Origin of the sequence: Sporolactobacillus laevolacticus DSM 442 (genome assembly GCF_000497245.1) — a bacterium.
GTDB classification, from domain to species: domain Bacteria; phylum Bacillota; class Bacilli; order Bacillales; family Sporolactobacillaceae; genus Sporolactobacillus; species Sporolactobacillus laevolacticus.
This window is the reverse complement of the sequence record NZ_AWTC01000013.1, coordinates 112,985-170,655: the sequence shown is the minus strand read 5'-3', so window position 1 is coordinate 170,655 and position 57,671 is coordinate 112,985. Positions and strand designations below refer to the sequence as shown.

Below are 57,671 nucleotides of genomic sequence, written 5' to 3'. Positions count from 1 at the left end.
CATTATGAGCTTAATGAATATGATGATGTCGAAATTAAAAATGCCTATAAGGAATACGTGATTAAGAATAAATCAATATCTGAAGAAGTGTTTAAGAAGGCGGTTTGGCAGGTTGGACGTGACAATGCGCGAACACCAATGCAATGGAGTGCCGGTGAAGAAGCCGGTTTTACAACCGGTGAGCCATGTTTGAAGGTCAATCCGCGTTTTCCGGAGATCAATGTGGACGAAGCGCTTGCCGATCAAGATTCCATTTTCTATTATTACAAGAAGCTGATTGATCTACGTCATCATGAACCGATTCTGACCGAGGGAACTTATCAATTATTATTGAAGGATGATCCACAGCTTTTCGTATATGAACGTGTCTACCAGGATCAAAAATGGCTGGTCGTTGCTAACTTTTGGGAGGACACTGTTGAAGCGAACCCAATTGCGCCTTTCATTTATGATCAATGGGAGGCTGTGATCAGCAACTATTCTGATGCTGACCCGCATGCACCATTAAAACCTTACGAAGCGTTCATTATTCGTAAAATTGGATGAACGAAAGAGACTCTGTACGATGCCAGTACTTAAAAGTATTGGTGCTGTACAGAGTCTTTAATTTCAATATAGAGGTGAATCAGGAATCAAGATTAACAAGCAGGAGCGTTTCCTTTGATCCATTCGCTTTGTACGTATCACTGCATCTATTAAAACCCCATGATCGAAAACGATTCTTCGTTTTTCGCCATGGGGTTCTGATCAACCATTCATTCTTACTTCTTCAATATGCTGAACCACTTTCAAATACGAAACATTGAGAGAAACAAAAATCGCTAAATAATCGATCATTAGGCTTATTGCGATTCCGTAGATCCCCAGTTGAAACGCAAAGGTCAGAATGAGCATAAGAATTAAGGCGGCTGCATGAATGATAAAGGTAATGATCAGAACGTAGGTACTTCGTCCGACCGATTGCATGGCCGCTTTGAAAATCTCGAACAACGGGTTGAACAGATTCGCAAGCCAAAGAACAAGAAAAATGCTCGATGAATAGGTGACGAGATTTTGATTATTTGTGATCAATCCGGCAAGAGGCACTCTAAATTCGTAAAAGAGGAAGCCGGCTAAAGCGAATAGCGCCATCGTCAGGACAGCAGCGACTTTTGGATAGTCAACTAGATCGGTTGCATGGCCTGAGCCATGACTCTCACTGACTAGTGTTAACAATGCTGAACTGTACATGAATGCGGGAATTAATCCGATTTGCAGGAACTGTCCTACAAGTAAATATCCTGATAACACAAGTGGACTCAGGTGGGCAAGCATCGCATTAAGTGCGATGACAAACAGACTTCCTTGAAGGAGCTCTTGCCCCATTAAGGGCAGACTTTTACCTGCTATGAACAGAACTTTGTTTGGGTGCATAGCGAGTGCTAATTGGATGTCCTTTCTTAGAATAAAAGCATAAATGAGGACATCCAGACAAAGCGTGACCGTACTTGAGAGTGCTGCGCCACTTACCCCTAATCGAGGGAAGCCGAATTTTCCGAAAATCAGCATATAATTTAATCCTGTATGAAGTAAGGTGGTCGTTGTTGAAACAATCAAGATCCATTGGGTACGTTTTTTTATTTTCAAGCAGTTCGTGAGGGTAAAAATTACGAGCTGAAGGAACAGGTATCCGCTCATCAGAGACAGATAAGTCGTTCCGTTGCGAAGTGCTGATCCGGAAAATCCGTAAATTGTTCTCAAAAGTGGATCTTTGCACAAGAAACAGAGCACGCCAAAGCTTAGTCCGAGCAGCAAATCGAGAATGAGTGACGATGAAAGGCAATTGAGATACTTGTCCTGCCGGTGTTCACCAATCGCTTTGGAACCATAGATATTAAGCGTAATGGCAATGGCGCCAACAATGCCCGCGATGGTATACAAGAAATTGCCCACCGCACCGACCGACGCATAGGCGGATACGGAAAGATGACCGACCATAGCCTGGTCGATCAGTTCTATAGATAAGCCGAAAATCGAGTTGGCAATTAAAGGAACCGCCAATTGGTTAAGCGGCTTGATATGCAGTTGAAAAGTATTTGTCATTCAGAGGACTCCAATTTGATTATGATTTCCCATCAGCTTCCGCAAAAGTCGACGGGAAAACATACTGTGCTTCACCCATGGTGAATCACCTCCTAAATTTTTTAAGAGTCTGTTCAAAAAGGAGGACAAAAAGGGCCGAGAAGGTCAAGGAAACGCCGTTTCGAGCACCAGAGCGTATGCAAACAATATGTGAGGAGCGGAGAAACAAGTTGACACAGAGATTCGACAGCAATTTTTCCCGGACTTTTTGAACACCTTCTTAAGTGAAAATACTCATTCATCTTATATCTATTCTGTAAGCCATACTACCAACTTTCTCACAGCTTATATGAAATTTCTAATCTTCTTATTTTACTGAGACGTAAATGGAACTCAACTGTAATCTGCTCACAGTTGAGTTCGTACATGGGATTCGCTACACTTTAAACAGTGGCTATGTTAGTGCTAGATTATTTACTCGGTTAATTGGAGTGCATGGAGCAGAAGTCAACAGGAAATTCAACAAAGCCTAAACAATAAAGTATATTGATGGAAAAAATTAGCTCACTAGCAATCTGTCAATGGGAGGCCATTCGATGAACCACATGCGTGATAAAATCTGTCTTTTATTTATGGCAATCCTTCTGCTGATCCCATCAGGAAACGCAGCAGCGGCTAGCGGTCCTGTTCTGATCAGTAATGAATCCGCAAACGGTTATCAAGCAGAAAATTCAGGTGCTTTCCGTGTCAATAATAAGAGTTACGTGAAAAGTAGAAAGATACAAAGATCCGCTTATCGTCTCGATGAGGTCAAGCCGCTGGTAAAACAGGATCAACCAAAGCTTTCACAGCAGCCCAAGCAACAGAAAAAAAGTGTCAAAGTGGGTATAAGGAAAAAGTTCTGGGTTTCTAACTTGTCGAATGACAAAAGGTATCAAATAACAGCTGTACTCAAATACGTTGGCAAGCATACAAAAGTCTGGGTTAATGGCAGCCAGCTCTCAAATAGGAGCGCAAAAACCTTAGGAGAGAAGTTTGACAAAACAATTTTTCCACTGGACAAACGATACTTTGGTGCTCCCTCAGATGTTGATCACGACGGAAAAGTCAATTTGCTTTGCTTTGATATTAAGGATGGGTCTGCTGAACAGGATGGCGGTTTTGCATCCGGCTATTTTGATCCGAACGACCTTTATGCCGTAAAGAAATCAAATTATAGTGAGCTTCTCTATGTTGATACCTATCCTTCCTTGGGTTTGCGTAAGAATAAAAAAGTATCGATGGCCTATTCCACGCTCGTTCATGAATTTCAGCATTTAATTAATTACAACCAAAGTGTATTGGTTGAGAAGCATGATGAGATGGACACATGGCTGGATGAAGGGCTGTCCCTTGCGGCAGAGCAGCTGCTTTCCGGAAAACCTCTGAATGACAGAATAGACTATTACAATGAAGCTTCATCAATCAGTAACGGAAAATCACTTCTCTACTGGGATGATTTTGGTGATAATTTAGCTAATTATTCACTCTCCTATTTGTTTATCCAATATTTGGCAATTCAATGCGGCCATCCGGAAGACTTGTACAAACGAATCATTCAGGACAAACATAATGATTACAAAGCAATTCAAGATGTTATTCATCACTATATCAGTCCGCAGCTTTCTTTTGGCAGCTTCCTGAGTAATTTTCGCAAAGCGCTTTACCTGAATCAAAGTTCAGGTCCGTATGGATTTCATGGAGAAACTGGTTTTCAGGACTTGAAACCTAAATTATATACTGGGAAGACACAAGATCCTAATCTCAAAGGCGGCGGTGCCATTGTCACTGACAATCTTTCAGCCTTGCCTGATGAAAAAGGCGCAGATATCACGTTTACGAATCTGTCTGAACGACAGGAAGACAAGGAAGCACCGGAAAAGCCTCAGGTTCAAACGGTTGGTGAAAAGGATACGGTGATCAGTGGATCAACCGAACCGGGTGCCGCGCTCATCGTCACAAAAGACGGGCACATGTTCATAAAGGGTGCTGCGGACAATTCCGGACAATTCCATTTTACAATTGAACAACAGAAGGCAGGAACGGTATTCGCCATTTTTGCGGTGGACGCGTCAGGCAATGCCGGACGAGCAAAAAAAATAACCGTTGCTGATCAGACACCACCGGAAAAACCGGTCATTCGCAGTTTTTATCATGGGCAGATAATGATTCATGGGGCATCTGAACCGGCTGCTTTTGTAACGATTCTATTAGGTGATAAAGTACTTGGTTCAGCACATGCAAACAGTAAAGGCATTTTTACAATTAAAATTAGAAAGATACAGAAGTCTGGAACAAAATTGGCAGCTTATGCAAGAGATAAGGCGGGAAACCTGAGCCCGCAACAGTTCTTTACTGTATTGAAGTGACTATTTTATTAGGTGTAGAAGTGCGTGTCACTTCACATGAAAAAAATGACGGAAAATTCATTCTTTTAAAAATTGAATGATTCGGTTGTGATAATGGAAAAAGGGGTAAAGATAATAGAAAAGGTATTGGTGACTGTGTGATAAGGATGGGGTGAATAATTTGATTTGGTTTTCAAGTGACGCTGAGCGTGCTCTGAAAGAGTTGGACGTAGATCGCACACATGGGTTATCGGCGGAGCAAGCGAATTCAAGGCTTGAGCAATATGGGGAGAACAAATTAAAGGGAAAACCTAAAAAGAATGTGTTGGTCTTATTTTTTGCGCAGTTAAAAGATATGCTGATCTATGTTTTGCTCGGGGCTGCGGTGATTACGCTGCTTATCGGGGAATATACAGATTCGATCATCATCTTGCTCGTTGTTATCTTAAATGCTGTGATTGGCGTCTTTCAGGAATATAAAGCAGAAAAGGCTATTGAAGCCCTTCAAAAAATGACGACACCGAAAGCGCTTGTCCGGCGTGACGGCGAGGTTATTGAAATTGATTCAAAAATGATTGTACCGGGTGACATCGTTGTGCTTGACGCCGGACGCTACATACCCGCAGATCTACGCTTGATTGAAAGTGTCAACTTGCAGATCGAAGAGTCGGCGCTGACAGGAGAATCCGTACCTTCTGAAAAGAATGCCGCCCGCGTCTTTGAAGATCCGAAAACACCGCTTGGTGATCTGGCCAACATGGCGTTCATGTCTACATTGGTCACTTACGGCCGAGCCGAGGGTGTTGTGGTTGGCACCGGAATGAACACGGAAATTGGCAAAATCGCTAAAGGGCTTGAAGAGCATCAAACGGATATGACACCGCTGCAGAAACGGCTGGCGGAGCTCGGGAAAGTTCTGGGCTATATTGCGATTGCCATTTGTGCACTGATTTTTATTGTTGCCTTGATTCAGAAGAGGGACCTCTTTGAGATGTTCCTGACCGCGATTAGTCTGGCCGTTGCTGCAATTCCCGAAGGCTTGCCGGCAATTGTTGCGATTGTCCTCGCACTCGGTGTCACGAGAATGTCTCGGATTAACGCGATCGTTAAACGGCTGCCGGCTGTTGAAACGTTGGGGTCCGTAAATATTATTTGTTCGGATAAGACAGGTACACTGACGCAAAACAAAATGACTGTGCTTCATCTTTATACGCAGCGTAATTTTCTGGATGTGCCAAGTGAAGGTACAGCGACTGCGACCGAAGGTACCCAAAAGAAGTTGATACAGACCTTGGTGCTTTGTACGGACGCGACACTTGTCGATGGGGAAAGTACCGGTGATCCAACTGAAATCGCCTTGCTTGAGCTTGGCGAGAAATACCATTCATCGAAAAAAACGTTGGAAGACGGGCATGAACGGGTTGCGGAAAAACCGTTTGATTCGGATCGGAAGCTGATGTCGACACTGAATAAGGAAGGAAGCCACTACCGTCTGCACACCAAAGGCGCATTTGACAGTATTCTGAAAATCGCGACGCATGCGTTGGTTGAGGGGAAGAAAATTCCCCTGACTGATGAGATCAAAGCAGATTATTTGGGGGCAGCCAAAGAAATGTCTGATCAGGCGCTTCGTGTACTTGGGGCGGCTTATAAAGATACCGATGAAATCATTGATCCGGATGACATGGAAAAAGATCTTATAGTACTCGGATTGGTTGGCATGATCGATCCTCCGCGGCTTGAAGTGAAGGACGCCATTCATGAAGCAAAACGGGCGGGCATTAGGCCGGTCATGATTACAGGAGATCATCAGCATACGGCCGCTGCCATTGCCATGGAACTCGGCATGGCGACCTCACTTGAGCAAACCATCTCCGGCAGTGAGATTGACGCTTTACCTGATGAAGAGCTCTCTGCGAAAATTGATCAATACCGCGTGTTTTCTCGTGTTTCTCCGGAACACAAGGTGAAAATTGTAAAGGCTTTTCAATCACATGGGAATATCGTTTCAATGACTGGTGATGGCGTCAATGATGCGCCATCTCTGAAAAATGCAGATATTGGTGTAGCAATGGGGATCACCGGAACGGATGTCTCAAAAGGCGCTAGCGATATGATCCTGACGGATGACAACTTTACAACGATCGTTTCTGCGATTGAAGAAGGGCGAAATATCTATAACAATATTAAGAAAGCAGTCGTTTTTCTGCTTTCCTGCAACTTAGGTGAAATTGTTGCTATTCTTGCTTCCGTTCTCTTTTATTGGCCGGTGCCGCTCCTGCCCACTCAAATTCTGTGGATCAATCTCATCACAGACACCTTCCCAGCGATTGCCCTTGGTGTTGATCCTGGAGATAAAGATGTCATGAAAAGGCCTCCGCGAAATCCAAAGGAAAGCTTCTTTGCAGGCGGTGCCGCAACTCGCGCCATCATCGGCGGGTTGTTAATCGGTATTCTTACTTTGACTGCGTTTTACTTTGGGCTTAGTGAACACGGCTATCAGCTTGGATCCAAGTTAATTCCGCAAGATGTGCTCACTTATGCGGAAACAATGGCTTTTGTTGTACTCGCTGTCTCCCAGCTCTTTTATGCGCTGTCCATGAGGAGCGCAACGCATACCATTTTCCGAGTAGGCTTGTTTTCGAATAAATATTTGATCGGCGCAATCTTGCTAGGGATTATCCTGCAATTTATTGTCATTTCCGTACCGTTTCTGGCATCCGCTTTCCATGTCCAGATGCTGTCGCTGCGTGACTGGATGATTGTAATTGGATTTGGTCTGGTTCCACTTGTCGTGAACGAAATTATTAAGGGTGGCTTCAGAATGAGAAGCAGAGAAGAATAAAGGCATATTAAGAAGCAGCACTGGATTCGGTTCAGGATCCGTGCTGCTTTTTTAACTTTACCGCTTTTCCGATCGCGCCCATTGTGCAATTTGCCGGATCTCTTCCGGTGTTGTCCGGCAGCATCCGCCGATCAGCGAAGCACCTGTATGAAACCATGCTTTGGATGCGGACCCGAAGTCTTGTCTTGTTTCGGAATCCTGCCATGTTTTGGTTACAGGATCATAGATTTCGCCTGAATTCGGGTACACGAGAATCGGTTTGTCAGTTACCTGCTTTATCTGTTCGATAGCAGGCAGGACCATTGCCGTAGCTATACAGTTAACACCAATCGCCGCGATTTGTGGCGAGGTGTTGAAGTAAGCGGCTGCATCCAAAAGCGGGGTGCCGTCGCAAAGATGCTGCTCATCACCCAGACTGAACGAAAGCCAAGCTTCATCATCTGGAAATTCGTCTTCGAGTACTTTGGCTAGAACTTGGGTTTCGTGAAAATTGGGCATGGTTTCAAACGCGAATACATCAGCACCTGCATGCTTTACAAGTTGCATCCTGGGCAAATGAAATGCCTTATATTCGGCATCAGAAAGCGAATAGTTCCCTGTATATTCCGATCCGTCTGCAAGATAGGCGCCGTAAGGGCCAATGCTTCCGGCAATTAAAGGGAAGGGGCGAATTTTCTGCTGTTCAGGTGATAGGCTGTCCCAAAATTCTGCTCTTGCTCTTACTGCAATCGTCACAGCCTTCCCAATTAACTCTTCCGCTTCTCTCTTCGTGTACGCGCATTGTTGAAATCCGGGGATTGTCGCTTGGTAAGTGTTCGTTGTCGCTACATCAGCCCCGGCTCTGAAATAATCCAGATGAACTTTTTTCATGCTGTCAGGGTGTTCACGAATTGCGGCAGCCGACCAGAGTTTGTTGTTTATTGAAATGCCTTGTTTTTCAATCTCCGTTGCGATTGCACCATCAAGAATGATTGGTCGAAAACGATGGAGAATGTCACGGATCCTTTGTTTTTTCATTCCGGTCCTTCTTTCTGCACTTCTTGTTGAAAAAGCGGTTAGGTTATAAAACAGTGTTGTTAAGGTTCAGTGTACGATTGCGCGATAAAGCCGGTCAACACCTTCTTCAATTTTTTCAACAGATAGATTTGCGAAACCAAGGATGAATGCGGGCTTTTGATAAATGTACGGTCCATCCAGACAGTAAGGCTCCATGTTGTACAATTCCAACTTCTCCTTTGCGGCACGGACCATGATTTCGTCAACGGGTCGATGTGTATCAAATTCAGCCGTAAAATGGAGCCCGGCATTTGCACCATGCATTTTAATTGATGCTCCAAAACGTTTTTTTAGCTCGCCGATAAGCTTTTTTTGACGCTCTACATACACCTGTTTCATGTGTTTGATGTGTTTACGGTATTCGCCGGAGTCAATAAATTGTTTTAATGTCAGCTGCCCTAAAGCGTTGCTGGTTGACATGATGAAACTGCACTTTTCTCTATATTTTTTGAGAAGCTTTTGGGGGAGGATCATATAACTGATGCGCAACCCCGGGAGCAGAGATTTTGAAAAAGTGCCAAAATAAATCACTCGATCATAGCTGTCCAGACCTTGAAGCGAAGGGATTGTATCACTCGCGTATTTAAACTCACTATCATAATCATCCTCAATAATGTAACGATCTTCTTTTTGCGCAGCCCAATTTAATAGCTGGATCCGTCTAGAAATCGGCATGACGACACCTGAAGGAAATTGGTGGGAAGGAGTGACGTACACTACATTCGGATTGACTTGTTTCAAGAGGTCGAAAGAAATACCTTTTCTGTCCAGTGGAATGGTTTGAAGCCGGGCATGCTCCATTTTAAGCAATTCATAGATTCGCCGGTATCCTGGATTTTCCACCGCGTACAATGCGTTTTCAGGAAATAAGTTGCGTAAGAGGTATATAAGAAATTGGGTGCCTCCTCCCAAAACAATTTGTTCCGGAAAACATGTGACACCACGAGCGATTGAAAGAAACCGCGCAATGGTCTCGCGAACGGCATAAATGCCTTGCGGAAAGCGGGAAGAATCATCATTTAATTCCAATCGGCTAAGCTTAAGTGCCTTATGTTCACAGGCGAACCAGCTGTCAAATGGAAAAATAGAACGATCAACTGACATATGTGAAAAGGAAATCCAATTTTTCTTTGAATCCTGCTCCTCGATGAGATCAAGATCAAGGGTCTTTGGTACACTCTGCGACAAAGGAATAGTATCCAGCTTTTCAACAAAAAAGCCGCTTCGCTCTACCGCATAAATATAGCCTTCCTCAAGAAGCTGCTGATAGGCACTGTTAACTGAATTGACGCTTACGCGTAAGGTTTTCGATAGTTCGCGTTTTGAAGGTAATTTTTCATGTGGCAAGAAATGATGCAGCAGAATCTCTCGTTTCAATTGTTTATAAATTTGCCTGTAGATATAGTCTTTTTTAGCATCAGGTTTAATGTTTAATGAGATCATAGGTACCTCTGATACCATAATTATTTGAATTTTGATACTATACATAATACCAAAAAATTAGCAAAATATCTATTAAAGGAGTGAGAGAAAAAATGGGTAAGGAACTTTTGGAAGGAAATCTGACAGAAGAATGGCAGGCGAAACGCGATCGCTATGTGGCATCGGCGGTCGGAAACGGCAATCGTCATCTTGCGACGAAAGCGGAAGGGGCAGTGATTACAGATATTGATGGGAATGAATTTATCGACTTTGCAGGGGCGATCGGTGTCCAAAATGTCGGTCATCGTCATCCTAAAGTGCTTGAAGCGGTAAAGAAGCAGCTGGATCAATACATTCATCCCGGATTCAATGTTATTATGTATCCTGAGTACATTGAGCTTTGTGAGAAGCTATGCGAGGTCGCGCCGGGCAATTTTGCGAAAAAAGCGATTTTGTTAAATTCCGGGGCGGAAGCTGTTGAAAATGCAGTAAAGATCGCTAGAAGTTATACAGGCCGTCAAGCGGTCGTCACCTTTGATCGCGCCTTCCATGGACGGACGAATTTAACGATGGGCATGACGAGTAAGGTTAAACCTTATAAGATGGGCTTTGGACCATTTGCACCGGAGACTTATCAGGCACCTTATCCTTATTACTATCGCAAACCGGAAGGCATGACTGATGAGGAATATGATGTAGAAATCATCGAACAGTTCAATTATTTCTTCCTGAGCAATGTCGCGCCGGAAATGGTCGCATGTCTTGTTATGGAACCTGTTCAAGGCGAAGGCGGGTTTATTATTCCGTCGAAGCGTTTTGTGACTTATGTTCGCGATTTCTGTACAGAGCATGGGATTGTTTTTATAGCGGATGAAATTCAGGCAGGTTTTGCTCGAACCGGAAAAATGTTCGCCATTGAAAATTTCGATGTTACACCGGATCTGATGACGGTTTCTAAATCATTAGCGGCAGGATTCCCATTAAGCGGTGTTGTGGGCAAAGCAGAGATGATTGACGCATGCAAGCTTAATGGCTCTTTGGGTGGAACCTACTGCGGTAGCCCAATTGCCTGCGCAGCAGCACTGGCCGTGCTCGACATTATTAAAGACGAGCATCTTACAGAACAGGCGGAGAAGATTGGTACAGTTATTGAGGAACGTGCGAAAGAATGGGCAAAAACATACACGTTCATTGGTGATATTAGACGGCTCGGTGCAATGGCGGCGATTGAATTCGTAAAAGACAAACAAACAAAAGAGCCGAATAAGGAACGGACAAGTAAGGTCGTCGCTTATGCCAATCAGCATGGTCTGCTTCTTCTGAATGCAGGTTTAAAGGGGAATTGCATTCGCTTCTTATCACCATTGACAATTAAAGATGAAGAGCTTGCAAAAGGATTAGCTATTATTGAAGAAGCACTTGAGTTTGCTAAATGATCGAATTTTTTTGGAAGGACAAGTATTCCCATAGGCTGACTCTAGCTTTTTATTCGTGAAGCTAGTAGAATTCTATTCATAAATAACTGAAAATTTCATTTAGTCTTATGATTTTATAAATTCATCCATATAAGGGGGCACTTTTCATGAAACGTTGGTTTATGTCTGCACTGATTCTCGTTTTACTTGTCGGTATTCTCTCCGCCTGCGGTTCGAGCAATTCAAGTTCAGGAAGTTCATCCGGTAAAACTACCGATACGTTAGCAGCCGCAAAGAAAAAAGGCGTGCTGGTTGTCGGCTCCTCAAATGACGCGCCGTTTGCGTTTATTGATCAGAAAACGAAAAAGTTTTCCGGCATTGACGCTGAGATTATCAAAGAAGTAGCCAGACGTCTCGGAATTCCCAAAGTAGAAATGAAGCAAACCAAATTCGAAAACCTCCTTCTGGAATTGAATAATAAGAATGTGGATCTTGTAACAGACGGCATGTACATTAATCCGCAAAGACAAAAGATCGCGAAGTTTACAACAGTATGGTATACAGAAGGCGAAGCGTTTATCATCCCGAAAAATTCTCCGATTAAAAGCGTTGACGACTTGAAAGACAAGGTAGTCGGTGCTCAGAAAGGGACTGCATTCTTTGATTTCGCGAACAAGCTGAAAAAAGAAGGGAAAATTAAACAAGTCAATGTATTTGGCTCTCAAGCAGATTTACTTCTTGCTGCGAACACGGGCAAAATCGATGCTTTGGTTACTGATGGAGCAGTTGCGGCATACAGCTTGAAACAGGATCCTTCCTTGAAATTAAAAATGCTTGATCCATATACACCACAGGCTTCCGGTGTGATTGGAGCAGCGGCAAGAAAAAGCGATACGAAATTAGTCAACGCGATCAATAAGCAAATAAATATCTTAAAAGAAAACGGGTTTATCAAAAAAGCTTTGAAGAAATACGGAATGCCTGATAATTATTACGTGCCTGTTCAAAAGTGATGAATGTTGAATCAGAGTTATTCTTTCCTAAAGAGAACTCTGATTTCTGCTATTGTCAGAGGAAAACGATGGTGAAGGTCAATCCTGAAAACTAAGAGAGTCTGTTCAAAAAGGAGGACAAAAAGGGCCGAGGGCAGGCAGAACGCCACGTCCTATGGCATGCGTGACACTAGCTCGTCCTGAGCGTCGAAGATCAAGGAAACGCAGTTTCGAGCACCGGAGCGTACTTCTACAGGATGTAGTGACTTCGACGTTACTCACAGGACGTGAGTGTAATTAGTCGAAGATCCCCCTGTAATACGTGAGGAGCGTAGAAGCAAGTTGACACAGAACTTCCGCAGGATGCGGTGACTTCTGCGTTATGCACAGGACGTGCATGTAATTAGCAGAAGATCCTTCTTAACCTTTTTCCCGGACTTTTTGAACATCCTCTAAGAGAATCGTTTGATTAATGAGGTGTATTGAATGGATATTCTGAATCATTTAGATTTTGCTACTGCCTTCAGAGAACTTTCGCCTGAATTAGGACAAGGATTGCTGATTGCGCTTGAGGCGACGCTTGGTGGATTCTTACTCGCGGTTATTTTAAGCGTGCTAATCGCTGTCGGCCGTTTATCAAATTCAAAAATAATAAGAGGAATCTTGGTTGTCATCCTGGAGATTGTGAGAGGCACACCTTTGCTTGTTCAACTCGTCTACATGTTTTATGTTGCGCCGCTGCTCATTTCCCTTGTTGTTCAGTTCATGATCCCGGGTTATCAATTCCAGCTGAATCCACTGCTTGCAGGGATACTCGGACTGGGAATCAACTATGGATGTTATTTGTCTGAAGTGGTGCGCGCGTCCATCCTGTCGATTGACAAGGGGCAGACTGAGGCAGCCCTTGCGCTCGGCTATACACATCGTCAGGCATTGTGGTCGATTGTCATCCCGCAGGCGACAAGGCAAGCCATCCCGGTATTTGGAAACTACTTGATCATGATGATTAAAGACACGTCGCTGCTCGCTTTCATCACGGTTAATGAATTGCTGCTCCGCACGCAGGCCTATGCTTCGCAGACCTTTTTAACCATTGAATCTTATACTATACTTGCGATCGCTTATTTAATTCTAAGCCTACCGCTGTCTCAAGTTGTACGTCTGTTAGAGAAGAGGTTGTCCACACATGTCTAAACCGATGATTGAAGTCGCTCAATTGCATAAATCCTTTGGTGTTCATGAAATTTTGAAAGGCATTGATCTGACTGTCCATCAAGGCGAAATTGTGGTCATAATTGGACCTTCCGGATCAGGAAAATCAACATTGCTTCGATGTCTGAATTGCTTGGAATTGCCATCCTCAGGCACGGTGAAGGTCGAAGGAACGAGCTTTTCGGATGAATCCGGCCGCTATAATGAGAAACGTGTCGCTAGGCTTCGAACGGAGATTGGCATGGTGTTTCAAGGCTTTAATCTGTTCCCGATGATGACGGCCATTCAAAATGTTATGGCGGCTCAGATTAAGATTAGGAAAAAATCGGCAGAAGAAGCAAAAAAGACGGCAGAGAAATATTTAACTAAAGTAGGCCTTGCTGAACGGATGAATCATTACCCGAACCAGCTTTCAGGCGGACAGAAACAACGAGTCGCAATTGCCCGGGCGCTAGCTATGGAACCGAATATCATGCTTTTTGATGAAGCGACATCGGCTTTGGATCCTGAATTGGTCGGTGAAGTACTCAAGGTTATCCGCGAACTGGCGGATGAAGGAATGACAATGGTTCTTGTTACGCACGAAATGCGCTTTGCTGAGGAAGTCGGCGACCGGATCATCTTTATGGACAAAGGTGTCATTGTGGAGGAAGGTAAGCCGAGTGACATTTTTAACGCGCCAAAGCATCAGCGGACCAAGCTCTTTATAAATCAGGTGCTGCATCCTGAATCTGAAAAAGTTTAATCTGTTAATTCTGCTGTAAACACTTTCGAAACATGCTGGAACATCAACGAGAAAGTGGGGTGGCAAGACTGAACGATTATGCGGTCAACACGAGCAATTCCAAAAAGCTGTTCCAACAATCCAAAACGTACTTATTAGACGGCGTTGCCAGTTCTTTTCATAAAGCGTCTTTTCAAGAATACCCAATCTGTTTCGAAAAAGGGAAAGGGTCGCACCTGTATGATGTTGATGGCAACGCGTACATCGATTATGTAGCTGGTATGGGTCCGCTCATTTTGGGTTACAGTCCCGATACGGTGAATGAGGCGGTCAGCAGGCAACTCGAGATCGGAACCCAGTTTTGCTCACCAACCTATGATTTGTTCAAGCTTTCTAAAAAACTGGTAGAAATCATTCCTTGTGCGGAGAAAATTGTTTTTCAAAATACCGGGACCGAAGCGAATATGTTCGTGTTCAGGTTAGCAAGGGCGTATACCGGAAAATCAAAAATTATTAAGTTTGAGGGCCAGTATCATGGCTGGTCGGATGAGGAAAAAATTAGTACCGACGCTAGATCTATAGAAGAATTGGGCCCGAGAAATGATCCATGGAAAAGGCGGGAATCACTTGGGCAGCTGCCGAGCGCAACGGAGAATATCATGCTTGCGCCATGGAATGATCTGGACGCGATCAGACGTATTATAGACAAAGAGGGTCATGATATTGCGGCAATCATCACTGAACCCTTTATGTGTGATTCCGGGCCGATCCTTCCGAAAAAAGGCTATCTTGAGGGTCTTCGGCAGTTGGCAACGGAACATGGGATTTTACTTATTTTCGACGAAGTGATCACAGGCTTTAGAATGGCTTTGGGCGGTGCACAGGAATATTTTGGCGTCACGCCCGATGTTGCTGTGTTTGCTAAGGCGATCTCCGGAGGATTTCCAATTTCCGTTGTTACGGGAAAGCGGCAGGTGATGGAATGCGGCGTTCACGCATCGGGGACGTTCAATGGGAATGCTGTATCGGTTGCCGCTGCACTAGCGACAATCAACCAGCTTGAACAGCCCGGCGTGTATGAACGATTTGACCATTTGGGTAGGGTACTGACGGAGGGTATCAGAAAGCTGGGAGAAAAATACCAAGTCACGCTTCACTGCGATCATGCCGGAGCCATTTGCCTGCTCGAACTAGGCGTGGATCATCCACTGAATGACTTTAGAGAATGCCTGACGTCAATTGATCAAGAACTTTATGACCGTTTTGTCATGCGTTGCCTTGAGCTCGGCGTGCGCTTTACCCCGAATCGCGGCAGAATCTACCTTTCTACCGAACATACAGAGGAAGATATCCAAAGAACATTGAACGTTATTGAAAAAGTATTTTCTGAGTTCTGATCGTTGTTTTATAGAAACTAGAAAAGTTAGGGCAAAACAGATCTGGATTTTCCATTTTTGTGATCAATTTTATTTTACAGAGGAGAGCGATCATGGAGACGATCGATAGAGATGGGGTTCCAGGAGAAGAAAAAACCTTTGATGTGTTCAATCCTGCAACCGGAGAAATTGTAGATACATTAACACTTGATTCATTAGAATCTATTGAAGAAAAAATAATGGCATTACATAAAGGCTTTCAGACTTGGTCAAAGACATCTGCTGAAGAAAGATCAGGACTGCTGTACAAATGGTACGAGAAGATCATGGATCACCAGCACGAACTTGCAAAACTGATCACCCTTGAGAATGGTAAGCCCTATAGCGAAGCGCTTGGGGAAGTCGCATACGCTGCTAAATATTTGCAGTGGTATTCGGAAGAGGCAAAACGCATATACGGACGGACAATTCCGGCTTCATCGACAAAAAAACGGATTGTCATCACTCGTAAACCGATTGGTGTCGTTGCTGCAATTACACCATGGAACTTTCCGGCAGCAATGATCACACGCAAGGTTGGCCCTGCTCTTGCGGCTGGATGCACGTTCATCGTAAAACCGGCTCCTGAAACACCGCTAACTGCTTTCGAAATGTTTCGACTCGGTTATGAAGCAGGCATCCCAAAAGATGTGATGTGCTGCGTGCTTGCTGAAGGCAAAGTGGTTGGGGAACTTTTTACAGCAAGCCCATTGATTCGAAAAATTACGTTCACAGGATCAACGGCTGTTGGCAAGCAATTATTAAAAAACAGCGCAAGTACAGTCAAACACACGTCGATGGAATTGGGTGGCCACGCACCGCTTATAATCGATAAAGATGCGAATCTTGATCTAGCAGTTCAGCAAACACTTGTATCCAAATTTCGTAACGCTGGCCAGACCTGTATCTGCGCCAACCGGTTGATTGTTCATCAATCCATTGCAGAGCGCTTCGTTGAAAAACTTGTGCAAGCCGCCAGCACATTGAAGGTCGGAAATGGTATGGAGGACGGTATTGCAATCGGACCGATCATTAACAAACAGGGTTATGAGAAAATTATCGGTCAGCTTGAAGATGCGTGTTCGCGTGGGGCAGTCGTTGCGCTTGGAGGCAGCCATCATGGAGATGACGAAGCCGGCACCTATTTTGTCTGGCCAACAATCTTGACCAACGTTGACGAGTCAATGCGGATCATGCATGAAGAGACATTTGGACCAATCGCACCGGTGATTACATTCACAGAAATTGAAGACGCAGTGCGGCTTGCAAATGACACACCATATGGCCTGGCTGCATACTTCTTTACTGAAAATATGAAGCGCGGCATTTATTTATCCGAGCATCTGAAATACGGCATTATTGGCTGGAATGATGGCGGACCTTCTACGGTTCAAGCCCCATTCGGCGGGATGAAAGAAAGTGGAATGGGCAGAGAAGGCGGAATTGAAGGCATTGAACCTTATTTGGAGACGAAATACGTGTCGATAAACATAGCCGACTAAATAGTTTCGATGGGCAGGAAAAAAGAGAGGAGAGCCTCTCTTTTTCGCTTTTTATCGATATTTATGGCCCTTCTGTACAACTATTATTGGTTGTTTAACCGATACTCAGAAATCTTGCGAAACAAGGTTGCCCGTCCAATACCGAGCAGGGCGGCAGCTTCTTCTTTTTTCTTTCCTTCGCTTTTCACTTTGATCAGGGCTTTTTTTATTGTGTCTCGTTCAATTGTCTGCAGATTAAAATTCTGACTGGATTGTTTAATGCGCGAGTGATATTTCTCAAGCAGATAGTCAGGAAAATGTTCAACGCGAATGACGGGTTCGTCGGAGACACTGAATGCGTATGCAAACGCATTATACAATTCTTGGATATTTCCCGGCCAATCATAGGCACCTACAACATCCTGAATTTGTCTAGCAAATGTTTTTCGGACCGATTCCGCATTTAGATTAAGCAGATTTAAAAAGTAGTCGGCAAGCATCATGATGTCGCTTTTTCTCTCTCTCAGTGGTGGCATAAATATAGGAACAACACCAATTTTATAATAAAGGTCTTGACGGAAACGGCCCCTCTGCACAAAATCCATGAGATTTTTATTTGTGACACTGATCAAACGCACATTGACTTTCATCGCCTGACCGTTTTTCTCGATCAGTTTATCACTGAGAAATTTATTGAGCAGCAACTGTGTGGACTGGCCGATGCGATCAATTTCATCCAGCACAAGAGTCCCGCCGTCTAGCTTCTCTAAATATCCTTTTTTTGACGGATTTGTCCGATCACCGAACAGTAATTGATTCAGGTCGTCTTCTGAGTAGTATGAAACATTGATTTTTCGGTACATATCTTCAGGCTTATTTGCGGTTGTATGAACGAAATGGGCTGCAAAGGTTTTGCCTGTTCCATCTTCTCCTGTAATCAGGATCGGAATCGATTCATCCTTGATTTTCAATAGAATTTGCTTGATATTGAGGATCGCCGTGGATGATCCGATTAAGCCGGTCGCATGATTTTGCTTATCAATTGTGATATGTGTAGCGATCTGAGTGATATGCTCTGGATCTTCGATCAGAACAACTTCTGCTTCATCTTTTTCCAGAACGTCAATTTGGTGGACAGTTATGAAAAATTTCTTCCGGTAGGAGCCGAGATCAATCCAGACAATAGCTCCATTTGGATCTATGTGCTTTCTTCCTGTGAACTGTGCAACTAGCTTAGGGTTAGCCGCTTCATTTTCTCCTAATTGAAGCATTTTTCTAGCAGTTTTACTGATAAACTCGCACTCGCCTTGATTTAGCATCAGAAGACCCATATCGATGCAATTGACTAAAGTGGAGATCTTTTTTTCTGCAATCAGTTGTTGCCTGAAAATAATGTTTTCGTTTACTTTGGTAGCGATCACATCGGCCATCTTTTTCAAAAAGTAAATATTAGCATCTATATCGCCGAATAGTTTTTCTCTCTGTTCAACGCTGAAGGCGATCAATCCAATAACTCCGATTACTTGCTGATTAATTTTAATCGGTGTGCATATTTCTCCGTGTTCGGCGCAGTTTCCAAAATGCGGACAGCTTGTACAAATATCGTTAAAGCCTGGCCGATCGATTACGATTGTTTGTCCTCTTTCAACACATTGCCTGTAAACGGCGTCCTCGCCGCTCATTTCTTTCCATATTTTTTGTTTAATCAATCCGGTTCCGGCAATACGGAATAAATCGGCATCGGCCACCTCCACCTCAATTTTCAGGACAGCCGATATTGCCATAACAATTTGCTGAATTGTTGACTGAACCTCTCGTAATTCAACGTACATAGGTGCGCTCCTTGCTAAGTATCAAATTGATACACTAGTATCAATTTGATACTTATGATTATTTTGAAAACAGGAATCGCTGAAATTCAAATGATACATTTTACTTCAAAAGGCTATGATTATTGTGGTTACACTATATCAGACCGATGTTTATAAAACAATGAACTTGTCAGAAATTATGACAGAGACTTGGAGTCTATGGTTTTTATAAGTATCATTTCGATACTTGAATAGACAGACAATTGAAATTATAGTCAAGTTAAGCTTAATAAAGCACTCATGAGCAAAGAGAAAACGATAAATCGGCAAATAAAAGGAGGCCGGATCATCCAAAAAAATTGCGATTTTGCCAGAGTGATCAATAAGGGAGGACGTCGTCATTAGTTCCTTGAGTGATGTTTTAAAAATAGAAAGCAATAGAAGGTTATACGCAAACGTTGATTTAACAGATGTGCATGAGTTTTCGGATTCGGAGATTGAGAAGGTGCTCTCGTTTCAAAAAACGCATGAAGCATATAAAGAAACGCCTCTAAAAAGTCTTGATGCCATGGCAGAGCATTTGAATGTTTCAAAGGTGTATGTCAAGGATGAATCCTATCGGTTCGGCTTGAATGCTTTCAAAGTTATGGGCGGCATTTATTCCATTGCCTGCTGCCTGGCGGAAAAGCTCCAGCTCCCGATTGAAAAGCTTTCGTTTGATATGCTGAAAACGGGAGAAGTGAAGAAAGAGCTTGGCGATCTGACTTTTATTTCGGCGACTGATGGCAATCATGGCAGAGGAATCGCTTGGGTAGCTCGTGAATTGGGGTTGAAATCAGTCATTCGAATGCCAAAAGGCTCGTCACTAAAAAGGCTGGCTGCTATTCGGGCGGAAGGCGCCGACGCGGAAATCTGTGATGTTAATTATGACGAAACGGTTCGGCTTTGTGAACAGATCGCTCGCAAAAACGACTATTTGATGATTCAAGATACCGCATGGCCGGGTTATGAGAAAATCCCGCTCTGGATTATGCAAGGGTATGCAGCGATTGCAAAAGAGATTTCAGAACAAATCCCTGAGCCGCCTACCCACATTTTTCTTCAGGCAGGTGTTGGTTCGTACGCTGGAGGTATTGCTGCTTACTTTCTGCACAAATATCCCGATGCACCGCCAAAAATTGTACTCGTAGAACCTGATCAAGCAGACTGTTACTTTCAATCGTTTGCCCGAGAAGACGGTGCGATGCAGTCGGTTGGCGGTGATATGGCGACGATCATGGCAGGGCTTGCCTGCGGTGAACCGAACCACACGGCCTTCGAAATTTTAAGCCGGTACACCTATGGCGCAGTATCGTGCCCGGATGAAGTGACCGCGCTCGGTATGCGTATTTATGGAAATCCGCTTTACGGTGATCCACAGGTTGTCTCTGGTGAATCAGGTGCGGTAACAATGGGCGTTCTGTACTTGCTTTGTACAGAAGTGAGCCTGGAAAACGGAAGGAAAGAGCTAGGGATCAATGAATCGTCGAGAATTTTGTTGATCAGCACAGAAGGGGATACGGATCCACAATCCTACCGAGAGATTGTTTGGAAAGGCGGTTATCCAAATCTGAAAAGAGATCTGAGAGGCGAGTTAAATGTTGGCTAATGAGATGAAAAGTCAAGTTGTGTCGCTCTGCAAAGCGTTGATTAGAGAGAAGAGCTATTCAGGTGAAGAAGACAAAACAGCCCGTGTAATCACCGATTTTGCGGAGAAAAAGCAATTTGATGAAATTTCCGTTGATGAATTGGGCAATGTCGCACTTGTGATCAATGGAACGCCTGATGGACCGACGCTGCTTTTAGACGGACACATCGATACCGTTCCTGTGAACAAAGATCATTGGGAGATTGACCCTTTTCAACCGGTTGAAATCGATGGTAAACTTTATGGCCGCGGCAGTTCGGACATGAAGGGATCCGTCAGTGCGATGATTATTGCCGCTGATCAGTTCACGCGAGAAACAGGAAAAAACTTTCCCGGAAAGATCGTTATTTCCTGCAGTGTCCATGAGGAAACGTTCGAAGGCATAGCTACGAGATCAGTAAGTGAACATTTTAAACCTGATTTTGTCATCATTGGCGAGGCGACCGAACTAAACCTGAATCGAGGACAGCGTGGCAGAGCGGAGATTGTGGTTGAAACAACTGGCGTATCCGTCCATTCTGCCAATCCAGAAAAAGGCGTAAACGCCGTTACGCAAATGATGAAACTGCTTGTCGAAATTGAAAGATTGCCGGTGACGGAGGATCCGGTGTTGGGTAAAGGAATTCTTGTTCTGACTGACATTGTGTCATCGCCTTATCCGGGGAAATCTGTTCTTCCGGCTTCGTGCCGGGCGACTTTTGATCGACGCACTTTGGTGAATGAGACGAAAGCATCCGTTCTGCAGCCCATTCAGCAGCTGATTGAAAGGTTAAGCGAAGAGGATCCAACCTTTGAGGCAACAGTGTACTACTCAAAAGGAACGGATACATGCTATACCGGCAAAACCATTGAGGCAGAGCGTTTCTTCCCCGCTTGGTTATTTGATGAGCACGAGGATTTTGTGTCAAGGACACAGCAGGCACTGAGGGAGATTGGCATTCCAGCACAACTTTCCCACTATTCCTTCTGCACTAATGGCAGTCATTTTGCTGGTGAGGCAGGAATTCCGACGATCGGATTCGGTCCTTCAAGAGAAAATTTGGCACACACGGATAACGAGTACATTGAAATTGAACAGCTGACACAAGCAGTTAAAGGATTTGCAGCAATCATGCATGCGCTGCTTATTGAAAAATGAAGGTGAAAGAAGATGAACGATTTGCATGATCTAGTAATCAGAAACGGAAGAATTATCGATGGTACAGGTTCTCCATGGTTTTATGGTGATATTGCAGTCGATTTGGGCAAGATCAGCAAAATTGGCAAGCTGACTGGTGAGACTGGAAAAACAGAAATTGACGCCTATCATCAGATTGTCTGTCCTGGATTCATTGATATGCATGTGCATACTGATTTGTTTATCTTAGCGGATCCGCTTGTTGAAGCGAAAGTACGCCAGGGGATCACAACCGAGCTGCTCGGTCAAGACGGGATCGCAGCCGCTCCGCTCCCTGATGCTTATAAGGAAGACTGGCGCGGCAACTTGTCTGGTCTAGACGGTAACCCCGATATTTCTTGGGACTGGAATACGATAGATGAGTACTTGAAAAAGATTGAAGACATCCATCCAAGTTACAATCTAGCTGTTCTGGCACCGCATGGCAATATTCGGATGGAAGTGATGGGTTTGGATGATCGGCCGGCGACTGACGAAGAAATTGGTCAGATGCAAAAGGTGCTGCGACGCTGTCTAGATGAAGGCGCGGTTGGCATGTCAACCGGGCTGATCTACCCGCCTTGCTGTTTCGCCGAGATGAAAGAACTAGAAGCTTTATGCATGGTGCTTGGCGAATACGGTGTGCCGCTTGTCATTCATCAGCGCAGCGAAGGGGACGAAATTATTGAATCGATGGATGAACTGATTGAGATGATGAAGCGATGCGGCGCCCATTTGCATTTCTCGCATTTGAAAAATTGCGGTCAATTCAACTGGCATAAAACGCCTGAGGTTCTTGGAAAAATTGATCAAGCGCGAGCAGATGGTCTTGAAGTTACTTTTGATCAGTACCCGTACCCCGCAGGCAGTACAATGCTCAGCGCGACCTTGCCGCCATGGGCACATGACGGCGGGACTGAAATGATGTTGAAGCGGCTCGAGGATCCGGCCCTGTCTAAGCGGATGATTAAGGAAATGGAGACCGCGCTTGAGGGCTGGGACAGCATTTCTAAGTGGGCCGGCTGGAACGGGATTATCGTTACTTCTGTTGAGAGCGAGAAAAATCAAGACTGCGTGGGCAAAACCATTGCGGAAATAGGCAAGATAAAGAACAGGACCGATTACGCACAGATCGCACTTGATCTCATCTATGAAGAAAAAAACGCAGTTGGGATGATTGATTTTGTCATCAATGAGGACGACATCAAGATGATTGTCCGCCATCCGGCTGGAACACTTGGAACAGACGGTCTGCTAGGCGGCGAACCGCATCCGCGTGCATATGGATCTTTTCCGCGTGTGCTCGGGCGATTTGTCCGCGAAGAAAATGTATTGCCGCTTGAACAAATGATCCGTCGTTTCACATCGCAGCCGGCTCGGATTATCGGTCTTCAGGATCGTGGCATCCTGCGCGAGGGACTCGCAGCAGATATTGTTATTTTTGATCCGGACACAATTATTGATCAAGCAACTTTTGAGAATCCGCGTCAATATAACATCGGTATTGACAAGGTGATTGTCAATGGTGAGGTAGTTATCGACGGTGAAGAGGCATACCGAAAGCCGGCCGGCATTGTGTTCCGCAGAAAGTACAGCTGTTTACCGCTTTCTCAGAAAGAAGGCTGTTAAGTTGCTTGATCTTCTTATTAAAAATGGTCGCGTTTGTTCGGCAAAATCAACTCGAAAAATGGATATTGGCGTGCGTGCCGGAAAAATAGTGGTACTTGCCGAACGCTTAGAACAAGACGCTTCTGAGATTGTAGATGCGGAGGGCTGCTATGTATTGCCCGGTATTATTGATGTACACACGCACATTGATCATTGGGGCGGTACCGCAAACACAGAAGATACCTTTTTTACTGGAAGCCGTGCGGCAGCATTCGGCGGAACGACAACATTCATTGATTTTGCTGTGCAGCGGCCTGAGGAAAATGTGCGAACGGCGGTTACACGTCGAATCCGTCAGATCGAAAACGAAAGCTGCATTGATTATGGTGTGCACGCCCATGTCACCGACAGTTCAAAAACAACAATTGAGTTGATACCGGAACTGATTGCTGATGGATTTACTTCATTCAAGATGTTTACAACTTACAAAAGCGCCGGCTTTAAAATTGAAGATCCGGATATGCTTACCTTGATGAACGTGATCACGGAACACGGCGGATTTTCAATGGTTCACGCCGAGAATGACTCGTTTTGTGAAGAACTGACGGGCAGGCTGCTTGCCAAAGATCAAGCGGATGTTGTGCATTATGCGCAAAGCCGCCCACCGATGGCAGAAATAGAATGCATTTCCAGACTGCTGCTTTTCGCAAAAGTAACAGGTGCTAAACTCTATATCGTTCATGTAACAACCGCTGAAAGCGTGGAATTGATCAGACAAGCAAAACGCGAAGGAGTTGATGTCACGGCTGAAACGTGCACACATTATCTTATTTTAGACGACTGCTGCTACCAGCGGAATGACGGTTACAAATATGTGATGGCGCCGCCACTGCGCAAGGAAAAGGACATTGAGGCGTTGTGGGCCGGATTATTAGATGGCACACTTTCGATTGTCAGCAGTGATCATTGTGATTATAGTACGGATAAAAAAATAGCCGCGAAAACCAATTTTACAAAAATATCGCCGGGGCTTCATGGAATCGAATGGCTTTGGCCGCTGATGTATGAGCATGCGGTTGCGCGCCGCGACATTCCGATTGAAAAAGTTGTCGGCTGGTTATCGGAAAACCCTGCCAAGGTATTCGGAATCGCCGACAGAAAAGGAAAAATTGACATTGGGATGGACGCAGATCTATTTCTTTTTGATCCAAAACCAACCAAAGTGCTGGATGACCGGAATCATCATATGTCTTCTGATTTTTGCCCCTATAAAAGCGAGCAAGTGACCGGGAGTCCGGTAAAAGTCTACACAAACGGAAAATTGATTGTTGATGGAGATATATTTTTAGGTGAGAAAGGGGAGGGCAGACTCCTTCTCAGTAAATAGTGCCGACTGCTGATGATTTTTTACAATGAAAAGACATGCTTGAGCAATAATATCTGAAAAATAAAACAATACAAACAATTGGGAGGATTACCTATGAATATGAAAATGAATGCAAATGTTTGGAGTCTCAATGAAGGTGAATTAAGAACACCGCAAATGAATCACATTATCATGATGGCTCTTTTTATCGGTGTCGGCGTTGTTGTTGGAACATTCGGCAGCTTAGCAGTACCGCTTGGATTTGTCTCTGCGTTCTGGCCGGGCCAGGCGATTCAGAGTGTCGGATGCATTTGGTTTGGCATGTGGGGCGGTATCGCTAGCATTGTCTTCCCGCTCATTTCCAACGCGATCGCAGGAAGCGCATCGATTGCTGTATCACTGGCTTACGCACCGGGCAACTTTCTCCAAGGTATCATGGCCGGCTGGGCATTCCGCTTTTTCAAATGTGACCCGCGTCTTACAAGTGGCAAAGACTGGGCTGTATTCACTGTATTTGGTGTAATCCTTTGCAACGCGATCGGCGCAGCTTGGGGCGTGACTGTACTTAGAATGTTCGGGATGATTTCGCCATCTTCAACAATCACTGTCTTCTTCGGTTGGTCGATCGGCAACTCGGTACCATCCTTTATTCTTGGCGCAATCCTGCTGAAATTCGTTTCACCGCTGATCGTTAAGTCAAAATCATTCTGCAAAAAATATTGGGCTTAATCATTGAACCGCTGCTTGCCTAAAAAAAGAGGACTTGATCCTCTGAGAAAACATGGAGGTAATCATGGAAGGGGCTCAAAATAAAAAAATGATGAAGACTCTGCTGGCTTTAATACCAGTGGAGTCTCCACTTTATTCATTTCATCCGGTGTCACGGCTACTGCTATTTGTCATCACCGGTTTTATTCCTTTGTTTATCAACATGCCGGAACTTAATTTTATGTTTGCAGTTCTTGTGCTGCTTTTATTTATCTATTCAAAAGTCGCACTTAGTAGCTTGAAAATGTATCTCCCGGTGATTATCTGTGCCGGTATCTTTACGTTCCTGACCTTTATCTTTTTCCCGGGAAAAGATCCGAACTATCAAGTGATCGGCCACATTTTCGGGCTTCCGTTATATGATCAACCGATAATGAATGCGTGCATTGCTTACAGCAAAATTCTCGCACTGCTGCTCTCATCAATTTTCTATTTTTCAACAAACCGTGAGCGTGACATACTTGCTGCGCTACGTACCTTGAAAATGCCATTCGTTGCCAGCTATGTGCTCGGCCTGTCACTAAGATCGGCGGGGATGTTTCTTGAAGATCTGCACACAGTCCGCGAAGCGGAGCAAGCAAGAGGACTGGATTATGCAGCATTGAAGTTCACGGACAAGGTGAAGTTGTACAGTATGTACATTATTCCTCTGCTGTCGCTAGCACTGAGACGAAGCGATGAGATTAGCAATGCACTGTATGTTAAGGGTTATTCGATGAAGAATTCAGGTAAGCGGGCGGACTATATTCTGACAAAATACCATTTTTCTGCCGCAGATGTTGTTTCCTGTGTGATTTTGGTCCTGCTGCTTTTTCTGATTATCTATTTTAAGTACCGATACCAATGGTTTGACGCGAATCACTCACTTCTTCAAACCTTGTTAAAATAAAGCTTTACAGGAGAATCATTTATGGAAAAAATTATTGAAATCAATCAATTAACTTGGCAATATACCGATACCGATCATCCTGCCCTCGAAGATGTGAGTCTGGAGATCGAAGAAAACATGTTTATTGGCGTGTGCGGACCAAATGAATCGGGGAAGACGACGCTTGTTTCTTGTATCAAAGGATTGATTCCGCATAATTTTATTGGCAGTTACAAAGGCGAGGTTCGGTTATTCGGAAAAAATATCCGTGATTTAAACGCGCAAGAACTTGCGAAGTATGTGGGCTTTGTTTTCGCCGATCCCGAAGCACAGTTTACCTCAATGAGTGTTGAAGAGGAGCTGGCGTTCGGCATGGAAAATATCGGGCTGGGCAGCGATGAAATTAAAGAAAGAATTCAATGGGTGGCGGATATTACCGGACTTGAAAGCCTGCTCGATAAATCGCCTTATGATCTGTCAGGCGGACAGAAGCAGCGCGTTGCGATTGCTTCTGTCCTTGCGATGCAGCCAAGAGTTATCATTTTAGATGAGCCGACGTCGATGCTTGATCCAATTGGTAAGGATAGCATCTTCAACATTTGCGCGCGGATGAAAGAAGAGCTGCACATGACGATTATCATGGTTGAGCACACATTGGATCGGCTCGCCCGACTGTCGGATCGCCTAATTCTAGTCCATCAGGGGAAGATCGCACGATATGCAGAGCCGGAACGCTTTTTTGAAAATGTCGGGGAATTGCTGGAACTCGGACTCAATCCGCCGGCTTCTATTGTTTTTCTCGATCAGCTGAAACAGGCAGGATTGTATGACGGCCCCATGACGACCTCAGTTGAAGAAACGATTGAAATCGCACAATCAATTTGTGCGCGTAAGGAGGCGATCAAATGACCGATGTCATTGAAGTGAAAGATATGCATTTTGCCTATCGTGATGGAACAGAAGCTCTGAAAGGAATCGATTTGACTATCAAGAGCGGGGAATTTATTGCCTTGATCGGTCAGAACGGTGCTGGAAAAACGACCTTCGCGAAAACCTTGAATGGGCTGTTAAAACCTTCACAGGGCTATGTAAAGTGCGGCGGTATCGACACGAGCCAAAAGCGAGTGATTAAGAAACTGGTCAAGGAAGTCGGTTATGTTTTCCAGAATCCGGATCACCAGCTGTTCAACAATGAGGTAAGGAAAGAGATTGCCTATGCGCCGAAAAACGTTGGTCTGTCGGAAGAAGAAATCGAAGAGCGGGTGACTGAAGCTGCCGCCGTCGCAGGGATTAAAGAAGACTATCTATCAATGCATCCCTTTTTCCTGCCCAAGGGTTTGAGACAGCGCGTGTCGATCGCTTCGATTCTTGCGCTGCGGCCGAAAGTGATTATTGTTGATGAGCCGACGACAGGACAGGATTACCGTCAGTCCGTGGAGATTATGGAATTTCTGAAAAAGCTGAACGAAGAGCGGGGCCATACCATCATCATTATTACCCATGAAATGGATATCGTTGCCAAATTTGCTAAGCGTGTGATTGTGCTCTGTCAGGGGAAAATCCTGCTCGACGGCGACACAAAAGAAGTGTTTTCACAACCGGATGTATTGGCAAAAGCTTATGTGAAGGTACCGGAGGCGACGCGGATCGCTCAGGCGTTGAACAGATTTGGAATCAGCCGGGATGTGCTGTCCTCCGATGAGCTTTGGGATCAATTTCAATCGGCGATCAGCAGGTGATCGGTATGAAAAAACTACTTGTGATTAATCCAAACACGAGTGAAGATATGACGGCTTCGATTCACGAGGTAATTACAGGCGTTCTTCCACATGTGGATGTGCGTGTTGTCCGCCCAACCACTGGACCCGAATCACTGGAATCGTTCTATGATTACCAAATCGCTGCCTATGAACTCATAAAGATGGTTCAGAAGGATCAACAAACTTATGATGGTATTCTGATTGCATGTTTTGGAGATCCGGGACTCTATGCACTTAAGGAAATCTGCTCTTGTCCGGTCATTGGTATTGCAGAAGCATCTTTTTCTGCTGCACTTCTGCTCGGGAAAAAATTTGTGGTTATTACGGCTTTGCAGAAAGCCGTTCCGATGATGGAGGATCTGATCGACCAGTACGGCTTAGAAAAGCGCTGCGCCACTGTACGCGCCATTAATCTTGATGTACTGGCAATTGAACAGGACCGAGGCAGCAAATATGCTCGTTTTATTGAAGTGGGCCGCTCATGTGTGGCGGATGGTGCAGAGGTACTAATCCTTGGTTGCGCCAGCATGACCGGATTGAAAGAAAAAATGGAGGACAGTCTCCATATCCCGGTTATTGATCCGGTTGTCACGGGTATTAAAATGCTGAAGATGATCGTGGATACTGGGCTGAACACATCAAAAGCAGGGCTTTATCAAGAACCGCCGAAAGGGCTGTTTCCTTTGTAAGAAAGTATTACTTTCAGAGCAGGTTGGCCTAGTGATTGGCAGCAGACAGTTAGGCAGAGTAAAGGTTAGACAGAACAAGAGCAAACTTAGACCGAACCCCGAAAAAGTAGAGCCGAATCAGGAAGTAGTTAGACCGAAACCTGTGAAAGTAGAGCCGAAACAAGCGGAAGTGAAACCGAAATCCTGAAGTACAACCGGATCAAGCATAAATTGAGCCGAAAAAGTGTGAAAATAAACGATTGAAGAGGTGCCTTTATCTATGAAGGGTTTGATTAAAAATGGAACCATTGTCACTTCTGAGAGAGTCGTGCAAGGCGATTTGTATATGTCTGAGGGAATCATTCAGATGATCGGTAACTGTGAAGGCTTGGTGACGGATGAAGTCATCGACGCGTCCGGACTGTATATTCTGCCCGGCGGTGTCGATGTGCACACCCACCTGAATCTTCATCAAGGTAACTATGTAGCAACCGATGACTTTTATACCGGAACGGTTGCCGCAGCCTGTGGCGGTACAACATGTATCGTGGATCATATGGAATTCGGTCCAGCGGGTTGCAGCTTGAAAAACCGGGTAGACGTCTATCATGGCTACGCCTACGGAAAAGCGGTGATTGACTACAGTTTTCACGGTGTGATTCAGCATGTCGATGAGGCAATTTTAGATGAAATGGCGAGCATCATTGAAAACGAGGGCATTACAAGCTTCAAAATTTATCTGACTTATGACTACAAATTAGATGATGAAGCTGCTCTGAGAGTAATGAAACGGCTAGGCGATCTTGGCGCTGTCACCGCCATTCACTGTGAAAATGACGGTATACTTAGCTTTTTTAAGAAACACTATCTCGAACATAATCAGAAATCGCCAATTTTTCACGCACTCAGCAGGCCGGAAGAAGCTGAAGCCGAAGCAGTCGGCCGAATGATCACTCTGTCCGAAATTGCTGGAGATGCGCCGATTTATATTGTTCATGTTTCTACAGCGAAAGCGGCGAAAATCATTGCCGAAGCGAAACAGAAAAAGCGCAATGTGCACGGTGAGACTTGCCCGCAATATTTATTCCTGGACCAGGAATGTTATCGTGAGCCGGATAATGGAGGACTGAAGTACATCATGAGTCCTCCGCTGCGGAGAAAATCCAATCAAAATCTGCTTTGGAACTACATAAGTGAAGGTACACTGGATGTGATCGGAACCGATCATTGTCCGTTTAATTTTCATGGTGACAAACAGGCTGGAAGAGATGATTTCAGCAAATGCCCAAATGGCGCACCAGGGATTGAAACCCGAATTCCACTTCTTTTTTCAGAAGGCGTGATGAAAAAAAGAATTAGTCTGCAAGATTTTGTAAAGATCATCAGCACGAATCCGGCAAAGCTGATGGGCCTTTATCCAAAAAAGGGAGACATCACTGTAGGTGCAGATGCCGATCTTGTAATGATCGATCCAAAAAAGAAAGTGACGCTCAGAAGCGATTTTCTCCATGAACATGTTGATTACACATGTTATGAAGGCTTTGAGCTACAAGGCTATCCTGTGATGACGTTATCTAGAGGAGAAGTAATCTGCAAAGATGGAGCGTTTATCGGACATGAAGGTCGGGGACAATTCCTGAAAAGGAAAAAGGTTAATGATGGTGTTCGGATCTGGAACTGAAAAGAATGTAAATGGATGGGAAAAAATAGTGTTATTGTCACTATAAGAACGAAAACAAAATACCTTCTCATGATGTATGTTCACTTTCATAATCGTGCATCGTGGAAGGTATTTTTATGCATTGACGAGCTTTATTAATAGACGAGTTAAGGGTTTCGGGATTTTCTGAGTATTTTCATTGCGGCGATAATAATCATTGAAATCCTGTCAAAAATGATCATATAAATTAATATGGTTGCAAATCTTTTTTTTCATTTATTTTACTTCCCACTTTATGAAAAAAATTCTGCGAAAAGTTGAATTTTTATTTTTGGATAATAATAAGTTTTATTAATCGTGTCTTTTTGATGTCATTTTAATAGGGAGTGACTGAAGTGGTAAATTTGAACGTGAAAATTTATGCGGACGGTGCGGTACTTGACGATATGCTTTCAGCTTATGAATCTGGAATTGTTTCCGGGTTTACGACTAATCCGAGTCTAATGAAAAAGGCCGGCGTAAAAGATTATGTAGCTTTTGCCAAGGAAGTCGTTGAAAAAATTCCGGATTTGCCGTTGTCCTTTGAAGTTTTCGCAGACGATTTTGAAACAATGGAAAAGGAAGCGGAAAAGATCCATTCTTTCGGAGATAATGTTTTTATCAAGATTCCAATCACCAACACCAAGGGTGAATCTTCGATTCCTCTGATTAAGAAACTTGAAGATAAGGGTTATTCTCTGAATGTGACGGCAATCCTGACCTTGAAGCAAGTGGAAGAAACGGTAGCAGCCCTGAATCCGAATGTCGAAAACATCGTCTCCGTATTCGCCGGACGCATTGCTGATGTTGGTGTCGATCCGATTCCGTATATGAAGAAATCGGTTGAGATTTGCAAGACAAAAAAAGGGGCAAATCTGCTTTGGGCCAGCTCTCGTGAAGTGTTCAATGTGTATGAGGCTGATCGTTTAGGCGTTGACATTATTACTTGTACGCCAGAAATCATCTCGAAACTGAAAAAAGTTGGCAAACCACTGGAAGAGGTATCGCTGGATACCGTCAAAGGATTTAACAAAGATATCGAGTCACTCGGCTATTCAATTTTGTAAGCTGAATCAGTGAAAACGTTTAAAAATTAGCGGGGACGTGATCCGATCACTACATGAATAGGGAGGATAACAATGACCACTGCTATTGAACAATTGTCGATTGATACGATCCGTACCTTATCGATTGATGCGATTGACAAGGCGAATTCTGGACATCCTGGACTGCCGATGGGGGCGGCACCGATGGCATACACCCTCTGGGCAAAGAAGATGAAGCACAATCCGGCTGATCCCAAATGGTTCGACCGTGATCGGTTTGTGCTGTCAGCAGGGCATGGCTCGATGCTGCTCTACAGCTTGCTCCACTTGTTCAATTACGGCTTACCGTTGGAGGAACTCAAACGGTTCCGCCAGTGGGGCAGCCTGACACCGGGTCATCCGGAATATGGCCACACAGTAGGGGTTGAAGCAACGACCGGCCCGCTCGGGCAAGGAATCGCGATGGCGGTCGGTATGGCGATGGCCGAGGCACATCTTGCCGCCACTTATAACCGCGACGGTTTCCCGATCATTAACCACCACACCTACGCGCTTTGCGGGGACGGTGACCTGATGGAAGGTGTGGCTTCGGAAGCCGCATCCCTTGCTGGGCGGTTGAAATTAGGAAAACTGATTCTGCTCTATGATTCAAATAATATTTCACTAGACGGAAAGCTTAGCATGTCGTTCTCTGAACAGGTGCGTCAGCGTTTTGATGCGTACGGCTGGCAGACGATTCTGATCGAAGACGGCAATGATGTGGCGACGATCCAGGCAGCAATTGATCAGGCGACTGCAGATGATAAACACCCTACTCTGATCGAAGTGCGAACGACAATTGGCTTTGGTGCACCTAATGTCGCTGGCACCAGCAAGGTACATGGCAACCCACTTGGCGCAGAAGAAACCGAAGCGACAAAGAAAAATTATGGCTGGGAACATGATCCGTTCTATGTGCCGGACGAAGTGCGCGACCATTTCAATGCACTGAATGTGTCTGAAGCCGCTGCGGAAAAGGCTTGGAAGAAACAGTTTGAGGCCTATAGCGAAGCATATCCAGAACTAGCTGCCGAGCTGAGAGCGGCAATCGGCAGGGAACTCGCAGCGAATTATGCGGATCCGCTGCCGCAATACGAATTGGGTACGAAGAAAGCCACACGTCAGACGTCAGGTGAAGTAATCAATGCACTTGCCAAAACAGTGCCAGCGTTGTTCGGAGGTGCAGCGGATCTCGCATCATCAACAAAAACGGCGATCAAGGATGGCGGCGAATTTTTGCCGGAATCCTACAACGGCCGTAACATCTGGTTCGGGGTGCGTGAATTTGCCATGAGTGCCGCAGTTAACGGCATGGCGCTGCACGGCGGTGTGATTCCCTACGGATCAACGTTCTTCACCTTCTCCGATTATGCCAAACCGGCGATTCGCCTGGCCGCTCTAATGGGCATCCCATCAATCTTTGTGTTCACGCATGACTCGATCGCGGTCGGCGAAGACGGTCCGACGCATGAACCGATTGAGCAGCTGGCCGGCCTAAGGGCGATTCCAAATTTGAATGTGCTCAGACCGGCAGATGGCAATGAAGTACGCGAGGCTTGGAAAGTAGCGGTGGAAAGCCGTAACCGCCCGACCGTTCTTGTCCTAACCCGCCAGAACGTTGACACGGTGGAAGGGGAAGTGGATCAGGCCACAGAAGGCGTGCAACGCGGCGGCTATATTGTCAGTGAGGCGAAGGGTAGCAAACCGGAGGGCATTCTACTCGCAACCGGCTCAGAAGTGGGGCTGGCCGTAAAAGCGCAACAGCTGCTTGAGACGGAACAGATCCATGTACGCGTCGTCAGCTTGCCATCGTGGGAGTTGTTTCGCGAGCAGTCAGCAACCTACAAGGAAGTTGTTCTTCCGGCACACCTAACAGCACGCGTCGGCGTAGAGATGGGCGCATCCCAGGGCTGGCATGAGTTTGTCGGTTCAGAAGGCGTACTCGTCACGATCGACCGTTTCGGCGCATCAGCACCTGCAAGTACGGTTGCCAAGGAATATGGTTTTACGCCGGAAAAAGTGGCAAATCAATTCAAACGTTTGAAGTCACTTAAGCAACATATCTAAATTCATGCCTTATTTAAGCCCTTATAACTGGATTTTATAAGGGCCTTTTTTATTGCTGTCAATGGTTATCAAAAAAAAGAACATACAACATTGTGCATAGATTAGCACAAGAACTGTACTCAACCAGTGTAAAAATGTATCCGCTTTCGTTATATGATTATTGAGGGAGGATCAACGAGATGTTGGATCAAAGGGCAGCTCAGTTGTTTCAGACAATCTTAAAGTACAAATTTATTACGATGAAACAGTTGGAAAGCATTACAGGAATGAGCAGAAGGATGATCCAGTATGACCTTCAGAAAATAAACGATTGGCTCGATGACCATCAACTAGCGCCGATAAGAAATCGAAGGGGCTATGGGTTGGTCGTTGATGGGAAGATTAACACAATCAAAATCGATGGAATGAAGACTGTATTGAATCAAGGCTACGATCTCTCAGAGGAGGAAAGACTATGCGTTATTTACCTGCTCATATTCATTCAGAATGACTATTTACCTCTTCAGCAGTTTATAAGCACGCTTCGTTTAAGCAGGAACACAATGATCGAGCTAATCAAACGTGCCGGCAGCCACTCCATGTATCGCGAAGTTTCTATTAATTATGACCGAAGAAGAGGGTATTTTTTATCTGGGAGTGAATGGGAAATTCGTAATCTTGCCAGAGAATGTGTTTCAAAGATTTATCATTTAGCGTCCGGAATGGAGCTGCTGGCGCAATTATATAATTCAAATCAACATGGTAAGAAATTTTTCGAAGTTTTTATCGATATTCATCAAAAACTGACTCAGATTGAAGATACACATCAAATTAAGTATGTTGAAGACAATGCCAAAGAGTTGGCGGCCTATCTCGTGTTTCTTCTTTTTCGAATCAACGCCTGTACAAAATCAGATTTTCCAAGGCATATCATTCATTATTATGTCCAACATCTTTGCATTGAAAAGACTCAAGCTTCAGAGATTTCCAAGATGTTTATACGGTTGCTAGGAGTAGCCAGTGATCAAGATGAACATGTCTATTTCACCACATTGTTTCTTGGTCTGCAATTAAAAGAAGATCATCTTATGCGGCAATCCTTACCCGAAGAGCGGGAAAAATTAGATGAGATCGCCAATCAAATGATTCGTCGTTTTGAACAGTTAAGCTCTATTCCGTTAAAAAATCGTGATTTTTTTAAGAAAAATCTAATGATGCATTTGGAACCTTGTTATTATCGACTGATTTTCGATACCCCAGTCTATAATCCTTACCTCAAATCAATTAAAAAAGAATATTTGGATCTATTTTTCATTGTTAGGTATTGCCTGAAAAATATGGAAAAATTGATCCACAAGACCATCTCGGATGATGAAATTGGTTTTTTAACCTTGCATTTTGCATCAATTCTAAAAGATGAGGGTGTTTCAGTAGGAAAGAAAAGTGCCTTGATTGTCTGCCCTAAAGGGATTGGCATATCAAATATGCTGAAACAGCAGTTGATGGATTTGTTTCCGGATATGGACTGGGCGCCGGTTGTTTCTGTTAAGGAATTCTCCCAAATAGATGAGGCAGCTATTGATCTCATTTTTTCAACGGTGCCGCTAAAAACCAGCAAGTCATTGTTTGTTGTTAAGCCAATCCTTTCAGACATGAACAAAGTAAAGTTGCTGGAACGTGTCAATGCGGAAACAAAAGGACTTCCCATTCACTTTCAAATTGAAAAAATCATTCAGGTAGTTAAAAATTTTGCGGAGATACGTGATGAGGTAGGTCTGTATGAAGCGATAGGCAATGTATTAATTTCAACTGTTACTGGTATATACCAAGGAGTGAGTCCGATGCTCAATGATTTGCTTTTTAAGGATGAAATACAGTTTAAGGATCATGTGAATGATTGGAAAGAGGCTATTCAAGTAGCAGCTCAACCACTGCTTGATCGCGACTTTATCCAGCCAAGTTATGTGAATGCAATGATTGAGACAGTAGAAAATGTGGGACCGTATATTGTGATTACTCCGCATGTTGCGATTCCGCATGCACGGCCAGAAAGAGGAGTTAATCAGTTGGGCATGAGCTTGCTTCACTTAGCTCATCCGGTCGAATTTGTAGAGGGTAATCTGGAGACATCAGCTAGCATTATCATTGTACTGGCAGCCGTTGACAATAAAACCCATCTAAAAGCTTTAAGACAACTCACAGAACTGCTCGGTGATGATGAGAACATTGATGAGATGATAAGGGCGTCCTCAGTTGAGGAAATTTCACAGATCATAGAAAAATATAGCCATTAGGAGGAAGTCATCATGATTAAAATTGTAACCGTTTGCGGGAATGGGATTGGAAGCAGTTTAATGCTGAAAATGAAAATTGAGGAAATTTGCGAAGAACAAGGTATTGCGGCCCAGGTAGAGTCTTCAGATTTTAATGCGGCTTTAGGTAAAGACTGTGATTTGCTCGTGACTGTTAAGGAACTTGCCTCGCAGCTTGAAGGGGGCAAACGCCGGGTTGCAGTCATCCGCAGTTACATTAACAAGAAAAAGATAACTGCAGACATTTTACCGGTTTTACAGGAATTGAATCAACACTAACAGAGGGGTGTTAACCATGATCCAAGAAATTCTTAATTTTTTTCAGAGCGTTATCTCCCAGCCAGCGTTGTTACTCGGTCTTATGTCTATGGTCGGTCTGCTTGCGCTTAAGAGTCCTGCACATAAAATATTGACCGGCACATTGGGGCCTATTTTTGGTTATCTGATGTTGAGCGCCGGTGCGACGTTCATTGTTTCAAGTCTTGATCCACTTGGGAAAATGATCAATCATGGGTTCCATATAAGAGGCGTTGTCCCAAACAATGAAGCTATCGTTGCTGTTGCGCAAAAGGTACTTGGCGTGAATACAATGCTCATTCTGGTTCTTGGTTTGCTACTAAATCTGTTTTTTGCTCGAGTTACCAAATATAAATATGTCTTTCTCACCGGTCATCATAGCTTTTATATGGCTTGCTTGCTTTCAGCAGTACTTAGCGCAACCGGTATCAATAGCTTCATGATTGTATTGTGCGGTGGCATATTGCTCGGTGCATGGAGTGCGATTTCACCAGCAATCGGACAACGCTATACATTAAAAGTGACCGATGGTGATGAGATTGCGATGGGGCATTTCGGCAGTCTGGGCTATTACTTGTCATCCTGGATCGGATCAAAGGTTGGAGATCCGGAAAAAAGTACTGAAAAACTAGAAATTCCGGAAAAATGGGGTTTTTTACGGAACACTACAATAGCTACAGCTATAACGATGGTCTTCTTCTATTTGGTAGCTGCAATTGCTGCCGGTCCAAAATATATAGAGACCATTTCAAACGGACAGTCGCCATTTATTTTTGCAATTATTAATGGATTAAACTTTGCGGTTGGTGTGGCGGTCGTCTATGCAGGAGTCCGAATGATTCTTGCCGATCTTATTCCTGCATTTCAGGGGATTGCTAAAAAAGTAATTCCAAATGCTGTTCCGGCAGTGGACTGTGCCGTATTCTTCACCTACGGACAGACAGCAGTCATCATTGGCTTTGTCTGCAGCTTTATTGGCGGTGTGATCGGTATGCTGCTGCTTGGTGTCTTTGGCGGTGTCCTGATTGTTCCCGGACTTGTTCCTCATTTCTTTTGCGGGGCAACTGCCGGAATCTTCGGAAATGCGACGGGAGGACGAAGAGGGGCCATTGCCGGTTCCTTTGTCTACGGCTTATTGCTTGCTTTCCTGCCTGCCGCGTTGCTTCCGGTACTCGGGGGTCTCGGCTTTGCAAACACTACATTCGGAGATCTCGATTTCACTCTGATTGGCATTTTGCTTGGGCAAAGCAACAGCCTTCTAGGTAGCATAGCGGTATATGCAATTGTGATTATTGCGCTCTTGGCACTTTTTATTCCAAACTTAGTTAAAACCAAGACACACGCATTAAATAACTATTACGATGAAGATGAGAATTCAGGTCAGAGTGTTTAATAAAGAGTAGTAACTGTTGTGAAAAAAATCTAGAAAACAATCTGCCAGCAGAAAAATTGTCGGCAGATTGTTTTTGTTTAAGAAAAAATTCGTGTGGTATGGATAACACACCAATGGATGTTAAAGGACGGTTGATGGATATAATACGCAGTATCATAATAAGAAACTTTATTGTAATCAGATTACTTCTCTGTTGCCATGACCTGATACCGAAGAACTGTTCTCCGCTTATCAACTTCAATTTTTCGAGGATCTGACAGATAGATCTCCCGATGTGTATTAGATATTCTCTTATACCTATTTTCCACACAAAAGTTAGACATTATTTCAAAGCTCGCTGGCTCGTCATCATAACTTCCCTTATGAAGCATCTGACAGCATAAACCTTCACTTATTGAGACGAATCTTGCTACATCCAGAAAAGGATTGGGCTTTTTCTTTTTTGTTTCGGATAAAAACCGATCAAATAAATCAGCCGTCAGAAAGTCAGGCTGACGGATCATCAATTGATACTTTAAATTACTTTTAACAGTAGGTGGCAAGGTTTTATCCACCAGATCCCAAATTCCCTCAAGCGGAAAAACGGTGTAATGATAATAGCTTCTGGGAACATCTTTACTTTTATAGGACATTCTCACCGCATAACTGAGAGCGTAAATGGCGGCTGTGGCTTGAGCAAATGCTTCACAATTGGGATCACCATTACCTTCAATCAAAATAAAATTGATCGTAGGTATGTTTATAAGTACCGGTTGTTGCTTGGGCACATATAAATCCTTGAAGTTCTTCTTGTAATCCACTTTATCCATATGCACATTCCTCCACATTATTTAGCAGGATGAACTTTTCTTTCACTTATTGTGACGTTTTCAGTATAGAACTGATAATATGGCAACTATCTGTCATATTATAAATATTTTTTCAAGCCTTCTTCAAATTTTCTTTTTATGATGTCACGAATATGTATTGGCGCTAATACCTCGGCATGACAACCATATGACAGGATATAGTCGTAAACCCACTCATTCTCAGGAAAAGTCACCGTAACAGTAAAACACCCATCTTCATGTTTCTGAATACATGTTGGATCAAACTCGTCATAGACTCTGTAAGCAATCTTTTTATCAAATTTTATAACAAGTGTGACGTCCCTAGCATGTTTGGATTGAAAGTTATGCCAAATATCGCCAGAAATTTCTCTTTCAAAGGTTTCATTCAATGGAGTGAGATCCTTCATTCGAGTAATCTTGAAAAGCCTCAAATCCTTTTTCAGTCGGCAATAACCATAGAGATACCAACTCTGTCCTTTAAAAAGAATCTTTAGAGGTTCAACCGTCCTCTCAGTCTTTTCGCCGTACGAACTATAATAGTCAAAAGTCACAGGCGTTTGATTCAAAATAGCTATTTTTAACGAAGTAAATTTTTGACGTTCATTGTTACTGCTGCCCCAGTGAGAAAAATCAATATCTATCCAATTTGTGCTTTGTTTGCTGAAAAGAGTTTTTAATTTATTGAGCAATGGATCTACATCAGGAACATCCAAAGAACTAAGGCTTTGCAGGCTCATCAATACTTCATCCTGCTCCTGATCGGAAAGAAGAGATTTATCCAATACAAAATTTTCAAGGAGACTAACTCCTCCGTTTTTTCCTTTGCTTGTATATATTGGTATTCCAGACGCTGATAGCGTATCTATGTCACGATATATTGTCCGCACAGAAACTTCAAAATACGAAGCTAACTCTTTCGCGGTTACTTTCTTTTTATTGAGCAAAATATAGACAGTTGTAAATAATCTGCTGATTTGCATGAAACATCACCCAAAGTTATTATATATCATTAATTTTGAGGGTGTGGATTAGGTTTTATAATCTTAAATAGAAGACGGATACGGCGTGGCAATTTAATTACTAACCTACTGAATAATCAGCTAACCTGCTGATTAAATCGTTAACTTATTGAATCAGTAAGCTAAGAATGAAGGAGAAGAACTAATCGTACCTAGGCGCACCAAATCAGCTGAGCGCAATGAACTGATCATCAACCGCTCCGAGTTAGGGAACAACGGCACTGAATCAAGACGAATACTTTCGTACTCATGCATCTTATTATTGCGCAGTACGTTCCAATTACGTAAACCAAAAAAAGAGTCGGGGTTTTCTACAAATTAAAAAAAGATCAGGCGTTTGCCCGATCCTTTTTTACCCTCTATATGCGACACAGGAAATTTCCAATTTCGCTTGCTTTGGCAGGGCGGCAACTTGAAAAGCGCAGCGTGCCGGCAAGATTTCGCCTGTGAAATGAGTCGAGTAAATGGTGTTGACGGTCGCAAAATCATTAATATCTGCGAGATAAACGGTTGCACTCACGACATCTGAAAAATCAAGACCAGCTTCGTTTAATACGGCTTTCAGATTGAGAAAGACGCGTTCAGCCTGAGCTTCAATACCGCCTTCAACGATTTCTCCGGTTGCCGGATCCAGGGGGATCTGTCCGGATGCGAACAGAAAGTCGCCTGCAGCAACAGCCTGGGAATAAGGGCCGACTGCCTTAGGCGCAGCGTTTGTTGCGATTTGCTTTTTCATTCAATCAATCCTCCAAATCTATGTATGGCGGCACATGCGCAATCTACAAAGATAATCACGCAACAAACCGCAAATGAATAGTATCTATTATTTTACCATAGTGAGAGAGTATTCATGACCATCAAGCTGCTGATCTCTATTCTTTTTAAGATAGCCCATGATTCCATTTCGGAATATCCTTGTAACGTGTCTATTTACGAGCGCGTCCGAATGGCAAAAGCGTCAAGAATAATTCTCGCCATAACTTGAAGCGGAAGACGCGACCGCACCTCATAGTCGGGGAAATAAGAAATTTTTGATTTGTAGCCGACAAGCGCAAGCTCAGAAAGCGCATAGAGCGGACTTTCTCGGTTTGCAGTCAGTGTGACTGTGCTGACGCCATTCGCCTTGCAATTTTTTGCAGCCTTTACCAGTTCTTCTGTGCTTCCGTTCAAGGATATGAAAATGACCAGATCCTTCTTATCAATACGCTGGCTGATCGTTTTTATAATATTGGGGTCATCATGCATCTCGCAATACTTTCCGGCAAGCTGGAATTTAACGGTCATCTCTTTGGCGATCAGCTCTGAAAACCCTCGGGCGAACAGAACGATTTTGCGTGAATAAATGATTTTTTGCAGCACATCCTCGATAGTGCCTCGGTCTAGCATCTGTATGGTTTTGCTCACTTCATGTTCATTTTTCAAGATTACTTCTTTGATCTTGTTATCTACTTGTTCAACAATTGAAAATTCAGGCGCGAGCTGATGCTCATCTTTTAACCGAATTTTGAAGGATGTAAACCCGTCATAGCCTAATTTTTTCATCGTGCGGACGATGGTCGCCGTCGACACATTCGCATTCTGGCTTAATCGAACGATTGATATTTCCGGCATCTCGCTTAAGTGGTCTTGTATATAACTCAGCAAATATTTTTCACTGTCACTTAACGTATCGAAATAGTGATTAACACGTTCAAAAAAAGAAAAGTCCATACAATCCTCCATTTTGAAAACCTTTACATTAAGTATAGCCTTTTCCGAAAACATTTTCATCGAAAAACATGGCAAAATAGAAGAGTAGAGAAGACAGAAGTGAAAGTGAGGGAAGCTACATGATCTATACATGCACGATGAATCCAGCTATTGATCTATTTACTGAATTTGAAAACTTTGAACCGCATGTGGTCAATCGGAGTATTTTCGAAGACTATCAGGCAAACGGAAAAACAATAAATATCTCTTTTATGCTGAAAAAAATGGGCATAGACAGCGTGGCGACTGGTTTCTTGGGCGGATTCACTGGGAGGTATATACAAGAAGAACTCGAACGGACTGGCATTGCCACCGACTTTGTCAGCGTTGACGGCATTACCCGTATCAATACATTTATCAAAGCGGGATTGCGAGAGTTTAAGGCGGTAAATCGCGGACCTGAAATCAGCATGGAGGCACAGGAGAAACTGATAAAAAAAATCGGAACGCTATCTTCGAAGGATATGCTATTTGTTTCGGGAAGCTTGCCAAGAGGCGTAGATGATGCGATTTTAAAGAAAATCTCCGAATTATCAAAGCAGATTGGTTTCGATCTGGTTCTGGATGTCAGTTCGGATACGTTGATCAGTTGTCTGGTCGATGAACCCTATCTTATTAAGCCTAGTGATGAGGAATTAGCTGCCTGGTTAGATGTCGATCCGGCAACCTTCGATGATGAAGAACAGCTGATTGCGGCCGCAGACCAATTGCTGCATAAAGGAGCGCAGCGTCTGCTCGTATCTCGAGGAGAAAAAGGGACGATGTACGCTGATGGAAAGCGCGTGCTGTTCACAACAGCGCCAAAGGGGCAAGTGGTGAACACCGCTTGTGCCGGTGATACACTACTCGCGACCTTCGTTGGTTCGCTTATTCAGGGAGAGACGCTTGAAGATGCCTTAATTTATGCGACGGCAGCGGGTTCATCGACGGCCTTTACCGCAGGATTGAGTGATTTGAAAGATGTTCCGGAATTGATGAAACAAATTAAATTAACGATCAATGTGAAGGGGGCAAGAAAATCATGACAAAAATCATTGCGGCGACAGGATGCCCAACGGGTATTGCGCATACGTTCATGGCTAAGAAAGCACTTGAAGATGCAGCAAAGGCAAAAGGTATTGAAATAAAAGTGGAAGCGCATGGACAATCCGGTATTGAAAATGGCTTGACACCAAAAGAAATTGCAGAGGCGGATGGCGTGATCATTGCAGCTGACAAGGATGTTGATGAGGATCGCTTTGCAGGTAAGCGTGTGATCAAGGTTTCGGTAACAAAAGGAATTAAAGAGCCGGAAAAATTGATTGAAGAAATTGTAAACGGTTCCGTTCCTCTGTTTAAAAGCGGACAGGCTCCAAGCGGAGGCAGTACGGACGTAGGTGTTGAAAAGGAATCATTTGTTCATAAGCTCTATGTTTATTTGATGAACGGCGTTTCCCATATGCTTCCCGTGGTTGTTGCGGGCGGTGTACTGCTTGCTATTTCATTTATGTTTGGGATTAATTCGGCCGACCCGAAAAGCAATGAGTACAATGTGTTCGCGGCTAATCTAAATGCGATCGGCAAAGTAGGCCTTGGATTAATGGTGCCGATTCTGTCCGCATACATCGCTCAGGCGATTGGCAAACGATCAGGTCTCGTAATTGGATTTATCACCGGTATGATCGCTTTCACAAACGGAACCGGCTTCCTTGGGGGTATTGTCAGCGGCTTCTTATCCGGATATTTGATCTTGTTGCTTGAATACGGTTTGAAGGGATTGCCGAAACAACTGGATGGTCTGAAATCTATTTTTCTTCTTCCGGTGCTAGGCGGGTTAATCGGCGGCTATCTGATGATTCTCCTTTCCTCGCCAATGACAGCAATTAATGAAGGTATGATGCATTTCTTAAGCAATATGCAGAATCAAAGTCCCCTAGTGCTTGGACTGATCATCGGCATCATGTGTGCGTTTGACATGGGCGGCCCGGTGAACAAAGCAGCCTATGTGACTGGGGTGGCATTGCTTGGCCAAGGCAACTTTTACTTTATGGCTGGTGTTTCAGCAGCTTGCATCGCACCACCAATCGCAACCGGATTTGCGGTGTTGTTCGCTGGGAAATATTTTCAAAAGGAAGAGCGGAATGCTGGTTATGTCAACTTTCTGCTTGGCTCCACTCATATTACTGAAGGTGCGATTCCATTTGCGGCGAAGAGTCCGTTTACAGTCATTCCGTCACTGATGGTCGGTTCGTCAATCGCAGCGATTCTGACCTACTATATGAAGGTGCAGGTGCCTGCACCGCACGGCGGGTTCATCGTGCTGCCGATTGTCACTCATCCGCTTCTTTGGGTGCTCGCCATCCTCGCAGGCGCACTTGTGTCCGGTTATCTGATTGGTCTGGATCAGAAGCATCGTTTTATTAAGAATCAGAATGCACGACTCGCAGCTGAAGCGGAAGTTCAAAGCGGAAAAGCAGCTCGCGAAGAATCAGCACCAACCGTCCAGCAGACAGGCTTGCTGAAAAAAGAAAACATCTATTTCGAAAAAGATATTAACACCAAGGATAAACTGTTTCAGTTTATAGCTGAGAATACCTACAAAAATGGCGTGATTGAAGATCGTGCCAAACTGATTGAAGCTTTTCAAAAGCGAGAAGAACAAGGATCAACAGGCATGGAAGGTGGATTTGCTATTCCTCATGCGCAATCCGATACGATCTTGGAGGCCACCATGCTGGTCGTCAAACTGGCCGATCCGATTTCAGATTGGCAAACGTTCGATCAAAAACCGGTATCTTTCGTGATCGCGTTCTTGATTCCGCCAAAGGGAAGCGAAGCTCATTTACACTATCTGTCAGATACGGCGGCGAAGCTGGTGAACAAAAATACAGTTAATCAATTGATCGATGCTGAAAATGCAGATCTGATTTATGATCTTCTCGGTTGAATGCTCTTATGTACCCCTAAGGTGTGTCATGCATCTGGGGTTATTTTTTTATGTACCCTTCCAACCCACCATTTTGTATGCACCCTCCTACTTAATAGATGTAGGAGGTGATCAAGATGGCAAACAGCACAATCACAGCATCCGTTTTCGTCATGAATTTGGATGGCGGCCTGGATGAGAAAGGTGAGCAAATTCTGCTCGCAAAATCATTCAGAAACATTAAGCCGGCAGCCTCATACGATGGCCTGCTGGCAGTGGCGCAGCAATTGGCCCCGTTGCAGAAACATGCGCTGCTTTCTATTGAGCGCAACGACACAGCTGAAATTACCGGCTGATCAAACAATTATTATGTAGAAAGGAGGTTCTGATTCATGAAAAAACTGAATCTCGTGTTTCTGAACAGTGAAGGGAAAAGTGTAACGCTCTCCTTAAATGACCCGGTTGAACCGGCGGATCCTGCTGCAATTAAGAATGCAATGAGTGCCATCATCGCGCAAAATGTGTTTGTGACCACTGGCGGTGAATTGACTCAAATTAAATCGGCTCGGATCTCGGAAAATAACACAACACCGATTGAATTGGCTGAATAACTGCATTGATTAAAACCGGGCCGGAGAGAATGAGGACAACCTTTCTCTTCGGCCTTTGTATGTTATCTGTAATGAAGGGAGGTTTTCTCATGGAGGTATGGTTTTCCATGGTTAAGGATGTGGGTTTTCCGGCTGTTGTTACCTTCTTCCTCTTGTATCGTATCGAAGGCAAGCTGGATGAATTGATTCAGTCGGTGCGCACACTGCCATTGGATCAATCTGACGTCCAGATCGAAGAACCGCTGAAGAAACAAGCATAACCGTAAAGCATCCCATCTGCTCTCGATGAAGCAGGTGGGTGCTTTTTTTCTATGAACTTGGCGCTAAGTTTCAATTGATTTGTTTACTTAATCTTCCGTTCCCATGATAAAATGAAGGACAAACAGAAACACCAAGATTGGATGGAAAATCTCGTGAATAACGAACTCGAAAAGAACGTCGCACCATGTGCGTTTAAAGAAAAGGTATCAATGCTGGTTTCAAAGTCCAAAATTGCGCAGAAAACGGAACAGATCGTTGTCGTTGTCGCTGATGGAAACCGAGCAAAAATTACACTTTTGGAAAAGGCAGAACAGGATTGGCCGGTACGTTTAATCACAGATGGTTTCGTTGGGGCAAATGGTGTTGGACCGACACGTGAAGGTTTGCAGACGACACCCTACGGCGCTTATCCGCTCGGTTTCGCATTTGGCACGGAAAACCCCGGAACGGCACTCACTTACCGTGCCATCACACCTCAATCATGGTGGGTAGAGGATGGGGAAGATCCGCAGTACAACACATGGCAGGAAGGCGACCACTTCAATGAACCGAGCGAGCATATGGCCGATTATCCTGAACTGTACCGATATGGTATTGTCATCAACTACAATATGGAACGAATACCTTATGCAGGATCAGGATTCTTCGTGCATTGCTCTGGTGTCGGTCCGACGGCGGGGTGCGTCTCACTGCCAACAGAGTACATGAAACGACTCATGCAGCTGCTTCGTCCCGGTGCCTATATTATCAACATAAATGAGTTGAATGAGATCAAAAGTTTCTAAATGGCATGTTTCTGAAAAAGAGTTCATTAAAATTCATCTGATACAGTTTTGTCACGTCAGTTGCGGCAAAACTGTATTTAGTTTGTGTTGTTTTTGTGAACAAACGGTCACTATAATAAAAATGTAGAGCGAAAGGATGTAAGGATATCGCTAAAATGAAAGCGCTTAATCAAAAGGCGGTCCTTTTTGATCTTTCCCTTCAAGATAGAAAAACGGTTCCGAACCGAAGAAAGTGATTTTTAAGAGGAGGAGAAATTATGTCAGGTGGTACAGGTATTAAACTCAAGGTACAAAAGTTCGGGAACGCGCTTAGTTCAATGATTCTTCCAAACATCGGCGCATTCCTCGCATGGGGACTGATCACGGCCTTATTCATTCCAACCGGGTGGTTACCAAATAAGGCACTGGCAGAACTTGTCGGGCCTACAGTTACCTATTTGCTACCCATATTAATAGGGTATACCGGAGGCAAAATTGTTTATGGCCACCGTGGAGGTCTAGTTGGAGCGATTGCGACTTCCGGTGTCATTATCGGAGCCAATATTCCCATGTTCCTTGGTGCGATGATCATGGGTCCTCTTGGCGGTTATCTGATTAAGAAGTTTGATAAAATCATTGAAGGAAAAATAAAAACGGGATTTGAAATGCTCGTCGATAATTTTTCTGCAGGAATTCTTGGTGCTTTACTATCAATCGGGGCATTTTTAGGTGTGAGTCCAGTAGTGGATTTGGTCAGTGCTGGATTGGCGTCTGGTGTGGAATGGCTTGTCCACGCCGGTCTCCTACCCCTTGCCAGCCTGTTTATTGAACCCGGCAAAGTGCTGTTTTTAAATAACGCGATTAATCATGGTGTATTGACACCAATCGGAATTGAGCAAGCAAGACAATATGGCAAATCCGTACTTTTCTTGCTTGAAGCGAACCCTGGACCGGGCATGGGCGTCCTGCTTGCCTACTGCTTTTTTGGAAAAGGAAACGCCAAGAAAACAGCACCAGGTGCAGCGATCATCCATTTCTTTGGTGGGATTCATGAAATCTATTTTCCATACATCTTAATGAAACCGTTTTTATTTGTAGCAACGATTCTTGGTGGGATGAGTGGTGTATTCACGTTAGTTGCTTTGAAAGGCGGACTTGTCGGACCTGCATCACCTGGCAGCATTCTTGCGGTGCTAGCTGTGACGCCAAAATCATTTAGCGGATTTGCAGCGAATATCGCAGATGTACTTGTTTCTCTGACTGTTTCTTTCGTGATTTCAAGCTTGATTCTTAAAACTGACAAAGCGGGAAATGAGGATCTGGATGAAGCAACGAGAAAAATGGAGAGCATGAAAGGCAAACAGAGCCGCATTTCCAGTGTCCTAACCGAAGCGCAAAGTTTCGATCCCAAAGCAATCAAGAAAATCATTTTCGCTTGTGACGCGGGCATGGGTTCCAGCGCAATGGGTGCTTCATTATTGAGAAAGAAGGTTAAGGCGGCTGGATTAGCTATTGATGTCACCAATATCGCGGTAAGTTCGATTCCAAGCGATGCACAGATTGTGGTTACACAATCCGAGTTAACGCCACGGGCGAGAGACAAAGCCCCGAACGCCTATCATGTGTCCGTCGACAATTTTCTGAGCAGTCCGGCTTATGATCTTTTAATCAACCAATTGAAAAATAGTGTGAAGGTTGAAGTGGAAGATCACAGCAACCGTGAAGAAGCATTTGAAGATGAGGGCGTGCTGAGAGACGAGAATATTTTTATCAGTCGATCATTTGCCAGCAAAGAAGAGGTGATTCGTTTTGCAGGTCAGGCACTGGTCGATGGCGGGTATGTTCTGCCTTCCTATATTGACGGCATGATTGAGCGTGATAAAGAAATGTCAACGTATATGGGAAATGAGATTGCGATCCCTCATGGAACAGAAAATGTGAAAAAAGAAGTGCTTGCTTCCGGCGTCGTGATTATTCAGATTCCTGATGGTGTTGATTTTGACGGAAATAAGGTACGGCTTGTTTTTGGGATAGCCGGAAAGAATAACGGCCATTTGGCGCTGCTTTCAAAAATCGCCGTTGTTTGTGCCGAGATTGGAAATGTAGAAAAATTGGTGCAGGCAAAATCAGCGCAAGACATTAAAGCAGTGATCAATGGCGCAATCGCTCAAAATGCTTGATATATAGAAACAGTTCAAAAAAGAGGACAAAAAGGGCCGAGAAGGTCAAGGAAACGCCGTTTCAAGCACCGGAGCGTATGTAAAGAATACGTGAGGAGCGGAGAAACAAGTTGACGTAGAGATTCGACAGAAATTTTTTCCGGATTTTTTGAATCTCCTCTTAGGCCAAATATTGAGTAATCCTTCAACACCTGTGCTAAGGTGAAGAAAAAAGGCGGATGAATCCTATGTTCATGACCAATCGTGAAAAAACCATACTAGAACTGCTGCTCAAAACGAGCGGCAGGCACTCATCCTTGTCCATCGCGACATATCTTCAGGTCAGTGTCCGTACGGTTCACCGCGACTTAAAAAATGTAGAGAAGATCTTAGAACCGTTGGGTTTACACATGATTCAAAGTGAAGATAAGAGTCTCCACATACAGGGGCCTGATAAGGCAATTTTTAAGTTGGCACAGGAATTAACCAAAATCGAGCCCGTGGATTTACCTGCTAAGGAAAGAAAACTGCTCCTTTTTCTAAAATTGTTTCATTCGGGTGAACCCTTGAAGACGGGCCCATTGGCCAAGGCACTCAATATTTCAGCCACAACGCTTAGCGGCTATTTAGATGAACTGGACGATTGGATTCAAGATTTTAATCTGACAATCAATCGAAAACGGGGCGTTGGTATCAACATGATCGGTACGGAGCGCTCAAAAAGAAAGGCATTAGGCAACTTTTATCTGTTCTACTTCAATGAAGATTTAATTGCTGCTATTTTTCAAATCAATCATTCAGTGCTGGAAAACAGCCAACTTGTTCTTCATTATTTCAAAGCTCGCTATTTGTCTGAGATTGAACGTGCGATGAAAAAGAACATCGGAAACCTGTACGCTGAACTTGCAGACAGTGATTATATCAGTTTTATGATTCAAGTTTGTATCGCACTTCAGCGTTATGAATCGGGATGGTCGCTGAACGCTGATTCAGAACATGATGCTGAGCGCACCGAAAAAATAGAAGCGTTACCGTTTATTGAAAAGATCTGTGCCACTCTAACTGAACAATTGTCTGTTGAACTGCCGGAACGAGAAAAGGCATTTTTAGCAACGATTTTAAAAGGGTCACGTCTGCAAAGTGCTGAATCTATTTATTTTGATCAAGTGATAACGGGTAAAGCGATCAAGAAATTGATTCAGCATGTGTCACAGCAGCTGAACATTGATCTGACCAGCGATTTTTCACTTTTTCAGGGTTTGATGGCACATCTTGAACCTTCGCTGTTCCGGATTAGAAAAGATTTGCGATCATTCAATCCGTTGACTCAGCAAATCAAAGATCAATTTCCTATATTGTTTGAGATTACGGAAAAATGCCTAAATCAAGTTTTCGGGCAGATCCGTTTTCCAGATGATGAGATTGCGTACATTGTCCTGCATTTCGGTTCTGCACTTGAACAAAGAAAACAAAGCAGATCTGTCCGCGCATTGATTGTCTGTCCGACAGGCATCGGCGCATCGAAAATGCTAGCCGCTCGGCTGAGAAAAGAAATGCCTGAGCTCTACTCTGTCTCTGTCGCGTCAATTCATGATATGGGACAGATGAATCTGAAAGATTATGACGTGATCCTGTCAACGGTCCATTTGCCCAAACAGATCATTCCCTGCTTATTTGTCAATCCACTTTTAAGCAAGGAAGATATTGAGGCGATCCATCAAGTCTCGCAACAACTGTCAAAGAATGCAACAGGGCTGAATGTGTTGCCGGTGACCGCCCAAAAGGAGAGTAAAGAAGCTCCGAACCGTAACCTATGGAGCTTAATGGGTGATATTGACCATGCTCAAACAGCAATCAGGGAAATCATGCAGCATTTCTCAGTGATTCCAATCCGTCATGCGGACAGAATGGAGACTGTGGTTCGCCAATTGACAGAGTGTGTGTATGACGAATCGCTTATTTCAAATCCCGAGGCGGTCTGTCAAAAATTGTTGGAACGTGAGCAGATGGCAGGTCTTGCCATTCCGGGAACGACGATGGCACTGTTTCATTGTCGTGATCAATCGGTGCGAAACCTTTGCTTTAAAGTTGCCCATTCAGATCAGCCTTTTGACTTGGCAGCGATGGACGGTAGCAAGCTTCCAGTCAGCAACTTTTTGTTAATGCTTGCGCCAGACAACCTGCATCCGATTGAACAGGAAGTCATCAGCACAATCAGTTCAGCGCTGGTAGAGGATCGAGAGAGTACACTTGTTTTTGCTTCGGCAAACGAAGCGATGATTCGTGCAAAGTTGGAAGCGATTTTTTATCGGTTTTTAATTCATAAATTTTAAAAAAAGGACTGAGAATTATGAATGAAGTCGTACATTTTGGTGCAGGAAACATTGGAAGAGGATTCATCGGTGCATTGTTCGCGGAAACCGGCTACCATGTCACGTTTGTGGATATCGCCGAACCAATCATTGACGCGCTGAACGAAAAGAAAAGCTATGTGGTGAGAACAGCTGCGGAAAATCAGGAGACTATTGCCATTCACAATGTGTCGGGAATTAATAGTAAAAAGAATCCTGAAGAAGTCATTGATGCGATTGGCAAGGCTGTGTACGTGACGACAGCGATCGGGCCAAAGGTACTGCCTTTTATTGCACCGCTGATCGCAAAGGGGATCGCCGAACGACTGAAAACGTCGGATCAGAAACTCTATGTCATCGCCTGTGAAAATCAAATTAACGCGACGGATCTATTAAAAAAAGAAATTTTGAAAGCGCTTGATAAATCTGTTGTAAGTCAGCTGGATGGCAGAGTCTATTTCTTGAACTCTGCGGTTGATCGGATCGTACCGCTTCAACATAATGATGAACTTCTGGATGTGCTTGTGGAGGATTATCATGAATGGATCGTTGAAAGCGACCAACAACTACCTGGAGTGAAAGGTATGCAGATTGTGCCGGATCTCGCACCTTATATCGAAAGAAAGCTGTTCACCGTCAACACCGGTCATGCGACGACCGCTTATCTCGGTTATCAAGCAGGAAAAGAGAAGATTCATGAAGCGCTTCGTGATCCGGAAATCTATCAGGATGTGAAAGCAACAATTGAGGAGACCGGCGCTTACCTAATCAAGCAATATGGGTTCAAACCAGAGGTCCATGAACAATACATCGAAAAAATTTTGCACCGATTCCAGAATCCGAAACTGAACGATGATGTGATCCGCGTGGGGCGTTCGCCGCTTCGTAAGCTCGGACCGGAAGATCGGCTGGTAAAACCAGCGCGAGAAGCTGAGAAGCTTGGCTTGTCCTTCGCTCATCTAGCAAAGGTGATCGCAGCGGCCCTTCGCTTTGATGTTACCGAAGATGCGGAAGCAGTGAAACTGCAGCAGCAGTTAAAGGAAAAAGGTGTGCTCGCCGTCCTGCAGAACGTAAGCGGCCTTGATGCCGATGATCCGATCACGCAGGAAGCCGTGCATCAGTATGAACAAAGTCATTTATTGAAAAAATAAGAGGCGCACATTGAAGCATCCATCATTTGGTGGATGCTTTTTTGCAAGAAAAGAAAGTATAAAATTTGGGGCTTAGTCACTAGGATGCTCCGCGTTACTTCGCCATGATTTAGGTTCAAACACGTAAGTGCGAAACTCCTGCGGGAATCGCGAGCCAAGTGAGACCCCGCAGATTACTGCTTGTTTGAGGAGGCTCACGGATCGCCCGCGGTCGCACCAGTTGATGCCAGCAACTGANCCCCGCAGATTACTGCTTGTTTGAGGAGGCTCACGGATCGCCCGCGGTCGCACCAGTTGATGCCAGCAACTGAAGTGTCGTCGAAGCATAAGTTTGTTGAATTAAAGCCGCATAAAAAGCGATAGTCAAAGACCGGGCTTGCCCGGTTTTCTTATGATTAAAAACGGTTAGACTGACCCCGATAAAAGTTAGACCGAAACTTTAAAATGTTAGGCAACAGCGATAGAACTCGGGTATCTGACAAGATAGGTGAAAAAATCATTTTTCTTCAATTAAAATTTTCCACATACTTGCGCTTGGCATTTTCGTTGATTATCGTTATCTTAAATTAAGAACTCGGAAACGAACTGAACTAAAAATTGGATATGCACGAACAATCATAAAAGTAATGTAAGAAAAAGAGGATGCAAAATGAAAACCGTTCATGTAAAAGGTATTGAATTTGGTGCGGGGATACCCAAAATCGCAGTTCCCATCGTTGGTTCAAGCCTGAACGCTTTACTTGGCGAACTTGTGGCAATCAAAAATCTTCCTGTTGATTTGGTGGAGTGGAGAGCGGATTATTATGGAAATGAATGCAACCCGCAGGAATTAGCAGATGCTGCCGCTGTTATTCGTGATCGAATCCCCGGCCTTCCGTTTCTTTTCACTTTCCGAAACAAGCGGGAAGGCGGGCAGAAGGACATCTCGCGGAGCGCCTATGAAACATTGAATAAGACATTAATTCAAAGAGGCGCTATTGATCTTGTTGATGTAGAGTTGTCGATAGGGGAAGAGCGGGCAGCTTCGACGATCGAAACTGCCCATACCCATGGAGTAAAAGTCATCATGTCCAGCCACGACTTCCAAAAAACACCGAGTTCAGCGACAATCATTAAGAGATTACAGAAGATGCAGGAACTGAATGCAGATATGACGAAAATCGCGGTGACGCCAACCGCTAGTTCGGATGTGCTCACGTTACTTCAAGCTACTGATCAGATGAAAACAATTTATGCGGATCGGCCATTTATCACGATGTCTATGTCAGGAACGGGCGTAATTAGTCGATTAATGGGTGAATTATTTGGCTCAGCTCTAACCTTTGGTTCTGCGAAAGAAGCAAGTGCGCCTGGCCAGATTGATGCCCGCCATTTGAATGAGTTGTTGCACTTCTTTCATTCACAAATTTCTCAAGAGTAATCGTTAAACAAATAATGTAATTCGATTAATTCCACCGTTGGACAATCAAGCGAACGTTTATCAGCTGTGTATCTGTGGTGAAAGAGCTTCGCTTTTAACATCGATTCGGGTTGTCTGCAGGAATACGACAAGGACAATGATGATCATCGTTAAAGATAAGCTAACTTGACCCTCCCCAAATGCGAGACCACCGAGACTGTGGGGTTTTGATAGCCAGTCTGAAAATGAGGCACCTACCGGCCGAGTCATGATGTAAGCAAACCAAAAGGAGAATATAGCACTCTTCTTAAACCTCCAATAGTAAAGAGCTGGTACAGCAAGCAAGACTGCGAATAATATCCCAGACGAGAAGTAACCCAGGTGCAAGGTGGTCGCGGTCATGTCTCCGGAAGCGGTGCCGAGAGCGAACGTTCCCAATACGGTGATCCAGTAAAACGCTTCGCGATGAACAGTGTAGATGCTGTGTATGGAGAGCGTTCTCTCAATCTTGTACCAAGTGATAAAGATAATCGCTAGAGCACCTGAAAAGAATAAAGTTGAAACAGTGTATGGGATGCCCAATACGACGTGGACTACATCGGCAGCCATTGTACCGAAGATGCTAACCATGACAACGACGAGCCAGTAAATCCACGCTACATAACGTTTCACCATGAACTGTAATACCATTGCAGCTACAAGACCAACTCCACCGAGTGCAACTGCGATGATCGGATTGATCTGTTTGACCAGATAATCGGAAAATACCTCACCCATTCCAGTGGTCAGTAACTTGGCAATCCAAAAGTAGGCTGTGATTTCCGGCACTTTGGAAAATATACTCTGCTCATGAGGTAAAGTTGTAGCTAATCGATTCATTGATTTATTCTCCCGTCTCATAAAAGGTGAACCTGACAAGTGTTTTTGCTATGTAGTACCTAGTTAATCGTACTTTTTATTTGTCTTGTGTCCGTAATTATGGAAAACATTAACGCATACCAAATTGACGGTTTTGAATTAAAAGGCAATAAAGAAGAGGCTGTCCCAAAAGCCTCTGAAAAAGAGTAAGCGGAGAGAAATGATTCGAATTTTCTCTCCGCTTACTCTTTTTTTATCAATCAAGGTGGACTTTTTACCCTTCTTTTTATGGCCTGAGTGCCCATCTTAACTTAGTTTTTAAATCTTTTTTGACGAAATTAACAATTCATGCTTTTGAATTTTCTTCTTCAGTTGAGGATTATCCGCAATCAACAACATAAAAATAGCTTCAATCGCAGTGACGGCGGATACTCTGGAAAAGAAATATTCTGACATAAAAATAGTGCCTCTGCTCGCCGTAACCATATTATAGTCAGACAGCGCGGCAATAGGGGAACTATTATTATTCGTAAGCGCTATGACCTTTACATGATTCTTTTTAGCAACGTCGATTAATTGAATTAACTGTCGGGATTCTCCTGAGTTAGATATGACGATCACCACATCTGAATCCGTTAAGTTTAACGCCTGACCCATCGCAACTTCCCAAGAAGAAGCGGTAAACGCCAGCCTCCCAATCTGATTAAACTTAAAACAAGCATCAAGTGCTACAGGAAATGTATTGCCTTCAGCCATGATTTGAAGTAACCGGGCATCTTTAATGACTTGAATGATTTCCTTGATTTGTGTAGTGTCAAGGCCCTCTAAGGTTGCTTGAATCTCATCTGTTTTATCGTTCATTAATTTGTCTAATGTTTTATCATCACTATTCAGGAAATTACTATTTTGAGACTCAACATTAACTAATGAACTCTGTGCTAATATGACTTTTAAATGATGAAACCCATCCAAATCGATTCTTTTACAGAAACGTGATATGGATGCTTCGCTCACATCCGCTCGATTTGCCAGTTGTGAAATGGTTGCATTAATCACAAACTGAGGATCGTTGATCATCAAATCAACTATTTTTTTCTCGGATTTAGAAAACTTGCCCAAACTTGAATAGATGCGATTTACAAATTCTTTAGTATTGGATTCCATCCTGTACTTCCCTTTTAAATATCTGTACGATCAAACGGGTACTTCATTCCCCACTGGTTCCGTACGTTTGTCAATATGTCCATGATATCTACGGATAATGCAAACTCGCCGTCATCATGGCCCTGTTCAATATATCTTTGCATATCCTGAACTTCGTATCGCAAAGCAAGAGATTCGTCTCCCGCAGTCAGCACTTCATGTGTTTCTGTATGTGCGTCTTCGGTATAGGTTATAGAAGCTTTGGTGGCTCGCGGATAATTAGATATTTCAATATATCCTTTCGTGCCTGAAATAACCCCACGTTTAGGTTGCTTAGCGCGCATGGACAAGGCCATAACCGCTAATTGATCATCAAGATTTTTTAAGAGGATTCCTGATTGTTCATCTACCCCCGTTTCAAAATATTTAACGGTTGTCAGAACATTTACTGGCTGCGACTTCAAGAATGAACGTGCAAAGGCTGTGGCATAACCGCCGATATCTAATAATGCACCACCAGCTAAATCCTTATTAAAGAAGCGATTTTTGGCATCGTAGTCTTTTAAACTGCCGAAATTAACTTGAACCAAATTAATATCGCCAAGTTTTCCAGAATTGATCAGCTGCTTTACTTTTTTATACAGCGGCATGTGTAATAACGTTAGGCCTTCGGTCACAATCAATCCTTTTTCATCAGCCAGTTGCTTGACATGATTTAATTGTTGAGAATTAACGGTTATGGCTTTCTCAGCGAAAACATGTTTGTCTGCCTGTAGGGCCTTTATAATATAACCATAGTGAAAATTGTGCGGCGTTGCAATATACACAATATCTACATTGGGATCTTTAAGTAAATCATCTGGGTTAGAGAACGTGCGCTGAATATTTTTCTCTTTACTAAATGCCTGTAAGGCTGCTTCATTCACATCGGCTACGGCATAAATTTCTCCATTAACACTATTTAATGCATCCGCCATTTCATGTGCAATCCATCCAGTACCAATCATACCCCAATTATACTTTGTCATTTCTTTCATCCTCTCACGAATTAATATTTTTTTGATTCTGCGAAAAAAATTTAAGTGGATAATTCTGTAAAGAGTGAATGACTGAAAACCTCATCTTCTCGCACTCTAAAAAAATGAAAATTATTTTAATGTTTTTTATGTCTTTGAAACTAATTTCAATATAATTATTCAAACCTTATTTGTCAATAGAAATGAACCCAAAAAAACAGTATTTGTTTTTAGGTGGAAAACGTTTGCAAAAACAAAGGGGAAAATCACTGTGGGTTCGGTCGGAAAGAGGAGGCACATCAGGAGAAATCAGAGCCGGTAAATGGGGGAATATGCTAAATTTTTTTCCATGAACAAGTAGGGGGATCATTAAGTCATAAAAAAACGGCTGAACCTAAGAAGGTACAACCGTTGACACTATTCATCTGCTATTCTATGAATCAACAACGATTAATCTGCGGACAGTGCATCAATTGGGTTAAGCCGTGAAGCTCGTCTTGCCGGTAAAAGCGCGGCAATAAATGAGATCACAAGAGCGATGATCACGGTTGAGATGATGTTTGCTGCTGAAATCTGAACGATGTTGAATTTGACGATTTTATAGAGTATGTGATTGAGCAGCGAGCTGAAGCCATAAGCCAATAGGAGCGCGAGCGCTGCTGAGAACAAGCCGATCAGAATCGACTCGGCTGTAAACAGTCGGCGAATGTCCTTCTTGCGCTCACCAAGTGCGCGAAGAATGCCGATTTCTTTTGTCCGCTCAGCTACCGACATATACATGGTCACGATAATCATGAGCGCGGAAACCACGAGCGAAATGCCGGCGATCGCTGAAAGGACAATTGCAGCGATTTGGACGTACTGGTTGATTGTATCCAAAATGTCACCAACCGTAATCGCTCCATAGGTGTATTTATTGTTATCTTTTAGATTTTGGATTTTTTTGGCTACTTGTTTGACATAAATGGAATTCGTCACATTAACAGAGACATAATTCGCCTTTGTTACACCATTTTTCTTTTCGATTAGCTGACGCATCGTGTGATAGTTGGTTGCTGCCGCCAGTGCCTGTGCATTGTCGGAAAAGCCGACAACCTTAAGCTTTCCGGTAATTTGAATCGGTTGGTTTTTCTTATTGATCCATTGCATCGTCAGTTGGACGGTTTTGCCTTGTAGCTTTTTGTAGTTCTTGGCACTGGTCAGCGCGATTGCCTGATTTTTATTAATGACAATTTCATTGTCTCCGGGCTTGTGACCGGTTTTAATTGTGTTATCAGAAAAGGCTTTGGTCCATGTTTGGATGCCTGAACCACTTGAATTCTTCTTATTATAGGACACGGTATACGTGCTTAGCTGATAGCCGGGTTCTACCTTGTTGACATGCTTTAAATCACGTAGGTGGTCAATCTGATCGTCTGTGAGCAGTAACTTGGACGGGTCATTGGCAAACTGCTGCATGGACTGCTGTAACTCGGTGCTGCTCATTTTTTTACCGGTAGGGTTCTTGAACACCGTGACAGAATTGGGGTTGACCATTGAATTGATTTGATTCTCGATGAAGGCATTAACTCCATTGCCAAGGCCGCTAAAGAGAAGTACGGCAAAAAGGCCGATTGCTGTTCCAAGCATAATGAGTGAATTGCGCCAGAAAGTAAAGGTGAGGTGCTTGAACGCATTTTTGTAACTTGCGCCAGCAGAAAGAGGCCTTGCTCGGAATTCTGACTGATCTTCTTGAGGGACAGGATAAGCCGGTTTTAGTCGCGTGTCTCCATCGATCTGACCATCTGTTAGATGGACAATCCGAGTTCCGTAGTTTGCTACCTCTTGGGAGTGAGTAACCGTGATGACCAGTTTTCCCTCTGCTGCGATTTGGTCGAGGAGTTTGAGAACCTCCGCAGTGTTTCGAGAGTCTAGAGCGCCG

The 57,671-nt window shown here is 43.9% G+C and carries 47 protein-coding genes (2 of these 47 running past the window's edge); 35 read left to right on the top strand and 12 right to left on the bottom strand.

What is annotated here, in order from left to right:
• Positions 1–546: the final stretch of a glycoside hydrolase family 13 protein gene (locus P343_RS31755; protein ID WP_023510918.1), read on the top strand. 1,134 nt of this gene lie to the left of the window's left edge; 546 of the gene's 1,680 nt are visible here — the last part of the coding sequence; the start codon falls outside the window, past its left edge; its stop codon occupies positions 544–546.
• Positions 547–747: 201 nt separating this feature from the next.
• Here the strand turns inward: P343_RS31755 and P343_RS31750 are convergent, their stop codons facing one another.
• Positions 748–2,082 (bottom strand): MATE family efflux transporter, encoded by a 1,335-nt coding sequence (locus tag P343_RS31750; protein WP_023510917.1) that lies wholly within the window; start codon positions 2,080–2,082, stop codon positions 748–750.
• Between the two features lie 575 nt (positions 2,083–2,657).
• Between P343_RS31750 and P343_RS31745 the strand changes: the two genes are divergently transcribed.
• Positions 2,658–4,469 (top strand): Ig-like domain-containing protein, encoded by a 1,812-nt coding sequence (locus tag P343_RS31745; protein WP_023510916.1) that lies wholly within the window; start codon positions 2,658–2,660, stop codon positions 4,467–4,469.
• Between the two features lie 163 nt (positions 4,470–4,632).
• Positions 4,633–7,293, top strand: a complete 2,661-nt coding sequence (locus tag P343_RS31740) for a cation-translocating P-type ATPase (protein ID WP_031264106.1) — start codon at positions 4,633–4,635, stop codon at positions 7,291–7,293.
• A gap of 57 nt (positions 7,294–7,350) precedes the next feature.
• Here the strand turns inward: P343_RS31740 and mmuM are convergent, their stop codons facing one another.
• Complete coding sequence (gene mmuM / locus P343_RS31735; RefSeq protein WP_023510914.1) at positions 7,351–8,310, bottom strand: homocysteine S-methyltransferase; 960 nt, start codon at positions 8,308–8,310, stop codon at positions 7,351–7,353.
• Between the two features lie 66 nt (positions 8,311–8,376).
• Entirely contained in the window at positions 8,377–9,792 is a 1,416-nt protein-coding gene (gene gabR, locus P343_RS31730; RefSeq protein WP_023510913.1) for a MocR-like transcriptional regulator GabR, read from the bottom strand.
• Positions 9,793–9,884: 92 nt separating this feature from the next.
• Here gabR and gabT point away from each other — a divergent pair, with 92 nt between their 5' ends.
• The 6 genes from gabT to P343_RS31700 all read left to right on the top strand — a co-directional run bounded on the left by gabT (position 9,885) and on the right by P343_RS31700 (position 17,031).
• Positions 9,885–11,207 (top strand): 4-aminobutyrate--2-oxoglutarate transaminase, encoded by a 1,323-nt coding sequence (gene gabT / locus P343_RS31725; protein ID WP_023510912.1) that lies wholly within the window; start codon positions 9,885–9,887, stop codon positions 11,205–11,207.
• 146 nt (positions 11,208–11,353) lie between these two features.
• A complete protein-coding gene (locus P343_RS31720) occupies positions 11,354–12,199 on the top strand; it encodes a substrate-binding periplasmic protein (protein WP_023510911.1) in 846 nt (281 codons plus the stop codon).
• 465 nt (positions 12,200–12,664) lie between these two features.
• Positions 12,665–13,372: an amino acid ABC transporter permease gene (locus P343_RS31715; protein ID WP_023510910.1), complete on the top strand. Its 708-nt coding sequence runs from the start codon at positions 12,665–12,667 to the stop codon at positions 13,370–13,372.
• On the top strand, positions 13,365–14,135 hold the full coding sequence (locus tag P343_RS31710) for an amino acid ABC transporter ATP-binding protein (protein ID WP_023510909.1): 771 nt from the start codon (positions 13,365–13,367) through the stop codon (positions 14,133–14,135). Before P343_RS31715 ends, P343_RS31710 begins: the two co-directional genes overlap by 8 nt.
• A 185-nt stretch (positions 14,136–14,320) precedes the next feature.
• Positions 14,321–15,511 (top strand): aspartate aminotransferase family protein, encoded by a 1,191-nt coding sequence (locus tag P343_RS31705; RefSeq protein ID WP_422784816.1) that lies wholly within the window; start codon positions 14,321–14,323, stop codon positions 15,509–15,511.
• 92 nt (positions 15,512–15,603) lie between these two features.
• The gene (locus tag P343_RS31700) at positions 15,604–17,031 is read left to right on the top strand and encodes an NAD-dependent succinate-semialdehyde dehydrogenase (protein WP_023510907.1); all 1,428 of its coding nucleotides are present in this window, start codon (positions 15,604–15,606) and stop codon (positions 17,029–17,031) included.
• Positions 17,032–17,114: 83 nt separating this feature from the next.
• Here P343_RS31700 and P343_RS31695 read toward each other — a convergent pair whose 3' ends face one another.
• Positions 17,115–18,842, bottom strand: coding sequence for a sigma 54-interacting transcriptional regulator (locus tag P343_RS31695; RefSeq protein WP_023510906.1), 1,728 nt, complete (start codon positions 18,840–18,842; stop codon positions 17,115–17,117).
• Between the two features lie 388 nt (positions 18,843–19,230).
• Between P343_RS31695 and dpaL the strand changes: the two genes are divergently transcribed.
• From dpaL to P343_RS31630, 16 genes are all read left to right on the top strand, one after another.
• Complete coding sequence (gene dpaL, locus P343_RS31690; protein ID WP_023510905.1) at positions 19,231–20,469, top strand: diaminopropionate ammonia-lyase; 1,239 nt, start codon at positions 19,231–19,233, stop codon at positions 20,467–20,469.
• Positions 20,459–21,646: a YgeY family selenium metabolism-linked hydrolase gene (locus P343_RS31685; RefSeq protein WP_023510904.1), complete on the top strand. Its 1,188-nt coding sequence runs from the start codon at positions 20,459–20,461 to the stop codon at positions 21,644–21,646. The genes dpaL and P343_RS31685 overlap by 11 nt, the downstream gene beginning before the upstream one ends.
• A 12-nt stretch (positions 21,647–21,658) precedes the next feature.
• Complete coding sequence (locus P343_RS31680; protein WP_023510903.1) at positions 21,659–23,293, top strand: N-acyl-D-amino-acid deacylase family protein; 1,635 nt, start codon at positions 21,659–21,661, stop codon at positions 23,291–23,293.
• A 1-nt stretch (position 23,294) separates the two neighbouring features.
• Positions 23,295–24,659: a dihydropyrimidinase gene (hydA, locus tag P343_RS31675; protein ID WP_023510902.1), complete on the top strand. Its 1,365-nt coding sequence runs from the start codon at positions 23,295–23,297 to the stop codon at positions 24,657–24,659.
• 93 nt (positions 24,660–24,752) lie between these two features.
• Complete coding sequence (locus tag P343_RS31670) at positions 24,753–25,367, top strand: hypothetical protein (protein ID WP_023510901.1); 615 nt, start codon at positions 24,753–24,755, stop codon at positions 25,365–25,367.
• A gap of 64 nt (positions 25,368–25,431) precedes the next feature.
• Positions 25,432–26,295, top strand: a complete 864-nt coding sequence (locus P343_RS31665; RefSeq protein ID WP_023510900.1) for an energy-coupling factor transporter transmembrane component T family protein — start codon at positions 25,432–25,434, stop codon at positions 26,293–26,295.
• A gap of 21 nt (positions 26,296–26,316) precedes the next feature.
• Entirely contained in the window at positions 26,317–27,183 is an 867-nt protein-coding gene (locus P343_RS0119030; protein WP_031264100.1) for an energy-coupling factor ABC transporter ATP-binding protein, read from the top strand.
• Complete coding sequence (locus tag P343_RS0119025) at positions 27,180–28,013, top strand: energy-coupling factor ABC transporter ATP-binding protein (protein ID WP_031264099.1); 834 nt, start codon at positions 27,180–27,182, stop codon at positions 28,011–28,013. The genes P343_RS0119030 and P343_RS0119025 overlap by 4 nt, the downstream gene beginning before the upstream one ends.
• A gap of 5 nt (positions 28,014–28,018) precedes the next feature.
• Positions 28,019–28,723: an aspartate/glutamate racemase family protein gene (locus tag P343_RS31660; protein WP_023510899.1), complete on the top strand. Its 705-nt coding sequence runs from the start codon at positions 28,019–28,021 to the stop codon at positions 28,721–28,723.
• Positions 28,724–28,754: 31 nt separating this feature from the next.
• Positions 28,755–28,910 carry a hypothetical protein gene (locus P343_RS37225; protein WP_023510898.1) on the top strand — a complete coding sequence of 52 codons (156 nt, stop codon included), beginning with the start codon at positions 28,755–28,757 and terminating at the stop codon, positions 28,908–28,910.
• Between the two features lie 72 nt (positions 28,911–28,982).
• Entirely contained in the window at positions 28,983–30,383 is a 1,401-nt protein-coding gene (gene hydA / locus P343_RS31655; protein WP_023510897.1) for a dihydropyrimidinase, read from the top strand.
• Positions 30,384–30,757: 374 nt separating this feature from the next.
• On the top strand, positions 30,758–31,468 hold the full coding sequence (locus tag P343_RS31650) for a transaldolase (protein ID WP_023510896.1): 711 nt from the start codon (positions 30,758–30,760) through the stop codon (positions 31,466–31,468).
• A 72-nt stretch (positions 31,469–31,540) separates the two neighbouring features.
• Positions 31,541–33,553: a transketolase gene (gene tkt / locus P343_RS31645; protein WP_023510895.1), complete on the top strand. Its 2,013-nt coding sequence runs from the start codon at positions 31,541–31,543 to the stop codon at positions 33,551–33,553.
• A 179-nt stretch (positions 33,554–33,732) separates the two neighbouring features.
• On the top strand, positions 33,733–35,826 hold the full coding sequence (locus P343_RS31640; protein ID WP_023510894.1) for a BglG family transcription antiterminator: 2,094 nt from the start codon (positions 33,733–33,735) through the stop codon (positions 35,824–35,826).
• Between the two features lie 12 nt (positions 35,827–35,838).
• Positions 35,839–36,123, top strand: a complete 285-nt coding sequence (locus P343_RS31635; RefSeq protein ID WP_023510893.1) for a PTS sugar transporter subunit IIB — start codon at positions 35,839–35,841, stop codon at positions 36,121–36,123.
• Positions 36,124–36,139: 16 nt separating this feature from the next.
• The gene (locus P343_RS31630; RefSeq protein ID WP_023510892.1) at positions 36,140–37,534 is read left to right on the top strand and encodes a PTS ascorbate transporter subunit IIC; all 1,395 of its coding nucleotides are present in this window, start codon (positions 36,140–36,142) and stop codon (positions 37,532–37,534) included.
• 182 nt (positions 37,535–37,716) lie between these two features.
• On the opposite strand, the gene P343_RS31625 is transcribed toward P343_RS31630, so the two are convergent.
• From P343_RS31625 to P343_RS31610, 4 genes are all read right to left on the bottom strand, one after another.
• Positions 37,717–38,343, bottom strand: coding sequence for a GyrI-like domain-containing protein (locus P343_RS31625; RefSeq protein WP_023510891.1), 627 nt, complete (start codon positions 38,341–38,343; stop codon positions 37,717–37,719).
• Positions 38,344–38,441: 98 nt separating this feature from the next.
• Positions 38,442–39,344 (bottom strand): helix-turn-helix transcriptional regulator, encoded by a 903-nt coding sequence (locus P343_RS31620; protein ID WP_023510890.1) that lies wholly within the window; start codon positions 39,342–39,344, stop codon positions 38,442–38,444.
• A gap of 391 nt (positions 39,345–39,735) precedes the next feature.
• Positions 39,736–40,119: a RidA family protein gene (locus P343_RS31615; protein ID WP_023510889.1), complete on the bottom strand. Its 384-nt coding sequence runs from the start codon at positions 40,117–40,119 to the stop codon at positions 39,736–39,738.
• 194 nt (positions 40,120–40,313) lie between these two features.
• Positions 40,314–41,093, bottom strand: coding sequence for a MurR/RpiR family transcriptional regulator (locus P343_RS31610; protein WP_023510888.1), 780 nt, complete (start codon positions 41,091–41,093; stop codon positions 40,314–40,316).
• 119 nt (positions 41,094–41,212) lie between these two features.
• Here P343_RS31610 and pfkB point away from each other — a divergent pair, with 119 nt between their 5' ends.
• From pfkB to aroD, 10 genes are all read left to right on the top strand, one after another.
• Positions 41,213–42,157, top strand: coding sequence for a 1-phosphofructokinase (gene pfkB, locus P343_RS31605; RefSeq protein ID WP_023510887.1), 945 nt, complete (start codon positions 41,213–41,215; stop codon positions 42,155–42,157).
• The gene (locus tag P343_RS31600; RefSeq protein WP_023510886.1) at positions 42,154–44,058 is read left to right on the top strand and encodes a fructose-specific PTS transporter subunit EIIC; all 1,905 of its coding nucleotides are present in this window, start codon (positions 42,154–42,156) and stop codon (positions 44,056–44,058) included. The genes pfkB and P343_RS31600 overlap by 4 nt, the downstream gene beginning before the upstream one ends.
• Positions 44,059–44,174: 116 nt before the next feature.
• A complete protein-coding gene (locus P343_RS31595; RefSeq protein WP_023510885.1) occupies positions 44,175–44,393 on the top strand; it encodes a DUF1659 domain-containing protein in 219 nt (72 codons plus the stop codon).
• Between the two features lie 36 nt (positions 44,394–44,429).
• Entirely contained in the window at positions 44,430–44,648 is a 219-nt protein-coding gene (locus P343_RS31590) for a DUF2922 domain-containing protein (RefSeq protein WP_023510884.1), read from the top strand.
• An 89-nt stretch (positions 44,649–44,737) separates the two neighbouring features.
• Positions 44,738–44,908: a YvrJ family protein gene (locus P343_RS36810; RefSeq protein WP_023510883.1), complete on the top strand. Its 171-nt coding sequence runs from the start codon at positions 44,738–44,740 to the stop codon at positions 44,906–44,908.
• A 153-nt stretch (positions 44,909–45,061) separates the two neighbouring features.
• Positions 45,062–45,694 carry a L,D-transpeptidase family protein gene (locus tag P343_RS31585; protein ID WP_152525304.1) on the top strand — a complete coding sequence of 211 codons (633 nt, stop codon included), beginning with the start codon at positions 45,062–45,064 and terminating at the stop codon, positions 45,692–45,694.
• Positions 45,695–45,951: 257 nt separating this feature from the next.
• Positions 45,952–47,853 (top strand): PTS mannitol transporter subunit IICBA, encoded by a 1,902-nt coding sequence (locus P343_RS31580; RefSeq protein ID WP_023510881.1) that lies wholly within the window; start codon positions 45,952–45,954, stop codon positions 47,851–47,853.
• Between the two features lie 227 nt (positions 47,854–48,080).
• Positions 48,081–50,165: a BglG family transcription antiterminator gene (locus P343_RS31575; protein WP_023510880.1), complete on the top strand. Its 2,085-nt coding sequence runs from the start codon at positions 48,081–48,083 to the stop codon at positions 50,163–50,165.
• Positions 50,166–50,182: 17 nt separating this feature from the next.
• Positions 50,183–51,334 (top strand): mannitol-1-phosphate 5-dehydrogenase, encoded by a 1,152-nt coding sequence (locus P343_RS31570; protein WP_023510879.1) that lies wholly within the window; start codon positions 50,183–50,185, stop codon positions 51,332–51,334.
• Between the two features lie 649 nt (positions 51,335–51,983).
• Positions 51,984–52,754 carry a type I 3-dehydroquinate dehydratase gene (aroD, locus tag P343_RS31565; RefSeq protein ID WP_023510878.1) on the top strand — a complete coding sequence of 257 codons (771 nt, stop codon included), beginning with the start codon at positions 51,984–51,986 and terminating at the stop codon, positions 52,752–52,754.
• A 60-nt stretch (positions 52,755–52,814) separates the two neighbouring features.
• Here the strand turns inward: aroD and P343_RS31560 are convergent, their stop codons facing one another.
• From P343_RS31560 to P343_RS31545, 4 genes are all read right to left on the bottom strand, one after another.
• Entirely contained in the window at positions 52,815–53,612 is a 798-nt protein-coding gene (locus tag P343_RS31560) for a COG4705 family protein (protein ID WP_023510877.1), read from the bottom strand.
• Positions 53,613–53,909: 297 nt separating this feature from the next.
• Positions 53,910–54,755 carry a MurR/RpiR family transcriptional regulator gene (locus tag P343_RS31555; RefSeq protein ID WP_023510876.1) on the bottom strand — a complete coding sequence of 282 codons (846 nt, stop codon included), beginning with the start codon at positions 54,753–54,755 and terminating at the stop codon, positions 53,910–53,912.
• Positions 54,756–54,769: 14 nt separating this feature from the next.
• Positions 54,770–55,762 (bottom strand): Gfo/Idh/MocA family protein, encoded by a 993-nt coding sequence (locus P343_RS31550; RefSeq protein WP_023510875.1) that lies wholly within the window; start codon positions 55,760–55,762, stop codon positions 54,770–54,772.
• Between the two features lie 438 nt (positions 55,763–56,200).
• Positions 56,201–57,671, bottom strand: the 3' portion of a protein-coding gene (locus P343_RS31545) for an ABC transporter ATP-binding protein/permease (RefSeq protein ID WP_023510874.1). 512 nt of this gene lie beyond the right edge of the window; only the last 1,471 of its 1,983 coding nucleotides appear in the window; the start codon falls outside the window, past its right edge; its stop codon occupies positions 56,201–56,203.

Excerpts from the sequence above, each read along its gene's own strand:
- P343_RS31680 (WP_023510903.1), top strand. The coding sequence starts at position 21,659 with ATGAACGATTTGCATGATCTAGTAATCAGAAACGGAAGAATTATCGAT.
- P343_RS31595 (WP_023510885.1), top strand. The coding sequence starts at position 44,175 with ATGGCAAACAGCACAATCACAGCATCCGTTTTCGTCATGAATTTGGAT.
- P343_RS31560 (WP_023510877.1), bottom strand. The coding sequence starts at position 53,612 with ATGAATCGATTAGCTACAACTTTACCTCATGAGCAGAGTATATTTTCC.
- P343_RS0119030 (WP_031264100.1), top strand. The coding sequence starts at position 26,317 with ATGGAAAAAATTATTGAAATCAATCAATTAACTTGGCAATATACCGAT.
- aroD (WP_023510878.1), top strand. The coding sequence starts at position 51,984 with ATGAAAACCGTTCATGTAAAAGGTATTGAATTTGGTGCGGGGATACCC.
- P343_RS31620 (WP_023510890.1), bottom strand. The coding sequence starts at position 39,344 with ATGCAAATCAGCAGATTATTTACAACTGTCTATATTTTGCTCAATAAA.
- P343_RS31720 (WP_023510911.1), top strand. The coding sequence starts at position 11,354 with ATGAAACGTTGGTTTATGTCTGCACTGATTCTCGTTTTACTTGTCGGT.
- P343_RS31640 (WP_023510894.1), top strand. The coding sequence starts at position 33,733 with ATGTTGGATCAAAGGGCAGCTCAGTTGTTTCAGACAATCTTAAAGTAC.
- P343_RS31635 (WP_023510893.1), top strand. The coding sequence starts at position 35,839 with ATGATTAAAATTGTAACCGTTTGCGGGAATGGGATTGGAAGCAGTTTA.
- gabT (WP_023510912.1), top strand. The coding sequence starts at position 9,885 with ATGGGTAAGGAACTTTTGGAAGGAAATCTGACAGAAGAATGGCAGGCG.
- mmuM (WP_023510914.1), bottom strand. The coding sequence starts at position 8,310 with ATGAAAAAACAAAGGATCCGTGACATTCTCCATCGTTTTCGACCAATC.
- P343_RS31715 (WP_023510910.1), top strand. The coding sequence starts at position 12,665 with ATGGATATTCTGAATCATTTAGATTTTGCTACTGCCTTCAGAGAACTT.
- P343_RS31630 (WP_023510892.1), top strand. The coding sequence starts at position 36,140 with ATGATCCAAGAAATTCTTAATTTTTTTCAGAGCGTTATCTCCCAGCCA.
- P343_RS31750 (WP_023510917.1), bottom strand. The coding sequence starts at position 2,082 with ATGACAAATACTTTTCAACTGCATATCAAGCCGCTTAACCAATTGGCG.
- P343_RS31600 (WP_023510886.1), top strand. The coding sequence starts at position 42,154 with ATGACAAAAATCATTGCGGCGACAGGATGCCCAACGGGTATTGCGCAT.
- P343_RS31670 (WP_023510901.1), top strand. The coding sequence starts at position 24,753 with ATGAATATGAAAATGAATGCAAATGTTTGGAGTCTCAATGAAGGTGAA.
- P343_RS31745 (WP_023510916.1), top strand. The coding sequence starts at position 2,658 with ATGAACCACATGCGTGATAAAATCTGTCTTTTATTTATGGCAATCCTT.
- P343_RS31685 (WP_023510904.1), top strand. The coding sequence starts at position 20,459 with ATGTTGGCTAATGAGATGAAAAGTCAAGTTGTGTCGCTCTGCAAAGCG.
- P343_RS31610 (WP_023510888.1), bottom strand. The coding sequence starts at position 41,093 with ATGGACTTTTCTTTTTTTGAACGTGTTAATCACTATTTCGATACGTTA.
- P343_RS36810 (WP_023510883.1), top strand. The coding sequence starts at position 44,738 with ATGGAGGTATGGTTTTCCATGGTTAAGGATGTGGGTTTTCCGGCTGTT.
- hydA (WP_023510897.1), top strand. The coding sequence starts at position 28,983 with ATGAAGGGTTTGATTAAAAATGGAACCATTGTCACTTCTGAGAGAGTC.
- pfkB (WP_023510887.1), top strand. The coding sequence starts at position 41,213 with ATGATCTATACATGCACGATGAATCCAGCTATTGATCTATTTACTGAA.
- P343_RS31615 (WP_023510889.1), bottom strand. The coding sequence starts at position 40,119 with ATGAAAAAGCAAATCGCAACAAACGCTGCGCCTAAGGCAGTCGGCCCT.
- P343_RS31695 (WP_023510906.1), bottom strand. The coding sequence starts at position 18,842 with ATGTACGTTGAATTACGAGAGGTTCAGTCAACAATTCAGCAAATTGTT.
- tkt (WP_023510895.1), top strand. The coding sequence starts at position 31,541 with ATGACCACTGCTATTGAACAATTGTCGATTGATACGATCCGTACCTTA.
- P343_RS31570 (WP_023510879.1), top strand. The coding sequence starts at position 50,183 with ATGAATGAAGTCGTACATTTTGGTGCAGGAAACATTGGAAGAGGATTC.
- P343_RS31710 (WP_023510909.1), top strand. The coding sequence starts at position 13,365 with ATGTCTAAACCGATGATTGAAGTCGCTCAATTGCATAAATCCTTTGGT.
- P343_RS31700 (WP_023510907.1), top strand. The coding sequence starts at position 15,604 with ATGGAGACGATCGATAGAGATGGGGTTCCAGGAGAAGAAAAAACCTTT.
- P343_RS31550 (WP_023510875.1), bottom strand. The coding sequence starts at position 55,762 with ATGACAAAGTATAATTGGGGTATGATTGGTACTGGATGGATTGCACAT.
- P343_RS31625 (WP_023510891.1), bottom strand. The coding sequence starts at position 38,343 with ATGGATAAAGTGGATTACAAGAAGAACTTCAAGGATTTATATGTGCCC.
- P343_RS31580 (WP_023510881.1), top strand. The coding sequence starts at position 45,952 with ATGTCAGGTGGTACAGGTATTAAACTCAAGGTACAAAAGTTCGGGAAC.
- P343_RS31555 (WP_023510876.1), bottom strand. The coding sequence starts at position 54,755 with ATGGAATCCAATACTAAAGAATTTGTAAATCGCATCTATTCAAGTTTG.
- P343_RS31665 (WP_023510900.1), top strand. The coding sequence starts at position 25,432 with ATGGAAGGGGCTCAAAATAAAAAAATGATGAAGACTCTGCTGGCTTTA.
- P343_RS31660 (WP_023510899.1), top strand. The coding sequence starts at position 28,019 with ATGAAAAAACTACTTGTGATTAATCCAAACACGAGTGAAGATATGACG.
- gabR (WP_023510913.1), bottom strand. The coding sequence starts at position 9,792 with ATGATCTCATTAAACATTAAACCTGATGCTAAAAAAGACTATATCTAC.
- P343_RS0119025 (WP_031264099.1), top strand. The coding sequence starts at position 27,180 with ATGACCGATGTCATTGAAGTGAAAGATATGCATTTTGCCTATCGTGAT.
- P343_RS31590 (WP_023510884.1), top strand. The coding sequence starts at position 44,430 with ATGAAAAAACTGAATCTCGTGTTTCTGAACAGTGAAGGGAAAAGTGTA.
- P343_RS31575 (WP_023510880.1), top strand. The coding sequence starts at position 48,081 with ATGTTCATGACCAATCGTGAAAAAACCATACTAGAACTGCTGCTCAAA.